Origin of the sequence: Elusimicrobium sp., assembly GCA_015062115.1 — a bacterium.
GTDB lineage: Bacteria > Elusimicrobiota > Elusimicrobia > Elusimicrobiales > Elusimicrobiaceae > Avelusimicrobium.
In genome coordinates, this window is the sequence record SUVG01000006.1 from 1 (window position 1) to 56,200 (window position 56,200).

The 56,200-nt window shown below is 46.7% G+C and carries 59 protein-coding genes and 3 tRNA genes (1 of these 62 cut by a window edge); 42 read left to right on the forward strand and 20 right to left on the reverse strand.

The window, feature by feature from the left end; translation table 11 throughout:
* Positions 1–26 precede the first annotated feature (26 nt).
* Both E7027_05270 and E7027_05275 read right to left on the reverse strand, forming a co-directional pair.
* Positions 27–102, reverse strand: a tRNA-Val gene (locus tag E7027_05270).
* 77 nt (positions 103–179) lie between these two features.
* Positions 180–665 carry a PaaI family thioesterase gene (locus E7027_05275; GenBank protein MBE6421520.1) on the reverse strand — a complete coding sequence of 162 codons (486 nt, stop codon included), beginning with the start codon at positions 663–665 and terminating at the stop codon, positions 180–182.
* 46 nt (positions 666–711) lie between these two features.
* On the opposite strand from E7027_05275, the gene E7027_05280 reads away from it, so the two are divergent.
* From E7027_05280 to E7027_05290, 3 genes are all read left to right on the forward strand, one after another.
* On the forward strand, positions 712–1,341 hold the full coding sequence (locus E7027_05280; protein MBE6421521.1) for a CYTH domain-containing protein: 630 nt from the start codon (positions 712–714) through the stop codon (positions 1,339–1,341).
* Positions 1,338–1,760, forward strand: a complete 423-nt coding sequence (locus E7027_05285) for a hypothetical protein (GenBank protein MBE6421522.1) — start codon at positions 1,338–1,340, stop codon at positions 1,758–1,760. The genes E7027_05280 and E7027_05285 overlap by 4 nt, the downstream gene beginning before the upstream one ends.
* A gap of 132 nt (positions 1,761–1,892) precedes the next feature.
* Entirely contained in the window at positions 1,893–2,243 is a 351-nt protein-coding gene (locus E7027_05290) for a histone (GenBank protein ID MBE6421523.1), read from the forward strand.
* 60 nt (positions 2,244–2,303) lie between these two features.
* On the opposite strand, the gene E7027_05295 is transcribed toward E7027_05290, so the two are convergent.
* From E7027_05295 to E7027_05305, 3 genes are read right to left on the reverse strand one after another with little or no spacing between them, the layout of a single operon-like run.
* Entirely contained in the window at positions 2,304–3,119 is an 816-nt protein-coding gene (locus E7027_05295; GenBank protein MBE6421524.1) for a TIGR00730 family Rossman fold protein, read from the reverse strand.
* 11 nt (positions 3,120–3,130) lie between these two features.
* Positions 3,131–4,984: a 1-deoxy-D-xylulose-5-phosphate synthase gene (locus tag E7027_05300; protein MBE6421525.1), complete on the reverse strand. Its 1,854-nt coding sequence runs from the start codon at positions 4,982–4,984 to the stop codon at positions 3,131–3,133.
* A 12-nt stretch (positions 4,985–4,996) separates the two neighbouring features.
* Positions 4,997–6,007, reverse strand: a complete 1,011-nt coding sequence (locus tag E7027_05305) for a polyprenyl synthetase family protein (protein ID MBE6421526.1) — start codon at positions 6,005–6,007, stop codon at positions 4,997–4,999.
* Between the two features lie 107 nt (positions 6,008–6,114).
* Here E7027_05305 and hydF point away from each other — a divergent pair, with 107 nt between their 5' ends.
* From hydF to E7027_05390, 17 genes are all read left to right on the forward strand, one after another.
* Positions 6,115–7,290, forward strand: coding sequence for a [FeFe] hydrogenase H-cluster maturation GTPase HydF (gene hydF, locus E7027_05310; protein ID MBE6421527.1), 1,176 nt, complete (start codon positions 6,115–6,117; stop codon positions 7,288–7,290).
* A gap of 47 nt (positions 7,291–7,337) precedes the next feature.
* Complete coding sequence (locus E7027_05315; protein ID MBE6421528.1) at positions 7,338–9,107, forward strand: hypothetical protein; 1,770 nt, start codon at positions 7,338–7,340, stop codon at positions 9,105–9,107.
* A gap of 107 nt (positions 9,108–9,214) precedes the next feature.
* Positions 9,215–9,685, forward strand: coding sequence for an SsrA-binding protein SmpB (gene smpB, locus E7027_05320; protein ID MBE6421529.1), 471 nt, complete (start codon positions 9,215–9,217; stop codon positions 9,683–9,685).
* Positions 9,686–9,716: 31 nt separating this feature from the next.
* A complete protein-coding gene (gene pyrR / locus E7027_05325) occupies positions 9,717–10,262 on the forward strand; it encodes a bifunctional pyr operon transcriptional regulator/uracil phosphoribosyltransferase PyrR (GenBank protein ID MBE6421530.1) in 546 nt (181 codons plus the stop codon).
* Between the two features lie 90 nt (positions 10,263–10,352).
* Positions 10,353–10,436 (forward strand) — tRNA-Leu (locus tag E7027_05330).
* A 142-nt stretch (positions 10,437–10,578) separates the two neighbouring features.
* Entirely contained in the window at positions 10,579–11,286 is a 708-nt protein-coding gene (locus E7027_05335) for a hypothetical protein (protein ID MBE6421531.1), read from the forward strand.
* A 44-nt stretch (positions 11,287–11,330) separates the two neighbouring features.
* Positions 11,331–12,581, forward strand: coding sequence for a cell division protein FtsA (gene ftsA, locus E7027_05340; GenBank protein ID MBE6421532.1), 1,251 nt, complete (start codon positions 11,331–11,333; stop codon positions 12,579–12,581).
* Positions 12,582–12,599: 18 nt separating this feature from the next.
* A complete protein-coding gene (ftsZ, locus tag E7027_05345) occupies positions 12,600–13,751 on the forward strand; it encodes a cell division protein FtsZ (protein ID MBE6421533.1) in 1,152 nt (383 codons plus the stop codon).
* 12 nt (positions 13,752–13,763) lie between these two features.
* Positions 13,764–14,849: a PilT/PilU family type 4a pilus ATPase gene (locus tag E7027_05350; GenBank protein ID MBE6421534.1), complete on the forward strand. Its 1,086-nt coding sequence runs from the start codon at positions 13,764–13,766 to the stop codon at positions 14,847–14,849.
* 1 nt (position 14,850) lies between these two features.
* Complete coding sequence (locus E7027_05355; GenBank protein ID MBE6421535.1) at positions 14,851–15,537, forward strand: (d)CMP kinase; 687 nt, start codon at positions 14,851–14,853, stop codon at positions 15,535–15,537.
* Entirely contained in the window at positions 15,527–16,120 is a 594-nt protein-coding gene (locus tag E7027_05360; protein ID MBE6421536.1) for a 1-acyl-sn-glycerol-3-phosphate acyltransferase, read from the forward strand. Before E7027_05355 ends, E7027_05360 begins: the two co-directional genes overlap by 11 nt.
* 49 nt (positions 16,121–16,169) lie before the next feature.
* Positions 16,170–17,351 (forward strand): S1 RNA-binding domain-containing protein, encoded by a 1,182-nt coding sequence (locus E7027_05365; GenBank protein MBE6421537.1) that lies wholly within the window; start codon positions 16,170–16,172, stop codon positions 17,349–17,351.
* 100 nt (positions 17,352–17,451) lie between these two features.
* A complete protein-coding gene (locus E7027_05370; GenBank protein ID MBE6421538.1) occupies positions 17,452–17,976 on the forward strand; it encodes a prepilin-type N-terminal cleavage/methylation domain-containing protein in 525 nt (174 codons plus the stop codon).
* Between the two features lie 240 nt (positions 17,977–18,216).
* The gene (locus E7027_05375) at positions 18,217–18,783 is read left to right on the forward strand and encodes a LemA family protein (GenBank protein MBE6421539.1); all 567 of its coding nucleotides are present in this window, start codon (positions 18,217–18,219) and stop codon (positions 18,781–18,783) included.
* Positions 18,784–18,906: 123 nt separating this feature from the next.
* Positions 18,907–19,800, forward strand: coding sequence for a protease (locus tag E7027_05380; GenBank protein MBE6421540.1), 894 nt, complete (start codon positions 18,907–18,909; stop codon positions 19,798–19,800).
* A 5-nt stretch (positions 19,801–19,805) separates the two neighbouring features.
* A complete protein-coding gene (locus E7027_05385; GenBank protein ID MBE6421541.1) occupies positions 19,806–20,864 on the forward strand; it encodes a hypothetical protein in 1,059 nt (352 codons plus the stop codon).
* Positions 20,865–20,868: 4 nt separating this feature from the next.
* Positions 20,869–21,897, forward strand: a complete 1,029-nt coding sequence (locus E7027_05390) for a hypothetical protein (GenBank protein ID MBE6421542.1) — start codon at positions 20,869–20,871, stop codon at positions 21,895–21,897.
* A gap of 12 nt (positions 21,898–21,909) precedes the next feature.
* On the opposite strand, the gene E7027_05395 is transcribed toward E7027_05390, so the two are convergent.
* Complete coding sequence (locus E7027_05395; protein ID MBE6421543.1) at positions 21,910–22,464, reverse strand: LemA family protein; 555 nt, start codon at positions 22,462–22,464, stop codon at positions 21,910–21,912.
* A 219-nt stretch (positions 22,465–22,683) separates the two neighbouring features.
* On the opposite strand from E7027_05395, the gene E7027_05400 reads away from it, so the two are divergent.
* Entirely contained in the window at positions 22,684–24,282 is a 1,599-nt protein-coding gene (locus E7027_05400) for a solute:sodium symporter family transporter (GenBank protein MBE6421544.1), read from the forward strand.
* 102 nt (positions 24,283–24,384) lie between these two features.
* Positions 24,385–25,236, forward strand: coding sequence for an RDD family protein (locus tag E7027_05405; protein MBE6421545.1), 852 nt, complete (start codon positions 24,385–24,387; stop codon positions 25,234–25,236).
* Positions 25,237–25,338: 102 nt separating this feature from the next.
* On the opposite strand, the gene E7027_05410 is transcribed toward E7027_05405, so the two are convergent.
* Positions 25,339–25,716, reverse strand: a complete 378-nt coding sequence (locus E7027_05410) for a TraR/DksA family transcriptional regulator (GenBank protein ID MBE6421546.1) — start codon at positions 25,714–25,716, stop codon at positions 25,339–25,341.
* A 234-nt stretch (positions 25,717–25,950) separates the two neighbouring features.
* On the opposite strand from E7027_05410, the gene E7027_05415 reads away from it, so the two are divergent.
* Complete coding sequence (locus tag E7027_05415) at positions 25,951–27,666, forward strand: ATP-binding cassette domain-containing protein (protein MBE6421547.1); 1,716 nt, start codon at positions 25,951–25,953, stop codon at positions 27,664–27,666.
* Positions 27,667–27,807: 141 nt separating this feature from the next.
* On the opposite strand, the gene E7027_05420 is transcribed toward E7027_05415, so the two are convergent.
* Together E7027_05420 and E7027_05425 are read right to left on the reverse strand one after the other, a co-directional pair.
* Entirely contained in the window at positions 27,808–28,074 is a 267-nt protein-coding gene (locus tag E7027_05420; GenBank protein ID MBE6421548.1) for a DUF167 domain-containing protein, read from the reverse strand.
* Positions 28,071–28,775 (reverse strand): YggS family pyridoxal phosphate-dependent enzyme, encoded by a 705-nt coding sequence (locus E7027_05425; protein MBE6421549.1) that lies wholly within the window; start codon positions 28,773–28,775, stop codon positions 28,071–28,073. Before E7027_05425 ends, E7027_05420 begins: the two co-directional genes overlap by 4 nt.
* Positions 28,776–29,051: 276 nt before the next feature.
* Here E7027_05425 and E7027_05430 point away from each other — a divergent pair, with 276 nt between their 5' ends.
* The 4 genes from E7027_05430 (at position 29,052) to E7027_05445 (ending at position 33,212) form a co-directional block, all read left to right on the forward strand.
* Entirely contained in the window at positions 29,052–29,495 is a 444-nt protein-coding gene (locus E7027_05430) for a hypothetical protein (protein MBE6421550.1), read from the forward strand.
* On the forward strand, positions 29,480–30,808 hold the full coding sequence (locus E7027_05435; protein MBE6421551.1) for a terminase: 1,329 nt from the start codon (positions 29,480–29,482) through the stop codon (positions 30,806–30,808). Before E7027_05430 ends, E7027_05435 begins: the two co-directional genes overlap by 16 nt.
* Before the next feature lie 101 nt (positions 30,809–30,909).
* Entirely contained in the window at positions 30,910–32,130 is a 1,221-nt protein-coding gene (locus E7027_05440; GenBank protein ID MBE6421552.1) for a hypothetical protein, read from the forward strand.
* 2 nt (positions 32,131–32,132) lie between these two features.
* On the forward strand, positions 32,133–33,212 hold the full coding sequence (locus E7027_05445) for a hypothetical protein (protein ID MBE6421553.1): 1,080 nt from the start codon (positions 32,133–32,135) through the stop codon (positions 33,210–33,212).
* Between the two features lie 246 nt (positions 33,213–33,458).
* Here the strand turns inward: E7027_05445 and E7027_05450 are convergent, their stop codons facing one another.
* Positions 33,459–33,638, reverse strand: coding sequence for a hypothetical protein (locus E7027_05450; GenBank protein MBE6421554.1), 180 nt, complete (start codon positions 33,636–33,638; stop codon positions 33,459–33,461).
* An 80-nt stretch (positions 33,639–33,718) separates the two neighbouring features.
* Here E7027_05450 and E7027_05455 point away from each other — a divergent pair, with 80 nt between their 5' ends.
* From E7027_05455 to E7027_05485, 7 genes are all read left to right on the forward strand, one after another.
* Complete coding sequence (locus E7027_05455; protein MBE6421555.1) at positions 33,719–35,290, forward strand: hypothetical protein; 1,572 nt, start codon at positions 33,719–33,721, stop codon at positions 35,288–35,290.
* Positions 35,291–35,484: 194 nt separating this feature from the next.
* Complete coding sequence (locus E7027_05460) at positions 35,485–35,793, forward strand: hypothetical protein (protein ID MBE6421556.1); 309 nt, start codon at positions 35,485–35,487, stop codon at positions 35,791–35,793.
* On the forward strand, positions 35,786–36,394 hold the full coding sequence (locus tag E7027_05465; protein ID MBE6421557.1) for a hypothetical protein: 609 nt from the start codon (positions 35,786–35,788) through the stop codon (positions 36,392–36,394). The genes E7027_05460 and E7027_05465 overlap by 8 nt, the downstream gene beginning before the upstream one ends.
* 15 nt (positions 36,395–36,409) lie before the next feature.
* Positions 36,410–37,387 carry a hypothetical protein gene (locus E7027_05470; protein MBE6421558.1) on the forward strand — a complete coding sequence of 326 codons (978 nt, stop codon included), beginning with the start codon at positions 36,410–36,412 and terminating at the stop codon, positions 37,385–37,387.
* Between the two features lie 8 nt (positions 37,388–37,395).
* Complete coding sequence (locus E7027_05475; protein MBE6421559.1) at positions 37,396–37,782, forward strand: hypothetical protein; 387 nt, start codon at positions 37,396–37,398, stop codon at positions 37,780–37,782.
* 666 nt (positions 37,783–38,448) lie between these two features.
* Complete coding sequence (locus E7027_05480) at positions 38,449–39,036, forward strand: hypothetical protein (GenBank protein ID MBE6421560.1); 588 nt, start codon at positions 38,449–38,451, stop codon at positions 39,034–39,036.
* Positions 39,036–41,636, forward strand: a complete 2,601-nt coding sequence (locus tag E7027_05485; GenBank protein ID MBE6421561.1) for a hypothetical protein — start codon at positions 39,036–39,038, stop codon at positions 41,634–41,636. The genes E7027_05480 and E7027_05485 overlap by 1 nt, the downstream gene beginning before the upstream one ends.
* A gap of 57 nt (positions 41,637–41,693) precedes the next feature.
* Here E7027_05485 and E7027_05490 read toward each other — a convergent pair whose 3' ends face one another.
* Complete coding sequence (locus tag E7027_05490; protein MBE6421562.1) at positions 41,694–42,443, reverse strand: hypothetical protein; 750 nt, start codon at positions 42,441–42,443, stop codon at positions 41,694–41,696.
* A gap of 42 nt (positions 42,444–42,485) precedes the next feature.
* On the opposite strand from E7027_05490, the gene E7027_05495 reads away from it, so the two are divergent.
* The 4 genes from E7027_05495 to E7027_05510 are packed head-to-tail and all read left to right on the forward strand — an operon-like array spanning position 42,486 to position 46,490.
* Positions 42,486–43,016: a hypothetical protein gene (locus E7027_05495; protein ID MBE6421563.1), complete on the forward strand. Its 531-nt coding sequence runs from the start codon at positions 42,486–42,488 to the stop codon at positions 43,014–43,016.
* A complete protein-coding gene (locus tag E7027_05500; protein MBE6421564.1) occupies positions 42,968–43,459 on the forward strand; it encodes a hypothetical protein in 492 nt (163 codons plus the stop codon). The genes E7027_05495 and E7027_05500 overlap by 49 nt, the downstream gene beginning before the upstream one ends.
* Positions 43,460–43,463: 4 nt before the next feature.
* Positions 43,464–44,840 carry a hypothetical protein gene (locus E7027_05505; GenBank protein ID MBE6421565.1) on the forward strand — a complete coding sequence of 459 codons (1,377 nt, stop codon included), beginning with the start codon at positions 43,464–43,466 and terminating at the stop codon, positions 44,838–44,840.
* 9 nt (positions 44,841–44,849) lie between these two features.
* Positions 44,850–46,490: a hypothetical protein gene (locus E7027_05510; GenBank protein ID MBE6421566.1), complete on the forward strand. Its 1,641-nt coding sequence runs from the start codon at positions 44,850–44,852 to the stop codon at positions 46,488–46,490.
* A 54-nt stretch (positions 46,491–46,544) separates the two neighbouring features.
* On the opposite strand, the gene E7027_05515 is transcribed toward E7027_05510, so the two are convergent.
* The gene (locus E7027_05515; protein ID MBE6421567.1) at positions 46,545–47,009 is read right to left on the reverse strand and encodes a prepilin-type N-terminal cleavage/methylation domain-containing protein; all 465 of its coding nucleotides are present in this window, start codon (positions 47,007–47,009) and stop codon (positions 46,545–46,547) included.
* Between the two features lie 136 nt (positions 47,010–47,145).
* Between E7027_05515 and E7027_05520 the strand changes: the two genes are divergently transcribed.
* The 3 genes from E7027_05520 (at position 47,146) to E7027_05530 (ending at position 47,869) form a co-directional block, all read left to right on the forward strand.
* On the forward strand, positions 47,146–47,370 hold the full coding sequence (locus E7027_05520; protein ID MBE6421568.1) for a hypothetical protein: 225 nt from the start codon (positions 47,146–47,148) through the stop codon (positions 47,368–47,370).
* An 83-nt stretch (positions 47,371–47,453) separates the two neighbouring features.
* Positions 47,454–47,657 carry a hypothetical protein gene (locus tag E7027_05525; GenBank protein MBE6421569.1) on the forward strand — a complete coding sequence of 68 codons (204 nt, stop codon included), beginning with the start codon at positions 47,454–47,456 and terminating at the stop codon, positions 47,655–47,657.
* Positions 47,657–47,869: a hypothetical protein gene (locus E7027_05530; protein ID MBE6421570.1), complete on the forward strand. Its 213-nt coding sequence runs from the start codon at positions 47,657–47,659 to the stop codon at positions 47,867–47,869. The genes E7027_05525 and E7027_05530 overlap by 1 nt, the downstream gene beginning before the upstream one ends.
* A gap of 383 nt (positions 47,870–48,252) precedes the next feature.
* Here the strand turns inward: E7027_05530 and E7027_05535 are convergent.
* The 3 genes from E7027_05535 to E7027_05545 all read right to left on the reverse strand — a co-directional run bounded on the left by E7027_05535 (position 48,253) and on the right by E7027_05545 (position 51,554).
* A tRNA-Thr gene (locus tag E7027_05535) sits at positions 48,253–48,325 on the reverse strand.
* 76 nt (positions 48,326–48,401) lie between these two features.
* On the reverse strand, positions 48,402–50,663 hold the full coding sequence (locus E7027_05540) for a hypothetical protein (GenBank protein MBE6421571.1): 2,262 nt from the start codon (positions 50,661–50,663) through the stop codon (positions 48,402–48,404).
* Between the two features lie 60 nt (positions 50,664–50,723).
* Positions 50,724–51,554, reverse strand: a complete 831-nt coding sequence (locus tag E7027_05545; GenBank protein ID MBE6421572.1) for an RDD family protein — start codon at positions 51,552–51,554, stop codon at positions 50,724–50,726.
* Between the two features lie 183 nt (positions 51,555–51,737).
* Between E7027_05545 and E7027_05550 the strand changes: the two genes are divergently transcribed.
* Positions 51,738–52,214: a prepilin-type N-terminal cleavage/methylation domain-containing protein gene (locus tag E7027_05550; protein MBE6421573.1), complete on the forward strand. Its 477-nt coding sequence runs from the start codon at positions 51,738–51,740 to the stop codon at positions 52,212–52,214.
* A gap of 46 nt (positions 52,215–52,260) precedes the next feature.
* Here E7027_05550 and E7027_05555 read toward each other — a convergent pair whose 3' ends face one another.
* The 5 genes from E7027_05555 to yajC all read right to left on the reverse strand — a co-directional run.
* Positions 52,261–52,950 (reverse strand): DUF374 domain-containing protein, encoded by a 690-nt coding sequence (locus E7027_05555; protein MBE6421574.1) that lies wholly within the window; start codon positions 52,948–52,950, stop codon positions 52,261–52,263.
* Between the two features lie 2 nt (positions 52,951–52,952).
* Positions 52,953–53,588: a hypothetical protein gene (locus E7027_05560; protein ID MBE6421575.1), complete on the reverse strand. Its 636-nt coding sequence runs from the start codon at positions 53,586–53,588 to the stop codon at positions 52,953–52,955.
* A 94-nt stretch (positions 53,589–53,682) separates the two neighbouring features.
* Positions 53,683–54,699, reverse strand: a complete 1,017-nt coding sequence (gene secF, locus E7027_05565; protein MBE6421576.1) for a protein translocase subunit SecF — start codon at positions 54,697–54,699, stop codon at positions 53,683–53,685.
* Positions 54,696–56,111, reverse strand: a complete 1,416-nt coding sequence (gene secD, locus E7027_05570) for a protein translocase subunit SecD (protein MBE6421577.1) — start codon at positions 56,109–56,111, stop codon at positions 54,696–54,698. The genes secF and secD overlap by 4 nt, the downstream gene beginning before the upstream one ends.
* Positions 56,111–56,200: the 3' portion of a preprotein translocase subunit YajC gene (gene yajC, locus E7027_05575; GenBank protein MBE6421578.1), read on the reverse strand. 222 nt of this gene lie beyond the right edge of the window; the window shows 90 of its 312 coding nt (coding positions 223–312); the start codon falls outside the window, past its right edge; it ends in the stop codon at positions 56,111–56,113. Before yajC ends, secD begins: the two co-directional genes overlap by 1 nt.

Genomic DNA, 56,200 nt, shown 5'->3' on the forward strand with positions numbered 1-56,200 from the left:
CACTTCGTAAGAAGTGCCTTATCAAATGGTGGACCGGAAGGGACTCGAACCCCTGACCTCCTGCGTGTAAAGCAGGCGCTCTACCAACTAAGCTACCGATCCGTCTACATTTATTATAGCAAATAAATTTTCAGCGCGCAAAATTTTCTTTTTCGCGGGGCAATTTATTCCGTGTAATTCTATTCTTCCACTTTGGGGGTGGTGCGTGCCCACTCGTCGGCTTCCGGCCCCCATTTATCTTTTACGGCTTGCGGAATTCTAAAAATGATAGCGGTGCATTTGGCCGAAACAGTGCCGTCCGGCAAGACAATTTCGGCTTCCACTTGTGCGCGAGATCCGCCGTCGCGGAGTACGCGGCCTACCGCTTTTAACGGAGTGTTGGTGGGGGTGTTGTGTTTGTACACCACTTCCATTTTAAGCGTAACCATTAAGCGTTCAAAGTTGTTATCAAGCATAATGGCGCGGCCGGAGGTTTCGTCCAAAATCGTGGCGATAATTCCGCCGTGTACCGTGCCGGGATAGGAACAATAATTATCGCCTAAAGTAAACTCGGTTTCCACCTGTTTTTCATCGTAGTTATTATACCACTCCAATTTAAGTCCAAAGGGGTTATTCCGCCCGCAGGCAAAACATTGTAGAGAAGTGGGTTGACGAAGTTTCTTCATAAATTCTCCTTATAAAAATATTATACTTTTTTGCTACACTTAACTTATGAAGAAATTTGAAACCGAATTTAAGTGGGACGCTTCTGCCCCGTACGCATTTGCACGCATGTTGGGGGCTATGCGAAAAGTGGCGGATAAACAATGCGTTTCCGCTCCCGATTACCTGCAAATAAAAGATGTATATTTAGATGCTCCCGACGGAAGACTGCAAAAAGAAAAAATTGCCTTACGCGTGCGGAACACAAACGGAACTTTTGAAATTACATACAAGACCCGCACGGAAGTGCTGAACGGAAAAGCTATCCGCCGCGAAGAAACTTTGCCTTTGCCCAATGTGAAAAGTTTATCGGGTGCCCTTCATTTCTTAAAAGAAAAAAAAGCGTGGGAAGGAATCTTGCTTACCGATTTATTGCCTTTATTTTCTATTTCAAATCGTCGTGTGGTACGCTTGATTAAGTGGCAGGGGAGTGCGTTGGAATTATCATTTGATAGATGCGTAATTCGCGCCGCCGACCGGCAAACCAAGTTAAAAGAAATCGAACTGGAATTGAAAAGAGGCCCGACGGAAAAACTGGAAGAATTTGCCTCTCAAATTATGAGATTAAGCGGGTTGCCTTTTTCCAAAAAATCAAAAGTAAAAACGGCCACGGCTCTACTCAACGGAGGGGAAAAATGAACGCAATTTTTGCACTTTTTTTTAGTTTGCTTGCTCCGGGGGCAGGCCATGTGTTTGTGGGAAATTTTACGGAAGGCATTTGCATCGGGTTACTTTTTGCTTTGTGGAAAAGTGCTGTTTTGCCGCTGGGGATTCGGGTCTTGCGCATTACGGAATTGGAAAAACTGTTGAAGTATTTTTATGTGTGTAACTGGCTGTATATTTTGCTGGTTTGTTATGCGGTTTTTTCCGCTTTTTGGCGCGGCTTTTGGTGCGAAGACGGACACTTTTTGTACGCTTTTTTGTTTGCAATTTGTTTAATTGTTACATATAAAAATACATTTAATCGCGTAATTTTTACAATGCTTTGCGGACGCACCGGAATTTACGATATGGTACGCAGTTCCAGGAATATTCCGTCGGGAGAAAAAGAAAAATAATTTTTTAGACGGGGAAAAATGGACTTGATTTTTTTCAAAAAATTATTTTACGACGAGAAATTTGTTGCAATATAAAATGATTTGTGGTATTATTTTTATGAGGTTAAAACTAATTGTCTCAGGAGAGCAAAAATGGCTGTGAAAAAAACCGTGAAAAAAGTAGCCGCCAAAAAACCGGCCGCTAAAAAAGTAGCCGTAAAAAAGGCTGCCGTGAAACCGGCGAAAAAAGCGTGTGCCAAAAAAGCCTGCGCCAAAAAAACCGTGAAAAAAGTGGCTGTTAAAAAAGCCGCTGTAAAACCGGCAAAAAAAGCCTGTGCCAAAAAAGCCTGCGCTAAAAAAACTTGTGCTAAAAAAGTAGCCGCCAAAAAACCGGCCGCTAAAAAAGTAGCCGTAAAAAAAGCTGCCGTTAAAACCACTAAAAAAGTGGCTGCCAAAAAACCGGCCGCTAAAAAACCGGCTAAAAAAGTAGCCAAGAAAAAATAAGAAAGTTTTAGACAAAAAACCCCGCTCAATCGAGCGGGGTTTTTTGTTGGATAAGGCAAGTTAGTCAATCTTGTAGAACTTGGCGATAATGTCCCAGGCTTCTTCGGCCGTTTCCACAATTTGGCACGATTCGGCTTCTTCGGGAGAAATGACCCCGTAAGAGGACAAGGCTTTAATGTTTACAACATCGTTCCAAAATTCTTTGCCGACAAGCACTATCGGAATTTCCTGTTTTTTGCCCGTTTTAACCAAGGTTAAAATTTCAAACAGTTCATCAAACGTACCAAATCCGCCAGGGAGCACCACAAATGCTTTGGAGCGCATCACCAGGTGGAGTTTGCGGATAGCAAAATAATGGAACAGGAACGACAAATTTTTGGTTAAGTATTTGTTGGGGTGTTGTTCGTGCGGGAGGGTAATGTTGAACCCGATACTTCTGCCGCCGTTTTCGAAAGCACCGCGGTTGGCCGCTTCCATAAGGCCGGGGCCGCCGCCCGTTACAATGGCAAAGCGGTCGCCTGCTTTTTCTACTACCAATTTGGCGAATTTGCGGCCTTCTTCGTAGTATTTGCTTAAGCGCAAAAGGCCTTTGGCTTCATATAAACGATTTTGTAAATTTTTATCGTCGGGATTTTGGGCCAAAGCGGCTTCGGCATCGGCCACTTTCTTTTTGGCTTCTTCTTCTTCGCGCACGCGCGCACTGCCGAAACACACAATCGTTTCGTTGACATTAAAGTGTCTCAAATAGATTTCCGGTTTCATTACCTCAAGTTCCATGCGAATCGGGCGCATGATATCTTTTTTGAGGAGGGGGATATCTTCGTACGCTTTAATATAAGAGGGATCTACGTCAATGTCTTTATAATCTTTTGTCATAAGAACCTCGCTTATTTTTTCCAACGTAAAATTTCGGCGGCAATTTCGTCCGCGCTTAGATGCAGTTTATCATATAATTGGGCCGATTTAGCGTGTTCCACAAATTCATCTCCCACGCCCAGGCGCAACATTTTGAAGTCGGCCTGTTTGTCGGTTAGGTATTCGGCCACGGCAGACCCGAAACCGCCGGCGAGCATATTGTCTTCCACGGTTACGATTTTTTTGGAAGATTTTAATGCTTCGTCAATAATTTGGGTATCCAACGGGTGAGCAAAACGCATATTTACTACGCCCGCTTTGATTCCTTTTTCCTGCAATTTTTCGGCGGCTTGCAAAGAGGGGTGAACTCGATTGCCGATAGCCAAAATGGTTACGTCCTTGCCTTTTTTAAGCCACTCCCCTTTTCCGATAGGTAAGGCTTTGAGTTTTTCGTCTCTTCCTACACCAAAACCGGCTCCGCGCGGATAGCGAAGCACGAACGGAGCCTTGGCATCAAAAGCCGTTTTTAGCATGTGTTGCAGTTCGTTTTCATCCGCCGGGGCGGCGATAATCAAATTGGGGATACTGCGAAGGAAACTTAAATCAAACACCCCGTGGTGGGTGGGGCCGTCTTCCCCTACAACTCCCGCGCGATCCAAGGCAAACACGACAGGTAAGTTTTGCAAAGCGATATCATGCAAAATTTGGTCGTAACAGCGTTGGGCAAAGGTGGAGTAGAGGGCCACTAACGGTTTGATGCCGTTGGCGGCTAAACCGGCCGCAAAGGTGGCGGCGTGTTCTTCGGCGATACCCACATCAAAGTAACGGGTGGGGAACTTGTCGCGGAAGGTATCCAACCCGGTGCCTTCCGGCATGGCCGCCGTGATAGCGTTGATTTTTTCGTCTTCTTCGGCCAATTTCACAAGCGCATCGGAAAACGCTTTGGTAAATGTAACCGTGTTGGACGAACCCAACGAATCTCCGGTATCTACATCAAAAATGCCGATTCCGTGGAATTTGGTGGGCTTTTCTTCGGCGGGTTTATAGCCTTTTCCTTTTTTGGTTACCACATGGAGCATGACGGGGCCTTTAATGTCTTTTACATTTTCCAAGGCTTCAATCATGTCGTTAATGTCGTTGCCGTTTACGGGGCCGAAATAGCGGAAACCCATTTCTTCAAACAAAGTACCCGGGAAAAGAATAGAACGCGCGCGCTTGGCTAATTTGGCGGCGTTGTTGCCTACTTCGTCAAAGCGTTTCAAAAAGTTTTCGGCTTTTTCTTCGGCCAGTTGAACATATTTGGTGGTAAGGAGTTTGGTTAACGCTTTCCCAAGCGCGCCTACACGCTTGGAAATAAACATTTGGTTGTCATTTAAGATAACGAGTAAATCGGAGCGTAAGAGTCCCGCATTTTGCATGGCTTCATAGGCCATGCCGCCCGTCATACAACCGTCTCCCACTACGGCGATTACCTTGGAGCCGTCTTTTTTCTGGTCGCGTGCCACGGCCATGCCGAGCGCGGCGGAAATGGCGGTGGAAGCGTGCCCGACGCCGAAAGTATCGTATTCGCTTTCATGGCGTTTGGGGAAACCGCTGATGCCGCCTTTCGTGCGAATTTTTACAAATTCTTTTTGGCGGCCGGTTAACAGTTTGTGGGCATAGGCCTGGTGGCCCGTATCATACACGATTTTATCTTCGGGCGTGTTGAACACATAGTGAAGAGCGGTAATAATTTCCACCGCACCCAAACTGGAACCCAAGTGACCGCCGTTTTTGCTGGCGGTATCAATAATGACTTGGCGCAATTCTTCGCACAAAGTGGGGAGGTGTTCTTTTTTGATAAGGCGCAAATCGCGCGGACTTTGGATACTGGGCAGTACTTTCATAAAACTCCCTTACTAGTAAGTTCTCGTTTTGAAAAACTCCGCCATTTCATATAACGGCCACAGGTTTTTCTTTTTTACATTTTTGAGCGCGTTGAGTGCTTTTTGGGCATTTGCAATCAATAGTTGCGCGTGCTTGCGGCTGCCTTCCAAACCATACAGGCTCACAAAAGTGAGTTTGCCGTTTTGGGCATCGCTGTTGGATTTGCCTAACTGCTTGGCAGTGGCGGTAACATCTAAAATATCGTCCACAATTTGGAACACGAGCCCGATGCAGTTGGCATATTTTTTGATGTTGGTTAAATCGGTGCCTTTCGCTCCGGCCAAGAGGGCGCCCGTTTCCACGCTGCCGCGGATTAACGCACCTGTTTTATTGGCGTGAATATAGTTCAAAATATTTTCGGGGGTGGTTTCTTTTACCGATTGCGGGAGCATAAAATAGTGAAGAGATTTATCCGCAAGCGGTTTGGAAGTTTTGCGCAGTTTATCGGCGCGGAAGCTGTGGGCATCGTGAGTGCCCATACCTTCAGCATACACATCGGCTGTTTGACCGCCTACCATACCGGAAGCCCCGGCGCAGTTGGCAAAATTGATGAGGGCTTTGATGGTATTTTCGGCCCCGACGGCTTTTACATTTCCGTTTTGGGCAAAAACCTCAAACACATAGGTCAACATGGCATCTCCCGCCAACAGGGACAAGTCTTCCCCGAATACTTTGTGGTTGGTGGGTTTGCCTCGGCGCAGGTCATCGTTATCCATAGACGGCAAATCGTCGTGAATCAAAGAATAAGTATGGAGCATTTCCACCGCACACGCAGCCGGCATAACATCAGCCGGTTTTTTACCGAAGGCTTCTGCCGTTGCCATAAGCAGTACCGGGCGTACGCGTTTGCCGCCGGCTTGGAGAGAATAATCCATCGCGTCCGTCAAAATGCGGGGCGAATTTTTAATTTTTCCAATGTATTTGGAAAGGTTTTTTTCTACCAATTTGGCGCGTTCTTTTAAGTAGGTGTTAAAATCGTTCATAATTTATCCTTGTAAATACGGCATAGTGATACACCTTTCTATTATACCTTAATTACCGGGGAAAGGGGTATTGAGCCGAAAGTATCCTTTTTATATATAATGAGGTTATGGTAAAACTAAACCGGCCGCATATTGGCCTTTTCGGAAAAATGAACGTGGGGAAAAGTTCCCTGATTAACGCCCTGACGGGGCAAGCGGTATCCGTAGTGGCCGAACAACCGGGTACCACCACCGACCCCGTTAAAAAGATTATTGAAATTTTAGGGGTAGGCCCGGTGGTGATAGTGGATACGGCCGGGGTAGATGATGCTTCCGCCTTGGGTGCGCAACGGGTGGAACGCACGCGCGAAGCGTTAGACCAGGTAGATTTGGCCATTTTGGTATTTGCCGGACAGTTTGATTCTTACGACCAAAGTTTGATGGAAACTTGCATTGCGCGCAAGGTGCCGTTTTTCTTCGTACACAATAAGAGCGATTTACAAAAATTAAATGTGGAAATCGAAGGGGCCGATGTGGTGGAATTTTCCTGCAAGGAACCGCACCTGCCTATGCTGATTAACAAAATCAGGGAGCACCTGCCGAAAAGTTCTTATATGCAGGATACCATTTTGGACGATTATGTCCGCCCCGGGGAGGAAGTGGTGTTGGTTATCCCGGTAGATGCATCGGCTCCGGAAGGGCGGCTTATTTTGCCCCAAGTGCAAACGATTCGCAACTTGCTTGATATCGGGGCGGTGGCGGTGTGTTTGAAAGATACGGAACTGCGCGATTATATGAAAACCCACTCCCCCAAATTGGTGGTAACCGATTCCCAGGCGTTTGCGTATGCCAGTTCGGTAGTGCCTATTACCACGCCGCTAACGAGTTTCAGTATTCTTTTTTCACGGGCCAAGGGAGATTTTGATGCCTTTTTGGCGGGCACACGCACCATTGACCGTTTGCAAGATGGTGACAAAATTTTAATGTTGGAATCTTGCACCCATACCGTTAATAAGTGCGATGATATCGGCCGGGTGAAAATTCCTTCCTGGCTTAGTAAGCGGACGGGTAAAAAGTTGAAATTCAAATTTATTTCCAATTTGGATCCTCTCCCCGAAGATGCGGATACTTATGCCTTGGCTATCCAATGCGGCGGGTGCATGGTAACACGCAGCCAAATCATGCGCCGTTTGGAGATATTAAAAGAAAAAGGAGTTCCGCTCAGTAACTACGGGTTGGCAATTGCTTATTGCCACGGTATTTTTGAGCGCGTAACCGAAATTTTTAGGAAAAAAGGAATGTAAGCGTTGGTTAAAAATTTAAGTTTTACAGCAAAAGAAGGAGAATATATATGAAAATATCCGTTATGAAAATAGGGATAGTATTGTTAGCGTTTGTGTTATTGATCGGGGGAGGGGTGAGTGCTGCCCCTGTGGAGGATACTCAAGCAACCGATGCCAGCGAAGAAGAAAACTCGCAAAAATGGCGTGTCAGTTTTTATGGTATGGGCGATCCATGTGAAGCTACACTCCATTCTAATGCTCTCTTTTGTGCTGCTTATAAAGGAGATATTGCAAAAGTAAAGGAATTATTAGCATCCGGAACAGATGTAAATACCACTAATTCGCATGGTTACACGGCCTTAATATTTGCTGTTAAGGCTGAACAGACAAAAATGGTTAAACTGTTGATAAAGGCCGGTGCTGATGCAAATATCATAAACGACTCGGTAGAAGACACTACTGCTTTAACAATTGCAATAAAGAAAAATAACCTAAAAATTATGAAATTGTTGCTGGAAGCCGGCGCAAACGCAAATGTAGCGGATGAGGGAGGCCAAACTCCTTTAGAATTGGCAGTCGAAGCCAATAATCTGAAAATGGTAAAGATGTTAATAGAAGCAAATGTAAATTTAGAAAAAAATTTCGACTCTGTTTTAATCCGTGCAACCAAAAATGGTAACACGAAAATGGTTAAACTGTTGTTGAAGGATAAGGATGGTTTTTTATTGGATGAAGCGCTGGTAGAGCCGATATTGTATGCATTTGCACACAACCATCATAAAATCGCAAAAGCGTTGATAGAATCTTGTTGGGATGAGACATTGAAAGACAAATGTAGCGGCGAACAGGCCGGTACTGACCGAAACTGCTTGCAGGGACTAATACAAGGAGTAGTAGGAAGAATTATATTCGCCTCTGTAAAAAACGAGGGTACTGATCAAGAATGTATGGAGAAAGATTTATCCCGAAATCCAAGGCTTTTAATTCGTGCTAGCAACGCCGGGCATGCAGAAATGGTAAAACTATTACTGGAAACCGTTGCAGACGAAGCTTCTAAGTCAATATCCATAAATCCTTGGGGGGAAAAATCATGTAAGTCGGCATTTGCAGAGATGCTTGAAGCTGGAGAAATCGCATTGTGGAATGCTAGTTATGGTGGCTATACGGAAGTGGTAAAACTGTTGTTAGATTTTGGGGTTGACGCAAATGTTACAAACGAATACAATCAACCTCCTCTGCTTGGGGCAAGTGTACAAGGCCACACGGAAGTAGTGAAGTTGCTATTAGAACATGGGGCAGATGTGAATTGGGAGAATCACGGTTGGACTCCTATCGTGTTTGCTACTTTAAACGACCAAACGGAAGTTGTAAGGCTATTGATATCGGCCGGGGCCAAGTTGGATGTTTATGGAATGATTGGCCAATCCCTTGCGACTGTTGCCATGCTAGAGTCTTCCGATGAAACCGTAAAAATCCTGCTGGATGCGGGAATGAATGTAGATTTTGGAGGTCCGCTGGGCCTCACTGCTTTAGTTCACTTAAGTCTCCGGGAAGAAAAAGCAGAAAGAATTAAATGGTTGATAGCGTTAAATGCAGATGTGAATAAAAAGAGTGCCTGGGGAACGCCCTTGACGCTAGCCAGTGAACATGGTTGCGTAGAAAATGTAAAAGTCTTGTTAGAAGCCGGTGCCGATGTAAATTTAACGGGTAGAGAGGGAAAAACTGCCTTGATGCTGGCTCAAGGAGGCGAACAGAAGGCCAAAAAAAGCGGGGATCTGGCGAAAGAACTCGCCTACGAGGAAATTGTAAAGTTGCTTATTGAGGCCGGTGCCAAATAAACGATTATCAAATATAAGATGCGCTTCTTAGGAAGCGCATTTTTATGGAGAGGTACTCGGCAAAGGAGCGGGTTGCCCGCGGATATAAATTTGCTAATATATACATTATGAATAAGAAACAAGCCGTTTTGGTCGTTTGTACCAACCGAAAAGCCTATCACGATTATTTTATTGAAGATACCTACGAGGCCGGGTTAGAACTTTTAGGTGCGGAGGTGAAGTCTATCCGCCAAAAAGAACTCAGCCTGGAGGGGAGTTTCGTGCGGGTGGAAAACGGCCAGGCGGTTGTGCTGAATATGCATGTAAAGCCGTACAAATTTAACTCGTTAACCGAACCCGACCCGACCCGTACCCGTCGGTTACTCTTAAACAAAAAAGAATTGCGTAAATTGGAAGCCAAAGCAGAAATAAAAGGCTATTCGCTCGTTCCGGTGGAAGTGTATTTCAAAAACGGGTGGGCTAAAATAAAACTGGCCGTTGCCAAAGGCAAACACCTGTTTGATAAGCGCGATGCACTCAAAAAGCGCGATTTGAACCGCGAAATGGAAAAAAACTTCAAAAATAATATCCGTTTTTAGCAGGACCAAACAATTTAATTAGGGAGGATACATGAAAAAAATAATTGCAGACGAAACTGCCGTGGCACGGCAACTGGATAGACTAGCCTGTGAAATTTTGGAACGACACCCGGACTTAAATACCTTTTGTTTGGTGGGAATCAAAACCCGCGGCGCTTACATTGCCCAGCGCCTGCAAGCACGCATTGAAAAACTCTGCGGAACAAAACCTGCTTTGGGCGAATTGGATATTACTCTCTACCGCGATGATTTAACCCAAGTAGCCGACGATCCGCAAATGAAAAGTACCGACTTGGGAACGGATATCAACGGAAAAATTGTTATTTTGGCTGATGATGTGCTTTACAGCGGCCGCACGATTTTGTGTGCCTTGGCGGCCCTAAAACAATTCGGTAAGCCGGCAAAAGTGGAATTTTTAACCATGATTGACCGCGGGCACCATACTTTGCCCGTCTGTGCCGATTTTGTAGGTCGCACCGTTCATACGGAAGCGGACGATATTATCCATGTCCACTTAAAAGAACGCGACGGCGACGATATGATTGTGCACAATGTGGGCGGCCAAAACGAACGCTAGTTTTTTATTTCTCCGCCGTGTAACCCGGGTTAAACCGGGGCTGTTTTTCCTTGCCAAAGCACGGCGCAATATGGTAACATATCTGTAATTGGGCGGGTGGCGGAATTGGCAGACGCGTACGGCTCAGGACCGTATGGACGAAAGTCCTTAAGGGTTCAACTCCCTTTCCGCCCATTTTATTTTTTGGTTTTACAACATGAGAAAGAATGCCTTATATCGTCCGTCAGCATATCCTTTAGGTAAAAAAAAGCGTGTTGCGCGACGGAAAAAAGGGTCGTTCTTTTTTTTTATTAAGTGTCTTATCCTCCTTGTGGTTGTGGCGGCCTTGTTGTTTGGCGGGTGGAAAGCCCTTTCGGCCGGCTACCAACTAATCGTTCAATCTAAAATTTCCAATTGGCACGCAAAGACCGTGTCCGTTTCCGGCTTGACGGGGAAACTGGGGCGGGAAGTGTATGCCCTTGCCAAACCCTATGAGGGGAAACCCTTTTCTATCAAAGATGCCGTAGCCTTGCGCGAGCAGATTATCAAAACGTACCCTATGCTAAAGGAAGTGCGGGTAAAAAGGGGCCTTTTGGGTGGCAAGTTAAAAGTATCGGCCCAACGCCGTGTGCCGCTTGCCAAATTTTCCCTTCCCGATAGAAGCGTAAAATATATCGATGCCGACACCACTATTTACACCGATTCCAACCCGGACTTGTTACAAGAAGTTCCTCTGGTGGAGTTGGAAGGTGTCGTGCCGGAAAAAGTGGGACAGGAGTTTGTGGAACTTTTGGAAAGTACGCTGAAACTGGAAAAACAGTTAGATTTTGAATTTTTGCGTATGAATTTGAAGGAAAATACGGTGCGTATGCATATGCCGGACGGTTGCATTATTGATTTCGGCCCGGCGGTACTCCTCAAGAAAAAAGCCCTTCATGCGGCGGAAATACTGGATTATGCCAAGCCACGTTACAAGCACCCGTTCCTTATCAATTTTGAATTTTACGAAGACGGAAAAGTTTTTTTAACACAGAACGCCCATTAAATTTTATAATAGAATTTAAGGTATATTTTTTAGGTGGTTTTTTTATGGCTAAAACAAACATTATTGCAGGGTTGGATATCGGTAGCGGCAAGATGACTTGTGTTGCCGTGGCACACGATCCGGAAACACATACATTAAAAGTTTTGGCGGGGCGCAGTATCCCGTGTAAAGGGTTGAAAGGGGGGGTAGTGGCCGATATACGCGAAACCTCCACCGCAATAAACCATTTGTTGGGCGGAATCGAACGCGAGTGCAACCAATCTATCGGCAGTTTATATGTGGCAATTCGCGGGAAACATTTGTCTTCGTTCTGTAATCACGGCACCTACAACATCGCCCGTATGGATAAAGAAATTAACCAAGTGGATATGGACTCGGCAGTTGAAAATGCCAAATCTATGCCGATTAAAAGCGACAACGAAATTGTTAATGTTATCCCTCAAAGTTATACCGTCGATAAACAAAAAGGTATTAACAACCCGGAAGGTATGGAAGGTTCTTTGCTCGAAGTAGATGTGCATATCACTACGGGGTCTTCTTCCCATATTAGAAATTTGAAAAAATCTATCGAACGCTCCGGCTATAGAGAGGACGACTGCCTTTACGGGTTGGTATCCTTGGCCGACACGGTGCTTACCCAAGAAGAAAAAGAACGCGGAACTTTGATTTTGGATTTGGGCGGCGAAACGATGTCTGTGGGTATTTACATTGAAGGTAATTTGAAGTTTTCGCGCGAAATTCCCGTCGGGTGCGATTTAATCACGCAAGATTTGGCCAGTGTGCTCTATACTTCCCGCCAAAATGCCAAAGAAATCAAAGAAAAATACGGGGTGGCCTTCCCTACTTTCTTGGACGAAGAAGGCGAAATCCCGGTTCCTTCTTTGGATGGACGCACCTTCCAAAATATCAAAAAGAGTTATGTGCTTGATATTATCCAACCTTGCGTGGAAGAACTGATTGAAAAAGTGGCCGAGTGTGTGGAATCTTCCGGCTACAAAAACTATCCCATGGTAGGGGTGGTAACGGGCGGCGGGTCGTTGATGCCCGGCATTACGGACCATTGTGTCAAAATTTTAGGCTTAAAACAAGTGCGTTGCGCTACCGTTCAACGCGACTTGGTTACCAGTGATGATGAGTTTTTTGACCCCCAATACAGCACGGCCATGGGGCTTGCCATTTATGCGGCGGAAAGAGGAGACTACAACGATTATGCCGGTAATTCTTACGATAAAGGCGGTTCCTTTTTCAGCAAATTGGGCAAGTTGTTCAAAAATGTAGATATTTTCGGCGGTTGATTTTAGACGGAGTACGAAATGAGAGATTTATTTATGCCGGCCGACTCGTTTGAAAGCAAGAAGGCCAAAATAAAAGTAATCGGTGTAGGTGGCGGTGGCGGAAATGCCATTAACCACATGGTTGCTTCCGGTTTGAAAGATGTTGATTTTATCGCCGTCAACACGGACGCGCAAGATTTGCGCCGCAACAGTGCGCCGTATTTGGTGCAAGTGGGCGAAAAAATTACTAAAGGTTTGGGCGTCGGCGGAGATCCGGAGAAGGGAAAACGCGCGGCGGAAGAGTCCAAAGAAAAATTGAAACAAATTATCGGCCAGTGCGATTTATTATTCATCACGGCCGGTATGGGGGGCGGAACCGGAACGGGTGTTGCCCCGTATTTGGCTAAACTGGCCAAAGAACTGTATGGGGACGACTTACTGGTAGTAGGGGTTGTTACGCGGCCTTTTAATTTTGAGGGCTATGTGCGCGAAAAACAAGCCGACGAAGGTATCCAAGAAATGCAAAAGCATGTGGATTCCATGATTATCGTTCCCAACGAAAAACTTTTTGCCAACATTGATCCGGAAACATCTTCTAAAGATGCTTTCCAGATGGTAGATGAAGTGCTTTTACAGGCCGTCAAAGGAATAGCGGAAGTAATTACGCAACCCGGAGAAGTAAATATCGACTTTAACGATATTCGCAAAGTGATGGCCAAGTCGCATAAATCTCTTATCGGGATTGGCGAAGCCAGCGGCCCCGGACGGCATTTGCAAGCCGTTAAAAAGGCGATTTCTTCGCCTTTGTTGGAAAATGCCGATATTCGCGGAGCAAAAGGGTTTATCGTTCACTTTTCCGCCGAGGATAACTTGCCTCTCTTGGAACAAGGGGAAGTGATGAACTTAATTCGCCAATATGCCAGCAACGATTCTATCATTATGTTCGGCCAAACATATGATGCTACCTTGAACGGGGTGTTCAAAGTAACGGTTATCGCTACGGGTTTCAGCGCAGAGAAGGCCAATGTGTTTAACACGCGCCGCGTTACTGCGCCGGAGTCACCGATGCCGTCTGCTCCGGCTATGCCGGCGGAGTCTATCCTTTCTTTCCCGGAAGATAGCCGCTTATCCGACCCGGCCAGCACCATGCGTATCCCGGCGTTTTTGCGCCGTAAACAAAACCGACACTAAAGGAGAGAAACTATGGCGGTAGGACTTCAAAGTTTATTAAGAACGGTAGTTGACAACAAAGCCAGCGGGCTTCATATCCGCGGTAATTCCAATGCGTATGTGCGCTTGCATGGGCAAATTAAACCGATTGACGATTCCTTCATCACCAACGATGAAGCCAAAAAAATGGCCTATGCCTGTATGGGGGAACGCGAACGCAAAATTTTTGAACAATACAGCACGGTGGACTTCTCCTTGGACGCCAAATCTTACGGGCGTTTCCGTTTTAACGTATTCCGCCAAATGGGTAAAATCTGTATGGCTATTCGCCATATTCCGCTTAAAATTCCTACCTTTGAAGAATTCCATTTGCCCGGTGATATTTTGCGCAAAATTTCCGAAAACCGCCGCGGTCTTATTTTGGTAACCGGTATGACCGGTTCCGGTAAAACTTCTACCTTGGCCGCCATGATTGACCATATCAATAAATCCCGCTCCGGCCACGTGTTGACGATTGAAGACCCCGTAGAATTTATCCACTCCGATAACCGCTGTATCGTCAGCCAATTGGAGCTTGGGGTAGATACGCCTTCTTATACCGGGGCGTTACGCGGGGCCATGCGTCAGGATCCGGATGTGGTTCTCATCGGCGAACTTCGCGACGGAGAGGTAATGAAGGCTGCCATTTCCGCGGCTGAAACGGGGCAGTTGGTGCTTGGTACCATGCACACGGTAAACGTAACGCAGACCCTTTCCCGCTTGGTGGACGCTTTCCCGGTGGAACAACACGAACAGGTGCGTATGCAACTGGCCGAACTGATCCGCGGGATTATCTGCCAACGCTTGCTCCCGACTATTAAACCCGGTATGCGTCCTGCCTTGGAAATTTTGGTTTCCACTCCGCAGGTACGCAAACTGATTATGGAAAACAAACCCAGTGATTTGTTCAAAGCCATGCAAAACGGGGAATTTTATGGCATGAATACCTTTGACCAAGCCTTGGCCCGTTTGTATAAAGAAGGCTTTATTGACCTGGAAACGGCACAATCGGCCGCTACCAGCCCCGATGCCATTATGCTCGCCGTGCGCGGGGTAACCAGCAGTTTGGACGCCGCTTAATATGACTACACGCATCAACGGGATGTTAATTGCCATTGACGGCACGGCTGGGACGGGGAAATCGTCCGTCGGTAAGGCCGTGGCCGCCAAACTGGGTTACGGGTTTTTGAGTACGGGGGAAATGTACCGTGCGCTGGCCTATAAAGTTTTTGAGAAAAAAATCGATCCCGAAAATCACGACGAAGTGTTAGCCGCTGCGCGGGAGTTGCGCTTTACTTTTGCTCTCCAGCCGGATGCTTCCCTCAAAATGTTTGTGGACGGAGATTTTTTGGGTTCTAAACTCCATTTGGAAGAAGTCGGCAATGTAGCCAGCCGCGTTTCCACCAACGGGGAAGCCCGCCGCGTGCTGACCGAAAAAATGCGGGAAGTAGGCGAAGAAGGCGGAATCGTGATGGAAGGGCGCGATGTGGGAACGGTCGTTTTTCCGGACGCGGATATTAAGTTCTATTTGGACGCTTCCGCCGAAGAACGCGCTAAACGCCGTGTGAAACAATTGCAAGAAGCCGGCGAACACCCGGCCTATGACCAAATTCTCAAATTGATACAGGAACGCGACTACCGCGATTCCCACCGGGCCGTCAGCCCGTTAAAACCTGCCGAAGACGCGATTGTTATTGATACTTCGTCACTCGATATGCAGCAGGTTATAAACGCAGTTTTGGAGAAACTTCAGCATCATGCTTCTTAATTTGATAAAATTATTAGCAAGGATCTATTTCAAAACCTGTTACAACTTTAAGGTGGAGGGGTTGGAAAATATCCCTCAAACAGGGGCGTTAATTATCGCCGGGAACCACTTGTCCAATGCAGATCCGCCGGCTATTGGCGGTTTTGCCGGGCTCGTGCGCGATTCCCGCTTTGTGGCCAAAAAGGAATTGTTTGAAATTCCGGTACTCGGGTGGTTTTTCCGCCATTGTAACTATATTCCGGTGGATCGCAAACGCACTATCGGCGATATGGGCGCGTTAAAAGAGGTAGTGGCTGCCTTGGAAAAAGGCGAAAGCGTGGTGATGTTCCCCGAAGGGACGCGCAGCCGCACCGGTAAACCCCAAAAACCCAAAAGCGGAATCGGCTTTTTGGTTTACAAAACGGGAGCGCCGGTTCTACCCGTAAAAATAGAAGGCACTTTCGGTTGGCCGTGGGTGCGCAAAATCCGTGTGAAATTCGGCACGGTGATGCACCTGCAAAAGGACGAAACCCTGGAACCGAAAGCGCAATATAAACAATTTGCAAATCAAGTAATGGATGCAATAAATTCAATTCATATCTAATGGAGGTCAACGCAGATTTCCCCACCGGGGGAACCTGTAATAAGGACTTATGACAAACGAAGAAATCAAACAAACGGAAGAAACAATTAACGAACAAGAAATGACGATGGATCAGTTAATTGCGCAGCAAGAGTCTTTATCGGAGAAGTTGTACAAAAAAGAAATTGTAGATGTAACGGTTGTACAGATTAACCAAGATTATATTTTAGTGGATACCGGCGCCAAAAAAGAAGGTGCGATTGCCGTGTCCGAATTTGAAGGCAAAACCTTGCCCGCCGTGGGGGACAGTGTTTCCGTCGTGCTCGTAAAACGCGGTAGCGACGAAAGACCTTCTATCCTTTCCCACAAAAAAGCCTTGGAATTTTTGGGCTGGGATATTTGCAAAAAATCCTACGAAGCCAAAGAACGCGTGAAAGGTACTATCGTACAATGCGTTAAAGGCGGTTACATTGTAGAAGTGTTCGGTGTAAACGGTTTTATGCCGCTTTCCCTTTCCGAACTCCACACTGCCTACAAACACTACTTGCCCGTAGGTGCCAAAATCAAAGCGCAAATCGTAGAATTTGCCAAAGAAAAACAAAAACTTATCGTTTCCCGCAAACAAGTTTTGGAAGAAGATGAAGCCGTCCGCCGCGAACAAGTCCTCGGCGAAATCAAAGAAGGTGATGTGCTTCGCGTAGTGGTTTCCAAAGTGGACAAAGAAAAATTGTTCCTCCGCTTCCACGGTATTGAAGGGGTGGTAACCTTGGAAAATATCGCCTGGAAGGAACCGGAAACCGCCATTGCCAACTTCCGCCGCGGTCAACGCTTGAAAGCCAAATTGTTAAACTTGGACAAAGAAACCCCGCGCTTGGAATTCGGTTTGAAACAGTTGTTCCTTAACCCCGCTGATGCTTTGAAACGCCGCTATCCGTACAAAAGTTCCGTTAAAGCTTTGGTTACCAAAGTGGACGCTGAAAACGGCGTAGAATGCACCATCGGCAAAAACAACACCAAAGGTTTCATCAACCCCTTCGAAATGGGCCGCGATTTTACCGCTAAAGAAGGCGATACGATTACTGCCCTCGTAGTAGGTGTGGATCCGGAAACCTTCACGGTGAACCTCTCCGTTAAGAAATACGACCAAGTTCAAAACCGCAAAGTGGTGGCTCAATACTTGAAACAAGCCCCGCGCCCGACCTTGGGTCAACTCTTGCAAGATTCTTTCAAAACGGAAGAAGAAAACAACTAAGTTAGATATAGAATTGACGCAGTTAAAAAGCCCCGCACAAAGCGGGGCTTTTTTTGTTATACTTGTGATTAGAGATGAAAAATCTTTTTAGGAGAAATAAATGAAAAAAGGTTTCACTTTAATAGAATTATTGGTAGTCGTATTGATTATTGGTATTTTGTCGGCGGTGGCCCTTCCGCAGTACCAAGTTGCGGTGGCCAAAAGCCGGATTAGTTCTCTTATTCCGGTGGTAAAAAGCATGGCCAATGCGTTGGAACTCTACCGTCTTTCCAACGGGGCTTATCCGCCTGATGATTCTTCTACCGACTTCGGGTTTGATATCCAAGTGCCTCCCGGCTGTACGCAAGCAGGCACCACGGGCGGGAACCATTGTCCCAACAATGTTATGTATGATTTATTAGATTATGGCGTCCCCAATGTGTTGGCGGCGAATAAGCAGGTAAAGGTGGGGTATGCCATTTGGCTCCAGCATTCCGATCACCCCGGGGCTATTCGTTGTTTAGCCGTAAAAACAGATGAAACCGCAAATAAAGTATGCAAAAGCATGGGGGGAACTTTAGTGAGTGGGGAAACCTTCAAATATTTTTCTGAAATTGTGGGGGCTCCCAATATATATGCCTTATAGTTTTTAGCATGAATCAAAACCCGGGAACAAATTTTGTTTCCGGGTTTTTTGCGCCCCAATTTTCTGATGGAAAACTAACAAAGAAAGGATATTTCTGCCTGCGTGTTTTTTGTTTGTTGTAAATCGTAAAAAATACTTTACAAGTTTGTAACGGAAATTTATAATAAAAGTATCGTTCTGTAAGGGCGAAATATTTTAGGGGTTGTGATTTGTCAAAATAATCATCAAAAAGGAGAAAAAATGAGTGGATTGTTAATTGTCGGGATATTAGTGGCGGTCTTTGCCGTGTATGTTGTGACGACCTATAACGGGTTTGTTGTGTTGCGTGTACGTGTGCAAGAGGCGTGGAGCGATATTGAAGTGCAAATGAAACGCCGCTATGACCTGATTCCTAACTTAGTGGAAACGGTGAAAGGGTACGCCAAACACGAAAGCGGTACCTTGGAAAAAGTAATCCAAGCCCGCAATATGGCCATGGCGATTCCGAAAGGAAATTTGAAAGAAATTGCCGCTTCCGAAACGGTTCTTTCCGGCGCGCTTAAATCTATTTTTGCCTTGTCGGAAAACTATCCGGAATTAAAAGCCAACACCAACTTTTTGGAACTTCAACGCGAACTGCGCGATACGGAAGACAAATTACAGGCCGCCCGTCGTTTTTACAACGGAAATGTAATGTCTTACAATACCAAAATTGAACTCTTCCCCAGCAACATTGTGGCCTCTCTTTTCCACTTTGAAAAGAAAGAGTTCTTTGAATTGGACGATTCGGAACAGGCTGCCCGCCAAGCCGTTAAAGTGCAATTTTAAGAGGGCCTTTTATGGCTACGACTTACGAACATATTAGTCAAAACAAGTGGCGCACTGCGCTGCTTGTTTTGTTTTTTCCCGTTTCTTTGGCTATTTTGGCTTGGATAACGCTGTATTTGCTATTTGTTTGGAGGAGTTAATGCGTCTTCCGCGCAAACCGCACAAACGGTAGATATGATGGCGGCCTCAGCACCGATAACGGCCAGTGTAAGCACTTCGTTGGCTTATGTGTTGCCTTTTGTGTGGTTGGGGGCCATGATATGGTTGTATGTTTCGTGGTACGTTGGGGCACCGATTGTGCTTTCCGGTACGGGAGCGAAGGAAATCAGCCGTGCTGACAATCCTGAAATCTACCGTTTGGTGGAAAACCTCTGTATTACCAGAGGCTTGCCCGTTCCTAAAATCTATATCATGGAAGATCCCTCGCTTAACGCCTTTGCTACCGGCCGTGACCCGGACCATGCCATTATTGCGCTGACAACCGGCATTATTCAAAAGTTGGATAGGGCAGAATTGGAAGGCGTTATTGCGCATGAACTGGCCCATGTGGAAAACCGCGATATCCGCTTGATGCTTTTGGTTGTGGCGGGTATTTCCTTTTTTACACTATTGGCGGAAATTTGCTTTCGTATGGCGGCTTCTTCCAGCAGACGAAGCGGAAAGGATAAGGGGAATAATGCGGTGTTTTTCTTGGTTATAGGTATCATGCTGACGATTTACGGTTACATTGTGGCCCCCTTGATTCGTTTGGCGGTTTCCCGCACACGCGAGTATCAAGCCGATGCCAGCGCGGCCCTTATGACGCGTAATCCGGGCGCATTGGCCTCCGCTTTGCGTAAAATTTCGGCAGACCCTCGCGTGGAAGCATTGGATAACCGCGAAACGGTGGCCGCTATGTGTATTGCAAACCCGTTAGGGTCGGCGCGGTTTTTTTCCTTAATAAGCGGGCTTTGGGCCACTCACCCTCCTATTGAAGCGCGTATTGCCGCTCTGAAAGAAATGGACGGAAGAATTTAACTGTTATGTACACGGCTTATGACTATGCGGCTTCTAACTCCCGCCGTATGTTTTTGCTGGCGACGGTGTTTGTGCTCTTTTCGTTAGCCGTTAGTTGGGGGGTGGGGTATGGCATTGGATTAGCTCATACGGCTTCCCAGAAGGAAAATAATTTTTGGGGCCGTCTGTCCAAAACAGTTGCCGCTAAAATCTGTAATACTATTTTCCCGGACACTCACGAAATCATCATAGAAGAACCGCTTTTTATCACGGATGAAATGAAGGAAGTTGCGCCTGCCTTTGCTTGGCGGAGTATGCTTCTTGGGTTTATTTTCGCCTGTTTGTGGGTCTTGGGCGGTTACAGGTATGGCGAGTGTTTGACTTTAAGTGCGGCTCATGCCGTACGCTTGCAAGAAAAAGAACATTTAGACCTTTACCGCCGGGTTACTACTATCTGTAAGACAGCCGGCCTGCCTCCCCCAAAAATCTATCTGGTGTTGGACGATTCCCTGAACGCATTTACCGCCGGGGTAGGCAAAGAAAATATCGCCTTGGCGGTAACAAGCGGTTTGCTGGAAAAATTAAGCGGGGCGGAGTTGGAGGCAGTGCTGGCCCAGCAGGTTGCCCATATTAAACTGGGCAATACCAAATTGTGGCTTGCCGGCTTAACAACGGCTTTATTTTTAAGTTTTTTGGCAGAGACTTGCTTTGCTTCCGCTATTCTTCCCAAGAGAGGGGTAATAGGTAGTATCTTCTTTTTATTGGTAGGAGTGGGCTGTTGGGTGTTGGGAGCATTTGTGGCACCGCTGATGCGGTTTGCTGTTTCCAGGCAGGCTGCTTTTTGGGCCGACTCTCAGGGGGTCTTGATTAACCGTAACGCCGAGGCTTTTATCAGTGCTTTGGAAAAAATGCGGCAAGATAGCCGCGTGGAGTTATTAGATTTGCATCCCAGTTTGGCGGGGCTTTGCGTGTTAAATCCGCGCGAAAAAAGTACGCTAATTATGGAAATTTCAGGCTTAAATGCAACGCATCCTTCTGTGGAAAAACGCATTTTAGCACTTAAGGAAATGGACGGAAGAATTTAACACTATGCTTGCTTACGAATATATTAAAAAAAATAAACGCCGCAGTTTAATTTTAGCGGCTATGTTTCCTGTTTCTTTTACGTTATTTGCCTTTTTGGTAATTATGTTTTTTCATTCGGCAGGAACGGTTTTTTATTATTTGGATATATCCCGAGAAATCGTGTGGAAAGAAATTTTGCAATCTGCTTTTGTAGCCGCGCATGAGTGGTGTAAGATAGTACTTCCTATTTGTTTTGTTTTGTCTGCTTTTTGGGCGCGTATTGCCATAAAAGACGGGGGAAGTGTAGTGCTTAAGTATATTCCCGGTATCCGCCCTATTTTTAAGTTGGATCATTTTGATGCCTGTACGGCATTGGAAAATTTATGCATCACGGCCGGAATGCCCCTGCCTGATTTATACGAATTAAACGATGACTCGTTAAATGCTTTTTCCGTAGGGGTTTGCCCGGAACACTCGGCCATTATTCTTTCCAAAGGGATTTTGGAAAAGTTGGATCGTCCCCAACTGGAAGGAGTTTTGGCCCACGAATTGGTGCATATTCGTAATTACGATACGCGCGTGATGGCAGTGCTGATTACCTGTTTGGCCTTCTTTACCTTTGCGGGAGAAATGTTTGTTTACGGAACGGAAAAAGAAAATTTAACCGGAGATCCCAAAATAGACAATACAGTTTTCCGTATGCCGCCTTTTTTGTTGCCGGTAGGCCTTGCTTTAATGGCGTACGGTTATTTTGTAGCCCCGATGATTCGGTTGGCTTTATCCCGCGAACGGGAGGCTTTGGCTGATGCCGAGGCGGTTTTGCTTACGCGCAACCCGCAGGGGCTTGCCAAAGCCTTGTGGCGCATCAGCGAAGATAGCCGTTTGGAAACGCTGGATCGTTTGAATCTGGTGGGGGCAATGTGTATTGAAAATCCCCATGCAAAACCTACTTTTTTTGAGCGCCTTAGCGGTATCGGTAAAGCACACCCTCCGGTGGGGGAGCGTATCCATGCGCTAAACGATATGGACAGTTTATTTCTGCAAACCAAATAAAAACTCCCCGGCTTAAGCGGGGAGTTTTTCATTTTTGTCTTCTTTCAGGCTGGAATCGAAATCGAAATATTCGTAAGGTTCCAATTCAAACATTTTGGCAATTAGATTAAGCGGGATAATAGAAGTAATGGTGTTAAAATCTCTCGCCGCGCTGTTGTATTTGCGTTTAGAGTTTTGAACCTTGCGTTCTGCCTGGATAATACTTTCCTGTAACTTGATAAAGTGTTCGTCTTCCTTCATTTCGGGGTGTTTCATGGCCGCGGTAAAGACCTTTTTGAACTTTTGGGTAATCTCATTTTCGCAAACCACCCGTTCCTGCAGAGAGCGGGCTTCGCGGCAGGCTTCCTTCATGTGGCTCAGTTCGTAGATAAAAGAGCGTTCCAGTTCTTCAAATGCGGCGGCGGAAAGAGATAGGCTGGGGATAAGTTCCGCGCGGTTTTTCATGTTATTATCCAGTTGTTGCCAAGCCGTTTTGGCGGCTTGGTTTAAGGACATAAATTTTAAGTAGGCTAACATCAACAAAACCACTAACATACACATTGCGCCGAAGATAAACCAAATAATCATTTTTTTTGACCTCCCCGAAGTTGACTATTTTTCTTATTATAACTAAAATGAAAGTAGCGACCCGTCTTACTACTAAAGTATAAAATTAAACCGCCGAAAATCAAGGGACCGCCAGGCGGAGTCCCTGTCGTAAGGGACAGTGCAAAAAGTTGTGTTTGTAACGGAAGTACCGGCTCCAAAGCCGGAAATTTAGGGACTATTCATCATCACGGAGGATTCATGTTGCTGACGATTGTGTCGTTTGTCGGGTTTACGGCGTTGGTGTTGGGCTTATCGTATTACCTGACCAGAAAAAAAGATGCTTCCTCCTCGGAAGGCTACTTTTTAGCCGGAAGAGGACTCACCGGGTGGGTAATTGCGGCTTCGTTACTGCTTACCAACCTTTCCACCGAACAAATGGTGGGGCTAAACGGGCAGGGATATATGTTCAATATGTCCGGCATGGGTTACGAAGTAGGTGCTTCCTTGGCACTCATCATCGTAGCCTTTTTCTTTTTACCCCGCTATTTGAAGAAAGGTTATGCCACGATTCCGGATTTTGTGGGCGAACGCTATGATGCCGGAACCAAACAGTTTGTAAACTTTCTGTTCTTGGCCGGGTATGTGTTAATTCTCTTGCCTACGGTACTTTATTCCGGTGCCATCGGCATGGGCGGTATTTTTAACATCATGGAAACCTTCGGCCTTTCCGAGATGATGTCCATTATCGTAGTGGTCGTGGCGATTGGTATTTTGGGCTGTTTGTACACTATTTTCGGCGGCCTTCGCATTATGGCCATTGCCGATACATTAAACGGTATCGGGCTTATTATCGGCGGGTTAATGGTGCCGCTCTTTGCGTTGTCTTATGTGGGTGACGGAAATATTATCGGCGGTTTGACTGAAGTAGTCAACGCGCACCCCGAAAAATTCAACGCTATCGGCGGGCCGAAAGACCCTGTGCCGTTTGCCACCATGTTTACGGGTATGTTCCTGGTAAACTTGTTCTATTGGGGTTGCAACCAAACCATTATCCAACGCGCTCTTGCCGCTAAAAACTTAAAAGAAGGTCAAAAAGGGCTTCTTTTGGCGGCTATCTTCAAACTTTTCGGGCCGTTGTACCTGATTATCCCCGGCATTGTGGCCTTCCATATCTTCCAGGATAATCCGTTAAAAGTCGGCGATATGGCTTACCCCATGTTGGTCAACAAAGTACTTCCGGTTTATTTAATCGGTTTCTTTGCGGCGGTGCTGTTCGGTGCGATTTTAAGTTCGTTTAATGCGGCGCTTAACTCTACTTCCACGCTGTTTATGTTAAATGTCTATAAACCGCTTATTAAACCGAGTGCCACCGACCACGAACTCGTTACCAAAGGGAAATATGTGGGCATTTTGCTGGCCATTTTCTCTATGTGTGTGGCCCCGCTTATTGCCATGGCTCCGCAGGGATTATTTAACTACCTGCAAATGGTAAACGGTTTTTATAACGTACCGATTTTCACTTTAATCATCTTCGGTATGCTCAACAAAACCGCACCTGCCTGGTCGGCCAAAGTAACCTTAATTTTCTTTATGATCGGTTACGGTCTTACGCAGTTGGGCGTCATCAAAACGGACTTGCACTTCCTGCATATCTTGGCTATTTTGTTTGTGGTGTCCATTGTTTTTATGTACATCACCGGCAAACTGTGGCCTACGCAAAACCGCTATGACGACAACAAAGACTTAAAAGTAGTGGATACCACCCCGTGGAATATGGGGGTGGTGGTAAGCATTGCCATTGTGCTTTGTGTGTTTGGCGTGTATGTATTGTTCTCCTCTATGGGGATTGCCGCCTAAACACCGGTTTAACACTAAAAACGGACGGGAAAATTTCCCGTCCGTTTTTATTTCGCGTTCGTAAAAACTTGTTATAATAATGTAAAGAGAGGTAACCCTTTTATGAACGAAAAACGCATTAACATTATGGAGCCGGAAATTCCGCAAGTAGTTTCCGCGGCTCAAACCGAACCAAAAGAACCCGAAGTAAAATACGCCACTATTACCGAACGCTTTGTGGCTTTGCTGATTGATTACGGGGTGGTATTTTTCCCGGCACAGTTGATTGGCGGATTGATTATCAAACTGATGGGCCCGAACGCGGAATTGTGGCAGATTATATCCGTTTTTGTAGGCATCAATCTGGCATTTATTTTGTATGAAACCGTCTTGTCTTGCAGAGATCGTGTTACTTTAGGTAAAAGTTTGATAGGGATTGCCGTTGTAAAAAAAGATTTAAGCGGCCCTATTTCCTTTTTCCACGCTTTTCTGCGTGCGATTGGGTACTACATCAGCGCGGTGTTGTTTTTCGGCGGTTTTTTCTTTGCGTTTTTTGAAGAACGCCGCCGTGCGCTCCACGATTTTTTGGGCGGAAGCGTAGTGGTGCAGATTCGTCAAAAATCTTTTTTGGAAAAAGCTGCTACCAATATGTTGGGTATGCTTTTAATCGTTGCTTTTGTGGCGGTGGCCTGTACCCAATACTTATCCGGCGGGGCTTACTACATCAGAAAAGCCGAAGACCACTTGCAAAAAATCGCTATGTTGGAAGAAGCCCACTACTCCCGCTACGGTTACTATACCAACGATTTGTTGCGCCTTTCTCTGTTGTCGGGCGATCCCGTCCAATTTCAACGGGATACGCGCAAAGCCCTTCAACCTCGCGGTTTTAAGATCGGGGTACACAAAACCGGCTATAAAATCAGTGGCGTGGCGCGGGACAGTAAGCGTACTCCTGTTTATTTTGAATCAAAATAATTGTTTGTAAAATTACAAAAACCGCTCCGTTCGGGGCGGTTTTTCTGCTATAAAAAACCCCTGCGGATATTTGCAGGGGTTCTTGTTGTAGCGTTATAAAGATTATTCGCGGTTCTTTTCGCTGGAGGTTTGGCAGTTGACGCAATAGCGGGCAAACGGCAACGCTTTGATGCGTTTTTTGGGAATCGGCTGGCGGCAGTATTCGCAAGTGCCGTAAATGCCTTTATCGATTTTGCGCAAGGCCGCTTCGATTTGTTCGATGGTATTGTGGGCATTACCGGAAAGTTCAAATAAAATTTCTTTATCCAAACTGCGGGAAGCATCGTCAATCGGGTCGCCCACTTCGGCTTCGGGCATATCCATATTTTTCTTATCTTTCAAGCGGGCAAGGGCTTCCTCTTTCATTTCTTCCAAATGTTTTTTGATTTCTTTTAATTCGGCAGCGGTTAAAGATTCTTTACTTATTTTTTTGATAGCCATATACAAAACCTCGGTCTAAAATCGGCGTGTTTGAAACGGTTTGTTTCATTACACTGTTTGATTAGTTTAGCAAAGTAAGATTTCTTTTTCAAGCCCGGAAAATGAAATAAAGCGCTACCGAATTGTTATAATAAAAAGAGGTTGTTTTTTTAGGGAGAATTTATGAAAAAATTTTTAACCCGCCCGGTGGGGGAACTCATCATGGCGAATCCTTTTATCGTTAACTACAAAAGAATGTGGCCTTTTATTAAGCCCTATTGGTTCCGTGCCGTGTTGGGGCTTACGCTGGCGTTGCCCGTTGGCGCGTTAGACGGTACCATCGCGCTTTTTATGAAGTACTACACCGATGATGTGCTTGTAGATAAAAATGCGCAACTGGCTGCTTATATTCCGATTGCTATTATCGGGTTCGTTCTTTTGCAAAGTATTCTAACCTATTTGGTGAAGTATATTAACACTTGGGTGGGAAGTAAAATTACCTTAAGCGTACGCAAAAAACTTTTTCATAAACTTTTGGGCATGCATACCGCTTATTTTGATTCTACCGATTCCGGCTATGTGATGATGCGTTATAATAACGACGCGGACACCGCCTGTAACTCCCTCATTAACAACTTGCGTCTTTTGCTTACCCGGTTGTTTTCTTCCGTTACTTTGGTTTGTGTGCTGATTTATAACTCTTGGCAACTGACCTTAACGGCTATCGGTTCGTTTGCCGTGGCGGGGGCGCTTATTTATGTAGTGCGCAAGAAACTGACCGAACTCGTCCGTAATACGGTTGTAGTCGGTTCCGTGGCGATGCGCGCCTACAACGAAACTTTCAACGGAAACCGCACCATTGCGGCTTACAACTTACAAGATGACCAAAAAGAGCGCTTTAACCGCTTGATGGATCAGGTATTCTCGCTCAATATGGGTATGGTAAAGCATACGGGTTGGTTGTCGCCTGTGATGCACTTTATCGTTTCTTTGGGGTTGGCTCTTGTGTTCTGGCAGAGTAGTTCCATGATTGTGGACGGAACCATTACCAGCGGTAACTTTACTTCGTTTGTGGCGGCGTTGCTGATGCTTTATCACCCGGTAAAGAGCATGGGGGATAAGTACATAGAAATCAAACAAGCCTTCTTGGCTATTGACCGCATCTACGAAATTTTTGATATCAAAACGGAAATTTATGATGCTCCCAATGCGAAAGAATTAACGGAAGTGAAGAAAGAAATTTCCTTTAATAATGTGTGGTTTTCCTATAAACCCGATGTATTTGTACTGAAAGATTTTAACCTCTCTGTCCCGGTGGGCAGCACGGTGGCGCTCGTCGGTAATTCCGGAGGGGGAAAATCTACGGTAGTAAACTTGTTGCCTCGCTTTTATGATGTGGTAAAAGGAAGCATTACCGTGGACGGTGTTAATGTGAAAGATTTTGCGCTTAAGTCCTTGCGCGACCAAATTGCCGTAGTGTTCCAAGATAATTTCCTATTTTCGGGAACCTTGCGCGATAACATCATGATTGGTCGCCCGGGTGCCACGGAAAAAGACCTGCAGGAAGCGGTCAAAAACGCCCATTTAAGCGATTTTATCTCTACCTTAAAGGACGGGCTGGATACCACTATCGGCGAACGCGGCGTAAGCCTTTCCGGCGGTCAACGCCAACGGGTGGCTATCGCGCGTGCTTTTATCCGCCAGGCGCCTATCGTTATTTTGGACGAAGCCACCAGCGCTTTGGATAACAAATCCGAAGCCGTGGTGCAAAAAGCTTTGGATAACCTGATGAAGAACCGCACCGTATTTGTGATTGCTCACCGTTTATCCACGGTTGTAAATGCGGATAAAATTGTGGTGCTTAACGAAGGGCGTGCAGTGGAAAGCGGTACCCACGAGGAACTTTTGAAAGTGAAAAACGGGGCTTATGCGGCCTTGTATAATGCCCAATTCAAAAAGAAAGCGTCCTGAGCCGGTTTTGAATAAGAAACCCGGTTTGCCGTTAGGCAGACCGGGTTTTTGTTCGGCCTGAAAAGAAGAGTTTTCTTTCGTACAAAAAAGAAAGGCTTGGATTTCTCCAAGCCCGGGTTTGTAGGGAACATACAACAAAAATTAGGGGATAGAATCCATAATTTTGCGGAGTTCTTCTTCACTTTTATCGCGCACTTCTACCGTTTTTTCCTTCCCTTTTGCACCTTTCACAATGATGATGCTTTCTTCGGAAACATTGAAGAAATCAGACAGGAAGGTTTTCATAAGGGCGTTTGCGGGATCATCATCTACTTTTTTGCTTTTAATTTTTACGCGCAGAACACTGCCGATGCGGCTAATTACTTCACTGCGTCCCGCGGTGGGGATCAAACGGACCTTAATAATCATAAAACCTCCAAATTTTTGGCAAACAAACCGCTGCCAATGCGCGGCAGGGAAGACCCTTCTTCCACCGCCACGGTAAAATCTTCACTCATACCCAAAGAAAGATAGCGCTCCGTTCCAACCGGAAAATCTTGCTTAAAAGCATCGTTTACCTGCCTGAACAGACGGCGCAAATCGGCCTCCGGGGCCCCTTGGGGAGCAATCCCCATATATCCGCATACACGCACCCGCTGAAGCGTTTTTAACCGGCTAGCCAGTTGGCGGGCTTCGGGTAGGGGCAGGCCGGACTGAGTTTCCCGGTCTGTTAACTTTACCTGCACAAGTGCGCGGATCATTTTTCCCGCCGGAAGATGTTTTTCAAGGGCCTGTGCCGTAGAAAAACTATCCAACGAGTCTATAAAATCAAAGAGTTCGGCGGCTTTGGCCGCTTTGTTTTTTTGCAAGTGCCCGATAAAATGTTTTACAACGGGAAACTTGGCAAAAGCAGGGTTTTTCCAACGGGCCCAGGCTTGTCCCACGCGAGACTCTCCCACATGAGTAATAAGCCCTTTTTCCAGCAGGAAAAGTACATCGCTGTCCGCCGCATACTTGGTAACGGCCAGCAGGGATACTTCGTCGGGCTTGCGGCCGGAAATTCGGCACGCGGATTGCAGGGCAAGGTTAATTTGTTGATAGTTTTGAAGGAGCAATTCTTCCCTGGTCATAAAAAACCCCTTGACATATTATATCAAAATTTACTTTAATCTGTCAGTTTTTGTTTCCTACTGTTTTTCAAGGAGGGGTTGCCCGGCTTTTTGAGGAGGTGGGGCGTCGAAAATCTTAAAAAAGATTGACAAAATAAATTTATTTATGCTATAATATATTATAATTACAAAACGCAATTCGGCGGTTTGTAATTTTTTTATCCTTTTCTTTTTGTTTCCCGAAAATTCAATCTAGTTTAGGCGGCTTGCCGCCTGTTACTGTTTGGCGGAGTTTTTATGCCTTCCTCAAAAAAATCTTCTTCTAGCATCGGGATTACACGGAAAAAAACAGCCGTTTTGGGTTATCGAACGGAATTTTGCGAAGAACTGCTGCGTTTCTTCGATATTCCGCCGTTTCGCATTACGGAAGTGCAAAAGCGAGACGGCAGCATTTCGTTATTGGAAACGGCTTGCGAATTGCCTACTTTTGCTGCTTTTGCCAAAAAAATGGGTACTACCTGTGCGGTGCTAAACGGGTGGGAAAAGAAGTATCCCGCTTTTGCACAGGCCTGTCAAAAAGCGCGTGATTTGCAAAGCAATATCCTTATCCAAAACAGCCTGCGGGGGAATTATTCTTCCTCTTTTGCCATGTTTACGGCAAAAAATTTACTGGGTTGGAAGGACGGGAAAGAAGACCCTTCTTCCACGGGGCCGTTGGTGATTACATGGGAAGAAAAATAATCACTTCTCCTGCGGGGAAGATAACAATTCCCTACCGCCCGCGCCCTGTTCAGGCGGCTATTCACCAACAGTTAGAAAACCACCGTTTTTGTGTGTTGGTTACTCATCGCCAACTGGGCAAAACGGTCTGTGCGGTGAACCATCTGCTTAAAAAAGCATTACAGAATACGCGGCCTCATGCTCGGTATTTTTATATTGCCCCCTTCTTAAAACAAGCCAAAATGATTGCGTGGGACTATGTAAAGCGTTATTGTGGCCCTTTGCCGCAGGTAACGGTGAACGAAAGCGAGTTGTGTGTGCATTTGCCTACGGGTGCCCGCATTTGGGTGTGCGGCGCAGACAATCCGGACGCTTTGCGCGGTACTTATGCCGACGGAGTGGTATTGGACGAATATGCCCAAATCAAGCCCGATGTTTTTACCGAAATTGTCCGCCCGATGCTTTTGTCTCGCGAAGGCTGGGCCGTTTTTATGGGTACCCCCAAAGGCCAAAATGCCTTTTATGAACTCTTTAGCCGGGCCCAAAAAGCAGCCCTCGAGGAACCGGACACCTGGTGGGTGGGTGTTTTTCGTGCAGATGAAAGCGGGGTTATTAGCCCAAAGGAACTGACCCGTCTTTCGCGGGAAACCCCGCAGACGATTTTTCGCCAGGAATACCTGTGTGATTTTACGGCCAGTGCGGAAAATGTACTGATTCCCATTGATTCGGTGCTTGCCGCCTGTTCACGCAGTTATGCTTCTGCGGAGTTGCGTTTCTCTCCGCGGGTAATGGGGGTGGATCCGGCCCGCTTCGGGGACGACCGCAGTGTCATTTTCCTTCGTCAAGGCTTAAAAGCTTTTGAGCCGTTTGTCTTTCGGCAGTTGGACAATATGGCTCTGGCCGAACGGGTGGCACAACAAATACAAGCCTTCCGGCCTCAAGGAGTGTTTATTGATGCCGGGTGTGGCGGAGGGGTGATTGACCGCTTGCGTCAACTGGGTTTTTCGGTGACGGAAGTCCCTTTCGGTTCTACTCCGTTGCGCGCGGGACAGTATGCCAATAAGCGTGCCGAAATGTGGGGGGAAATGGCCCGATGGATAAAAACAGGCGGATCCCTGCCGCAACATGCTGAATTGAAGGCGGATTTATGCCAAGTTTGTTACGAATTTGACTCGGCGGGCCGCCTTCGTTTGGAAGCAAAGGAAAAAATCAAAGAGCGTTGCGGAAAAAGCCCCGATTTGGCAGACGCGTTGGCCCTTACCTTTGCCTTCCCGGTTCAGGCCGTTTTTCAAAACGGGCCGGAGTTTGCCGCCAGCGAATACAAATTGTTTTGAAACAGGCCTATTTTTACATAGGTCTTTTAGGTCAGCAATTTTGGGTCTAAAGACACTGTTTTTTTTCTGCTAAAAAAGATAGGCTAATTATAGAGGAAACTATGAAAAAATTTTTGGGTGCGGTTTGCGTGATGGTTTTGGCTTCTTCCGCGTGGGCGGGAGGGCCGAAGCGCGCCCTTGTTCAGGGAGGAAAGGCCGTCATTGCCAAGCCGTCTGCCTCCGTATCGATTGATGTGTTGATGGAAGAAGCCCTTTTGTTGGGAAGGAAAAATGCTGTAAGTGTGGTGCCTATTTCCCAAGGGATTCGTACTCCCGTAAAACTGGCTTCCGTTTCCCGCTCGGCTTTATTGGATAAATCGGTTCGTTTACAAGCCCGTCTTTTGCTTAATTCTCCGCTTTCTTCGTCGGAGCAACAATTATTTCTCAGTCTCTATCCGTTCCTCCCGGCCAATACTTCCTTCGCTATGAAAAACAACGATTTGATGGAAAGTAGTGTATCTTTCTTCAAGAAAAGAACCAAATTTGTAAACGAGAACCGGGCGGAAATTTTGAAAACCCTTCGGGTTTCTTCGTCGGCCTCCGCACAAGATTATATGACATTTGTGCAGAAAAAAGACCCGCGGGTGATTTTGTTGGGAGAAATGCATTACCGTCCCGGTATCCAACGCGAACTTGCTTCTTTTTTGCAAACCTACCAAGCTGCGTATCCCAAACGCAGGGTTATTTTATTCAGCGAGTTTTTACCCAGTTCCATACGCGGTTATTGGCGGGAAGGCGAACCCGTGCCGGCTGATTTTTGGACGGAAAACCCCGACTATCGCCGTTCTCTTATCAATTTGCAAGCCATTACCAGCGGAGTAGAAATATACGGGCTTGAAAATTCTGCCATGACACATAAGGCAGACCGCGCCTGCGGGCTTGATTTTGTAACGGCCAATGCTTGTTTATTGAGCCTGGCTGAAAGAAACGAAGCCTGGGCAAAAGTGATAGAGCCGGTAATAGAACGGGTGAGCATGCAAGACCCCGAAGCCGTGTTTATCGTCCACGCAGGCAACGCACATGTGGATAAAACCCGCTTTTATTCCATCTCGGAAAAATTGCGTCATTTGCAACCCTATGTGATTCAATTTACAAACGGATTTCAACACAGTATGCTCGGGTACTTGCTTGGCCAAAACCCCTCATACATGGCGCGGGTGGCCAACCGATATGTGTTGGGTTGGAAGGAAGGCGAAACAGACTTCTCCCCGCATATTGGTTTTGACTTAAATGTAATTTTACCGGTATCGGTTAAAGAATTTACCCCTCGCAAAAAAGAATAAAAATGATGAAAAAACTACTCATATTTTTATTTGTTTTGGGGATTTGTAACGGCGCATTTGCCGGCGGCCCGCTTGTGAAAGGGGGCAAAAAGGCCGTGCAATCTTTTACGCTGGGCAATACGCATCTTAAACTGCCTCCCAAAATGATGCAAATGTACCGTTTTGACTTGCAGACGCGTTTTTTTGATTATCAAATAAATGCGGCGAGCTATCCCGTTTTATCCGCCAGAAACGATGGAAAAATGCTACAGGGTATTATCGGTTTCAAAGCCGATTTGGCTTCATTTCGTCAGCATATCCACCAAATCGCCGATAACATAGAAAGCGAAGTGTTTGTGGGAAACATCGACTATAAAAAATTCCTTCCGCAAGATATTGATTATCTTTATATCGGGGAACTCCATAAAGAAACCCGTATTCAACAGGAAATTGCCCAAATTATTCATGAACTTCCTAAAATTTATCCTGACCGAACCATTTATTTAGCTACCGAAATGGTGCCCGCCAAGGAAGAACTTTTAGATGATTTATCCCAACTCCCTTATTCCCGAAAAGCGATGCTTTCTTTTTTGGAAGGGGCGGAGGAGTATTTTTCTTCCAAAGTGATTCGGGCCGCATTGGACGAGAATATCCCGGTAGTAGGGTTGGAGCCGCAAGTGGCCATTATGAACGAATCTTTGGCGGACGGGAAAGATTTTCTTTCAAAGGAAGATTTTGAAGAGTATGCCTCTTCTTTGGAAGGTATGTATTTCCGTAATAACTTTTGGGCCGGGGTAATAAACGAACTCCGTCGCCGCGATCCTGCCGCTTTGGTGGTGGTTTATGCCGGGATAGACCACGTGGCATACCACAACCCCTCTGCTGTATCTACTTTAGTGGAGGGAAAAAGTTTTGTGATACAAGTGGCAATTCCCGGATATTTGCGCTCGATAAACCCGTTTTTCCGCCATTTTAAGGAAAGCGATGCAATCCGTAAACAGTTCCACTCCTCCGACGATGCTAAATTGGTTAACTCTTGGGTCATCTCCCAAAAATACAACCGCCTTCTGGGTAACGATTTAAGCATTGTCGTACACGAATAAAAATCCCGTTATTATTTGTTGAAAGAGAACTAAACAAAGGGCTTTTTGCCGAAAAATGCTTGACAAACAACTATTTTTTATGATATAATTAAAAAATAGCAGTAACCTTTCCTAACACTTATTTCCCACAAACTTTTTTTGTTTCCCGCTCGGGCCTTTTTGCGCCCTTAGAAGCCTTTTTGGGGCTTTTTCCCACAAAAAAACCCGCCGTTTCGGGCGGGTGTAAAATCAACATAAATTATTTTGTTAAACGGGTGTGGCAATTGTTACCGTAGCCAAGATGCCGATTAACAACGCCGTCAGCAACGCGGATATCCATGCCGCACTACGCTTGCTCCTCTTTGGAAATATTTTTCGGGTAATGATGTAAAAGCCCGGAAAAGCCAGTAATATCACAAAAATTAAAATAGAAAAAATTCCAGCCATATTCGCTTCCTCCTCCTTCTTTCTTTTATAGTAGTAAATTTCTTTCCTCTTTCCTACCGTAATTTTTAATTACTCCCTTTATGAAACATACACATACCGACTATATGCGTCAATACGACGCCCTTAAAAGCGAGCGCAGCACTTGGCTGCCTGCTTGGAAGGATCTAAGTGCCTACCTGGCACCTACGCGCGGCTTCTTCGACGGGCAACAACCCAATAACGGGCGCCGCGTTGACCATAAAACGCTGTTAGATTCTGACCCATGCCTGGCGGTGGAAGTTTTGTGTGCGGGCATGATGTCGGGCCTTACGAGCCCCAGCCGCAGTTGGTTTGATTTGGCCCTTTCCCCCGAGGAACTGATGGATTTGCCGGGCGCAAAAGATTGGGTGTTTGAAGTAAAAAAACGCTTGGAAGATGTATTCGCCAAAAGTAATGTCTATGGCGTATTGCACGGGTTCTATCAGGAAATTGCTGTTTTCGGTACGGCGGCCTTTTTGGTGGAGTATGACCCCCAAAAAGGAATTTATTGCCGTCCGTTTACCGTGGGAGAATATGCCTTGGGAACAGATGCCCAAGGGAAAATCAATCGCTTCGGACGCGAATTTTTTATGACGGCCGAACAACTGGCAGAGTCCTTCGGTAAAGAAAAATTATCACCCCGACTGGCCCGCGAATTGGAAGAAAACAAAACCTTCCGTTGGCATAAAGTATTTCATCTTATTTTGCCGAACCGCAAATACGCCCCTTCCCGCAAAGACAACCGCTCCATGCCGTTTGAAAGTGTTTACTTTTTGGAAGACGGTTTTATCCTGCGCCAAAGCGGATACCACGAATTTCCGGTTATTGCCGCACGCTGGGAAGTGAAAAATACGGCCGATGCTTATGGCCGCGGCCCGGGGTGGAAGTGTTTGGGCGATGTGAAAATGTTACAAAAAATGCAAAAAACCAAGTTGGTCGCTTTGGATAAAAGCACCAATCCGCCGGTGATGGTATCGGCGGGAGTGCAGGGAGAAGTCAATTTGCTCCCCGGAGGCATTACCCGTTACAACGGAACTACGGACGCCGCCGTCAAACCCGCTTACCAGGTACAGGCAGATTTGGGCGCCTTGGAAAATGCTATCCAAAATGTCCGCGCTACAATTCGCGCTCAGTTTTTTGCCGATGTGTTTTTATCTCTTTCTTCTCAAACTTACTCCAATATGACCGCTGCCGAAGTGGCCGAACGCCACCAAGAAAAAATGTTGGTGTTGGGGCCGGTGTTGGAACGGCTGAAAAACGAATTATTGGATCCGCTTGTCGAGCGCGTGTTTAATTTGCTGGCCCGTCAAGGGGAACTGCCCGCGCCGCCCGGCAGTATAGAAGGGCTGCCGATGAAGGTGGAATATGTATCCATGATTGCCCAGGCGCAAAAAGCCGCCGCGGTTTCTTCTTTGGTTCAAGGGTTAAATTATGCCGCCTCGTTGGGTGCGGTGCGCCCGGAAGTGCTAAACCGCATTGATTACACCTGTGCCTTGGAAGAAGGATTAAAAGCATTGGGCGTAGCGCCTGCCCTCTTAAAAGACGCGGAAGAAGAGAAGGATACTCCTTCCGTTTCGCAGGGGGTTACTGAACCAAGAGCCCCGGCCTCTCAATCAGATTCGGGAAATAAATAAAAACTGCGCGCGGACGCGTCCTTATAAGCGTTACGGTTCGGCGCAGAGCGGGAGGAACCTTTCCCGGTAAAGGTTTTCCCGCCTACACAAACACAAAAGGGAAACGGCTAGGGCAGGCGTCTTAAATTATCGCACGCTGCTTTAGCGGGGGGAAGGGGTGCGCCCGGGAGTGCTCCTTTTCCCGAGAGTATTTTATGAACGAAAAACAACTTAAAAAACGTAATATCTACGACTTGCAAACCGTGTTGAAAACCGCACAGGGCCGCCGCTTGCTGTGGCGTATTTTGCAGGCAGCCCGTATTCGCCAGCACTCTTTTGTGCCTGCCGATGCAACGGCAACGGCCTTTCATTGCGGGCAACAGAGTATCGGCCTTTTTTTATTGGACGAAATAGAAGAAGCCGCCCCCGGTGCTTATGCCCAAATGAGGGGGGAATATCGCTCGGAAATGATTTCTGGGCAAAAAGAAATAGATCGCTTGCAAGAGGAGTTAACCCATGAATAAAACCATAAACCCGCCTGTTGAACAATCTGCCGATTTGGAAACCTCGTTGTCGGCCCCGGCAACATCTGTTGCCCAAGGATCGGGCCCGGGGGAAGAAAATAAAACTTGCCCCTCGGCCCAACCCCCCGGGCCGGAAACACAAAATCCCGGTTCGTTATCTTACGAAGGGCTTTCTCTGCCGGAAGATATTTCCTTCCCGACGGAAAATTTAGCCGCTTTCAAGCAACTGGCGCGTGAGATGAATTTGGCAGAGGAGCAAGTGCAACGATTGTTAGATTTTGAATCGGCCCATTTGCGTGCCAATTTCCAACAAGCGCAAGAACAAAAACGCCACACCGTGGAGCGTTGGGCCGAAGAAACCCGCGCCTTATACGGGGCGGGCTTGGAAAAAGAACTATCCTATGCACTCCGTGCGGCCGATGCGTTCGGCGGCCCGGAATTGAGGACATTGTTGGAAGATACGGGCCTGGGTAATCACCCGGTTATTATCCGTACATTAAGCGAAATCGGCAAAGCTATCAGCGAAGATGCCTGCCCCGGCGGAAAACCGGCCGCCCCGCAGGATAAAACCTTTACCGAGGCCCTGTACGGAAAAAATTAAAAAAAGGAGTAAAAAATGGCAATTATTGCTGATAAACAGTACAGTCTTGTGGACTATGCAAAACAGTTTGACCCTTCCGGCCAAGAATTGGCTATTGCGGAAGTTTTAAGCCAGTCCAACGATATTATCGCCGATGCGTTAGTAACGGAAAGTTCCTTGGACAGCGGCCACGAATATGCCGTGCGTACCGGAATCCCGGAAGGCACCTGGCGGCGTGCCTATCAGGGCATTGAACCCGCCAAAGCCACCACCAAAGTAGTGGTGGAAAGTTACGGCACCTTATCTGCCTACTCGGTAGTAGATAAATTAGTCGCCGAAAAAGGCGGCCATGTAGAGGCCGTGCGTACCGGTCAATCCCGCGCGATTATTGCCGGTATGTCCAACACCATGGCCAGCAACTTAATTTACGGAAATGTCGGTAAAAATCCGGAGCGTTTTACCGGCTTGGCCGCCCGTTATTGCGAATTGTCCGGTGCGGAAAGTTCCCGCAATGTGATTGATGGCGGCAGTGAAAACGAAGGTCAAAATTCCTCTATCTACTTGGTAGTTTGGGATACCGATAAGGTGTTTACCTTCTTCCCCAAAGGCTCTAAAGCCGGTATTCAACGCGTGGATCACGGATTGGTTAACCATGTGGACGGCGACGGAAACGAATATCCCGCTTACAAGGAGTATTTCGAGTGGAAATTAGGCCTTGCCGTGCAAGATTGGCGTTACGCGGGACGCATTTGCAACATTGATGTGGAAAATGTGCCGTCTAACTTAATTGATCAAATGTGCGAATTGGAAGAGCGTATCCAAAGCCTTTCCATGGGTAAGCCCGTTTGGTATATGAACCGCACCGTCAAGGCGGCCCTTCGTAAATTAACTTCCAATCGTACCAATGTGCAATACACGCCGGATCAAATCACTTCCCGTCCGTTAATGACATTTAACGAAATTCCCGTCCATGTGTGCGATGCCATTTGCGATACGGAAACTTTGGTGAAATAGGAGGCAGTATGTTACTGGATAAAAATACCATTTTGTCTGACAAGCAGGCCATTACCGCAAATGCGTATTCCCAAAATACGATAGACTGCGGAGCGGCCGGTAATGTAGCCCCGGGGGCTCTTTTTGCCGTGTGTCGCACGGAGGAAGGATTCAGCGGTTTGACGCAAATGGAAGTTACCTTGCAAACCGATGAAGAGGCTTCTTTTGCTAATCCCGCGGAATTGATGAGCGTTACCGTATTCGCGGAGGTGCTGGAGCAACCGGGAAAGATTCTTTTTGCCGTTCCGCTCCCGGTAGGGGTAAAACGCTACTTGCGTGTTTCCTATGTCCCTGCCGGTTCAGCCACCCAAGGTGCGGTGTCTTTCTTTTTAACAGACGGCGTTGATATGAAATAACGCCAACGCGGAGTAAAAAGTTAAAAAAGAAAAAGAACCTTAAAAAACAAACCGGGCAGTTGGATAAGACCGCTGCCCGGGGTTCTTTCAAGAAAAAACAGAATTATAGGCTTGTTAAAACAATTTTGAATAGGGGAAGATGGGGGAACTTCCTTAAAAACGCAAAAAAAGGGGTATTTTGGCGAAAAGAGGGGGTAAAAACGGGTTTTTATCCGGTAAAAAACGGAAAAAAACCGTATTTCCTTCCCTCAAGCCGGGAATCTTACCCTTTTGAATCTCAAAAAAGACTTGGCGCAAAATCTTATTGGGAAAGGAAAAAAGAAAAATTAAAAAGTTCTAAAAAATAATTAAAAGAGATTATTTTTTAGTGCCTAAAAGAAGAAAAGCATAGAAAATGTTTTTGGAAGAAAAAAGCCTTTTTTGTTTTGTGTAAAAATATATCTAAAAATAAAAATCATTATAAAATAAGCATTTTCAAAATTAACATAAAAAATGATTTATGCAAAACTGCTTGTCTTTTCTGTTGGAAGCACATATCAAAAGTAATTTTTATAAAAAAATAAATATATATAAAATAAGCATAAATAAAAATAACATAAAATTTAGTTTGATATATAAAAATAAAAAATACTTAAAAAATAAATAGAAATAAAAAGGAGCGATAAAATGATAACAAAAATTGCAATCTGTAATTTGGCATTGGCGCAGTTGGGGCAGGCGTCTATTTTATCCTTGGAACAAGATGATGAGCGCGCCCGAAGATTAAATTTATTTTACGAACCGGTGCGTGATGAACTTTTACGGACACATCATTGGGCTTTTGCCAATGCTTGCGAGCCGCTTGCTTTGTTGGAGGTTAAACAGGAAACCCAAGAAGGTTTTTGCTATAAATATCCCGCAGATGCGCTTTTTATACGCCGCGTATTTGAAGACCCCCGCAACCCCCGCCCGCTGCCTTTTACGGAGCGTTTTAGGCGCGATTTACATGCACGCGTGTTATATGTGCCTACGCAATCAGCCTATGCGGAATTTACCCGCCGCATTGCGGACGAAAACCTGTTTGACCCGTCTTTTGTCAAAACCTTTTCGCTTGCTTTGGCGTGCGATTTGGCTATTGCACTGACGGGGGACAGTCACTTAGCGCAACAATTGATGCAAAAATATACGGCTAGTCTCGATGAAGCCCGCCGTTCCAATATGACGGAAAACTATTGCCGTACGTCTGCAGAAGATTCTTTTACGGAGGTTCGGTAATGGTTTTTCATCATTTGCAACCGTCTTTTTCCGGCGGGGAAGTGGCCCCGGCGTTGCATGCCCGCAGCGACAGCCCTTCCTACGGCAGTTGGCTTAAAACCGCGCGTAATTTTTATGTACACCCGCAGGGCGGGGCTTCCAACCGGCCCGGAACGCTTTTCATGGGAAGCGGAAAAGGGAAATGCCGTTTGATTCCTTTTGTGTTAAGCGAAGAGGAAGCATATGTATTGGAAATGGGAGAAAAATACTTGCGTGTTTTTACGGCGGCAGGGCAACTGTTAAACGAGGACGGCTCCGTATATGAATTGTCCGTCCCTTACGGAACCCATGAAGTATCGGCCGTCCGTTATGCCCAATATGAACAGACCCTGTTTTTAACGCACCCCAATCATCCGCCCAAAAAATTGGTGAGAGTTTCCGCCGGACAATTTGAATTGGTGGATCTTCCTATCCGCTACGGGCCTTTTAAGCCGACCAATACCGACGAAACCCGCCACCTTCGTTTGGTTAAATATCACGAAACGGTAGTTTCGCAGGGGGCTTGCGCCACTTGTGCCTTTTTGCCCGAAGTAGATGCCCGCTATTTCGTGCAGGCTTATTTTAAGGGGGAACTGTTTTTTTCCGGACGAGATTTCGGCTTGGATTTATCCTTTCTTGTCAGCGAGTTTAACCGCCAATACGCCGCACAAGGCTGTACGGCTACCCACTTGGGAGGAGTGATTAAAATTACCTCTCCGGTCGAAACGGGGGGCGATTGGAACGGGGTGGAATTGGTGCTTGAATACCGAAACAGTTTCGCGGGAAGTGCGGTTTGGACGGTAGTACAAACCTTATCGGGCGGAGCCAATCGGGGAAGCGAAGTGCCCCTCGGGGAACAAAAATACTTATTGGAAAGTGATTTTGATATCTTTTCCCCGCAACATATAGGGGGGCGTTTTTCCTTATTGCACCCGGTGGAAAGCCAATTTTTAACGGGTACGCTTGGCTACGAAGATATTTCCGGTTCCGTCAAAACAGCAGGGGATTGGCGGTTGGTTACTGCGGGGAGTTGGACGGGCTCTTTGGCTTTGGAAATATCTCAGGACTTAGGAGCCTCTTGGCAACAAAAGAAAACTTTTTCGCGTGCCGAGGGAGAAGAAAACCTCTCTACCTTCGGGCAGTTGGACGATACGGAGGGTATGTATTTGGTACGCTTGCGGGCTTTAAGTATTGTCGGCGAGGCGGCTTACGAGTTGCAGGCGGAAAGTTTCCTGCAGGAAGGGGTGGCCGTGGTACGAGATTTTATTACCCCGCGCCAAGCCGCCGTGGAAATCGAGCGTGAATATGGAAACGAAGATTGGACGGTTGATTGGGCGGAGGGGGCATTTTCGCCCAAAGCCGGATATCCCGCCTGTGTGTTTTTTTATCAAAATCGTTTGGGGCTGGCCGGAACCAAAGAGGAAGGACAAACCGTTTGGTTTTCTAAAACGGGCGAATTTGCCAACTTCGGCCATGCCCGTGCCACGGTTCGGGAAGATGATTCCTTTTGTGTTACGCTTGCCGGCAAAACACTGAATGCGATTCGTTCGGTAATGGTATCGGGGCGGCTGTTGGTTTTTACGGCGGGGAGCGAGTGGAGTATTTCCTCATCGGGGGCACTTACCCCGTATAATGTGCAGGTGGAGCAACTGGGAGAACGAGGCTCGTTTTCCACTCCGTGTATATTAGTGGGAAATCGCGCCCTTTTTGTGCAAGCCCGCGGCGGTGTGTTGCGTGATTTCGTTTACGATTATAACTCCGCTTCCTACACGGGTAACGACCTTACCCTCTACGCCAAACACCTGTTTTTTCATCAGGAAATTACAGATATGGCCTATCAGCAAGAGCCGGATAATTTGGTTTGGTGTGTACTTTCCGGCGGGAAGTTGGCCTCTCTTACCTACTTGCCGCAACAAAATCTCTGCGCGTGGACACACCATGAAACGCAAGGGGCATTTAAGAGTATTTGCGTTGTTCCCAACCGCGGATATGATGAAGTGTGGCTGGCGGTGGAGCGGGCAAACGGATACTGTATAGAACGCTTGGTACAGCGTTTGGCGAGCAAAGAACCGCAAGACCAATTGTTTTTAGATTCCGCCGTTTCACGCAAAGGTACGGAAAGTTTTACCGAAATAACGGGGCTTTCGCATTTGGAAGGGTGTTCCGTAGGGATATTTGCCGACGGAAACCCGCTGGGAGAACAAGTGGTGTTAAACGGGAAAATTACACTTCCGCGTGCCGCAAATTGCGTCCATGCGGGCCTGACTTATGCGGCCGAATTACAAACCCTTCCCGTAGTATTAGAGGGTTCAAACGGCACCTTGGCCGATCGCCAAAGAAGGCTTGTATCGGTAACCGTTAAAATGCTGGATAGCCGCGGCGGACGCATCGGCACCCGCGAAGAAGCATTGGAAGAAATTTTACAACGGAGCGGAGAAAAATGGGGGGAACCTATCCCGCTTAAAACACAGGAGTACAGGTTAAATGTATCTGCGGTTCATGGGCTGACACCCGGTGTTTTATTCAAACAAACCGATCCGTTGCCCGTTACGATATTAGCGGTGGTTTCGCGTTTGGTATAAGCCGAAAAAAAGGGGCTTTCGTTTCTGCCGAAAGCCCCTCAAAAAACAAGATACTTGTTAAACGGCGGACGGTAACGGTTCCGCAGGAGTAAACCGCAAACTTTCAGCCATTTTTTGGGCAGCAGAAGTATCTTCTTCGCCGCCGAATTGGATAGTAAGCAGGAAGAAGTTTTGGTTGTTGTCATGCACGGCGGTCAACCAAAAAGGCCCGTTGGCTCCGTTATTGGAGTAGATGCGTCCGGACACATAATGCCCGGGTTTTCCGTCAACCAAAATTTGTTTTTCTTCCGCAATTTGAAATTGGGGACGTTGCTTGGCCGTATCCAAAATTTCATAAAATTCTTGGAAGGGCGGCTCGTCGTTATCAATGTCCGTTTGGCGTGCGAGGAAGGCAACTGTCATTTTTTGATTTTTAGAATCTTCGGTTTTTTTCAGGGCGTTCATATCCATGCCCGCCTTGAAGGAAAAATCATCAAAATTTATCCACTCGGAAAAATCCATCCCTTCATACAAATCTACGCTGATTCCGTAGCGCGGATCGGTGTAGGTGCTTACCCCATAGGTCGGGGGTTGTTGTGCGTCGTAGCGGTCAATCATGCCGCGGAAAGGGCTGATAATCTTATATACACCCCAAGCGGCGGTACCGATAACAGCGCCCGAAAAAAGTACCGTGCAGATACCCGCCAAAATGAGCGGCCATTTGTTGCTGCTTTTTTTAAGAATAATCCAAATTACCTTAAAAAGCAAAAAGAAAACGGCATACACTGCTACCGCGGCCACGAGTAACAAAATAATAAGTGTTGTCATGGTAAGACCTCCTTTATAACTTTCCTATTATTATATTTTTTTATGACATTTTTGTGCAAAGAAAATAGCATTATTTTGCGTCGTGCCCGCGCGGGTGACGGTATCCGTCTGGCGTTAAAACTTCGTCGGGCAGACCGGTTGGAATTAGCCTCTTCCTTCCCCGAAAAAACACCGCAGGAACTGTTGGAAGATTTTATAGCGAAATCTGTATTTGCCGTATTTGCTTACGAAAAAGAGGAGCCTGTTTTTTTAGGAGGGCTTTATCCAACTGTTTTATTAGGAAAAACTGCTTGTGTATGGCTACTGACGGGGCAGAGTGTAGAAAAGCGGAAAATCGCTTTTGTAAAAATGATTCGGTTGCTATTGGGGTGGCTATGGGCCCTATACCCCGAACTATATAACTTTACCGATGAAAGATACTTGCCCAGCCTGCGGCTGATTTCGCGATTGGGCGGTGTTTTTAACGGGGAGAGCCTTTCTTTTCGGGATACCCGATTTTTATATTTTACTTTCAGGAGGAAACAATGGGAGCAATTATCAAAACAACGGGGCAAAAAGCCTCTACCGCTTTAAGTTTATTGGGCGGTCAAAAAAGCGAAGCCGATTATTATAATTCGCTGGCGGCCGATGCCGATTATCAAGCCGGTTATACCCGGCGTGCCAACGAACGGCAAAACAGGTATTTGCTTAAATCGGCCGCATCGCGCAGTAAAGAAATTTACGAAACTTACCGCCAAACGCTCGCTTCGCAAAAAACGGCCTTGGCCGCCGCGGGCAGGGGGAGTGCTTCGGCTACGGAACAGGCTATCTTAAAAAACAGTCGGTTGCAGGCATTGCTTGACGAAGAATCCGTTCGTTCCTCGTTCCAAGACCAACTGACCGAAAATAATTTAGCCGCCGCCGAACGGGTGCGCGGGCTTAGCATTACGGCGGAGCAATACCGCAAAGTAGCCAAGGAAAAAACTTCTTTGTGGACGCTGGGAAGCAACTGGCTGACAATGTTAAGCAAGGAGTAAAAATATGCCTACAGTACCTACCTATACCCGCCAAGAAAATTGGCAAGTTCCTTCCGTGGAAACGAGTGCTTCTTCGCCTGTCCGCCTGAAGGAAGCCTACCCGAACAACCTTTCCCGTACGGGAAAACTGCTTTCCCAAGCGCAGGAATATTGGTTCGGAAAAGATAAAAAGGGCCGTTCCTCTTCCCCCAAGGAAGTAAACCTTTCGGCCCAAGAAACGCAAAATGTTTCTTACGAGTCGCAAGTAAATATGCGTGCGGAACTTATAACGGAAGCGGAAAAACAAGTGGCACAGGACGGCTTTTTATCCGTCGAAAAATTAGATGATTTCGCACGCCGGAATCTTTCTCCCCAAGAGGCAGACGGTTCTGCCGGACGCGACTATTTGGTGTTGCGCCAAACTGCGCGGAACGATTCCTTGCGCCGCACGCGGGAAATCAGTAAACAGGGGGCGGAAACGGAGGCCCGCCTGGTACGCCAGGTGGGGGCGCTCGTTCCTACGAAAGAAGCCTTAAATGAATATCTGTCCATGCAAATTCCCGCGTACGAAGCACATCTGCGCCAGACAGGAGAAACGGAAGAAAATATCCGCTTGTCCGCTGCAAAATTGCGTACCCAAACGCTGGCGCAACATATCCGCAGAACTTTGGGCGTAGGCGATTGGCAAACGGCAGAGCGTGTTTTTTCGGAGAACCGAGAAGGATTTTCCGTTTCCGTGCAAGCGGAATTGTCCGCTAAAATTCGCACCTCTTTTGCACAGGCCCGTGCGGAAGAATTATGGGGTGATGCACAAAAGGATATTTCGGCCTCTGTTGACGAAAAACTCCGCTTTTGCCGGGCCCGTTTAGACGAAAAAGACCCCGAACTGAAAAGAGCCGTCCTGGTCGAAGTAACCGGGAAAGCAAACGAAGAAAAACAAAGGGAAAAGTTGGCCTGCTTTTCCGTGTACGAAAAATTGCTCCGGGGAAGTAAAGAAGAAATAAAACCGATTCTCTTGCTGGGGAAATTAGGGGAGGTTGAACTGAAACAGGCGGTGGAAGTAGCGGGAAATTTATTTCGACTTCCTTTGCGCCCGAACGAAAAAAACTTTGTGCGATTATACTTTCGCGGCTCTTGCCAAGAGATTTTTAGTGCCTGGCGTGCCCAAGAACTATCCGCAGACGAGTATTGGTTGTTGCAGGCTGTCCGCGCACGACGGGAAGCCCTTGGGGCAGATGAGCAAGGTTATTTTTTATACACGGGGATTACCCAATTTTGTAACCGCCAAAAATATGACTCGCCCACCCTGTGGCGGGTGGCAAAAGCGGTGTTAGGCGGCGGATTATTTACCGAAGAGCAAGTATCCGCTTGGGAAAAAATCAAAAAATTATTAAACCACTAGGAGAAAAAAATGACAGTTTCCATGCAATTAACCAAACGCATTTATCAAGGCAACGGAATTACGCGACGGTGGGACGTGGACTTCCCGTTAGTATCTTCACAAGATGTGCGTATCCGTATTGTTTCGCCCGAAGGAACCGAAACGGAAGTGTCGGGTGATTTTTCGTTAGATTTGCTGACCCGCACCCTTACCTATCCTACCTTGGAAAGCGGCAAGGAGCCGTTGCAAAGCGGTTGGCGTTTAACTGTTTTCCGCCAAACGCCGCTCACGCAGGAAATAGACCTTATCCGCCAAGGGGAATTGGACGCGGAAGTGTTAGAGGAAGGATACGATAAATTGACTTTGATGGTGCAGGAGTTAAACGAAAAAGTAAATCGCAGTATCAAGTATCCCATTTCCACTCAAGAGCAAAATTTGGATACGGAACATTTCCTGAATAACATTTTGAGAGCCAAAGAGGGGGCTTTGTCGGCGGCGGAACAGGCTGTTTCTTCCGCCGAAGAAGCGCGGAAAAGTGCTGCCAACGCACAGGATACCATTGCGCAGGTAGAGGTACAAATCAGCGAGGCCGCTTTGCAGGGAAAGCAAACAGTCTTGCAAGCGGGGCAAGAAGCGCAAGAAAGAATTTCTGCTCTGGGCGAGGAAGCAAAAAAATCGGCTCAGGAAGCAAAACAGTATGCCGAAAAAACAGTGGCTAAGTGTATTGGGGAAGTATTCTATTCGCAAAGTTCATCGGAGCAAGATAACCCCGGAGCTTTGCCTTTGTTTACCGGCGAGACTGTTTCCTCTGCCGAAACGCTCTACCCCGATTTTTACCGTTGGCTAACCCAACACCCGGAACTTCAAACCACACCCGAAGCGTATGAACAGGCATTAAACACTTTTGGAGAGTGCCCCTACTATGTGTTGGCGGAAGGTTCCTTGCGCTTACCCAAACTGGCGCACTTTATCAAAATGGCAAATACGGCGGAAGGAATCGGGCAAAGTTCGGCGGGGCTACCGAATATCACGGGCAGTTTCAGCCCGGGTTCCGGAACCGGGTTTTCAAGTAATTTTGCAAGAGACGGTGCGTTTACATCGGGAGGAGCCTCTCACGGCAATAAACTGAACGGAACAAACGGAGAAGGGGACAGCGTGGGATTTGATGCTTCTATGTCTAACCCGATTTACGGCAGTTCTTCCACGGTAACGCCTGCTCATACCACTTTGTATCCGTGGGTGGTGGCTTACCACGCCGGCCAAGAAATGTACGCCACGCAAGCGGAAAAATGGAACGAATTATTAAACCTCAAGGCGGACATCTCTTTAGAAAATCTGTCTGCCGAAGGCGCGGAGCAAGCTGCCGCTTTAAGTATGCCCGGCGAAAGGTTTGAAGGGTTAAACCTGTTGGAAAGCGCAAGCACTTACACCGCTCCCGCTTGCGGATATTTTCAACTAACCATACAGGCGGTGGCGGCGGGGGAATATATACGCCTTCAAAATAATACGGCAGGCGGTATTTCCGCCGGAATGAGTGCCGCTTCGGGGGGCGTGCTGCTTAGTGCCTATGTACCCGCGCAAGAAGGGGACTCCGTAAGCGTATATTATACCGCCGGCGGAGTAATACACGCTTTTCGTTTCGTTTACGCACGGGGAAGTCAGCGCGTTTAACTTGATAAAAAATCCCCGGCCTTTTGGGGCCGGGGATAAAATGCAAAGCAAAAATTAGAAGTTGGTTACTTTACCGTTCGTAATGGCTTCGCAGTATTTTTGACCGACCGCTTCCGAATAAGTGCAGGAGCGAACATAGTTAAAGGATCCGTCGGTCGTATCGGTTACAACCGTTCTGAGGTAGTATTTACCTTTAGTCATGTCGCGTTCGGCTTGAACGGTTAACACATTACCGTTGGAGGTAAAGGTCATGATAAAGTTGGTTCCGCCAAATTTGCTGTCGGATTTGCGTTTGGGGATTTCCACATCTAATTTGGCAAATGCATTGGCGGTGGGCCACTCATCTTTTTGTAAGCGGTATCTTTCCGCCGCGCCGGCAATGGAACTCATCAGGGTTAAGGCTTCGGCCGAGCGGGATTTTTCTACCGCCGTGGTGTATTGCGGCAAGGCTACCGCAGATAAAATACCGATAATGAGAACAACTACCAGTAATTCAATTAACGTAAAACCTTTGTTCATGGTATTCTCCTAGTTAAAATAAGGGCAAACCCTGTTAATAGTATAGCAAAAAACAAAGGAAAAACAACAAAAACAAATAATAAAAACCACCCGAAGCCCGCGGAAACGGACGGGCGGGGTTGCAGAAGGAGTAGGTATGATTACAAAAGTACAAAGTTGGGTATATGTGTTGTCCGTTTTGGGGGCGGTGGTGTTTTGGGCGGTCACTATGTACGGCTTGCCGCCCCGTGTTACCCGTCTTGAAGAACAAATGAAGGAATATGAGCGCGGAAGAATCGCTACCGAAGTGCGCCAAGCCATGATTTTGGACGCCGTCACCCGGATAGAAAACTTTATTCTCAACCGGCACGGAAAAGAGTAGTTCTCGGTTTAGAAAGCGAAAAAACGGAAGGATTTTGGAAAACTCAAAAGTGTTTTCCGTATATAAAAACAGGAGGAAATAAGATGAGTGAAATTGTAAATTGGGTTACGGCCAATGGGGAAGAACTGCTGGCCATTTTAGGGGCACTTGTATTGGCAATTAGCGGTATTGTGAAGTTAACTGCTACCACCAGGGACGACACGGCCTGGGCCAAAGTGCTTAAAGTGCTTTGTGCGCTTTCTCTGGTAAACCCGGACGGGTCTGTCGTGGGAAAGAAGGCAAATTGATGTGGCACACTTTAGGACAAGTGGCTTTGACGGTAGGGGCGGTATGGATAATTTCCGCCCTTGCCGCCCGATTGGCTAGAAAAGAAGAAGAACTAAAATACAAAGAGCAAGAGGAAAAAGGATATGAAATCGTCCGTGAAACGCTTACTGATGCCGGCGGCCTTAACCGCGGTGCTTGCCTTGAGCGGTTGCGCGACCATAAAGGCCAATAGCGCGGCTATTTGCCGGATACGGTTTGATTATGCCGACAAAGGGATAGAAGGGCTAAATTTGCAGAATTTACGCGCCCTTGTGGCTTTCAAAGAGGTGTGCCGTAAGAAGTAAAGGCAGTTTGTATTCTCTCTTTGCCAAATAAAAAACCCCGCTTGATGCGGGGTTCTAAATATAAGCCAAGAGGGGCTATCTCCTTCCGGTAAAATTCCTGACGGAATTTTCCTGCAGGCCGGACTCGCGGTTTTTGCCTTTCGCCGATAAAAATCTAAATCGGCTCAAACAAAAACATCGCTCCGTCTTTCGATCCCCCCACGCGCATAAAGCAGTTTATGCGCTTCAGCCATAGATTAGAAAACCCGCCTTTCGGCGGGTTTTAAATCTAAGCCAAGAGGGGGGATCGAACCCCCGACCTACCGCTTACGAAGCGGTTGCTCTACCAGCTGAGCTATCTTGGCAAAAACGGGTTAATAAATAACTTCATTTTTACAACAAATATATTCTACAAAAATAAAACCTTCTTTGCACTAAAAACTATTTTGTTTCGTCTAAAGAAAGTAAATTAAGGGCTTCGCGCTCCAAGGCAAAAAAGCGCGGATTTTGGCGGTTTTTTTGCAAAAATTCTTCTTCTATTACCCCGTCGGGGCCTTGGCGGTATCGGGATATCCACTCCAACGCTTCTCGGGGATTTCTTTCCATAAGCGCAATGCTGGTTAAAAAGGCATAGGTGTCTGCATTGACGGGATCCGTGGTCAAAGAACGCTTAAAAGATTCTTTGGCTTTTTCCATGGTTTGGGTGGCTTCATTACGCAATAAAAAATGTTCTTGCGCCGTTGCCGCTTGGGAAGCCGCTTGGGCTTTGTGCAAGGCCATGGCGTAAAACAGTTGCCCTTTGCTTTGGTGTAGAAGCGGGTGATTGGGGGCGTGTTTTTCCACGGTCTGAAAATCTCTTAGCGCCCGTTCATAATCATTGGCGGGGAGTTTTTTATCTCCGCGGGCGGGCGAGAAAAACTTATTTAGTTGAAAAGTGGTGGCCAAGGTGTTGGCACGGTATTGGCGGTATTCGGTTTGCAGAGGGTTTAGGTCAATGGCTTTTGTAAAAAAACCAAGAGAGCCTTCGGCATTTTGACGCATCACCAAGGAAAGACCCAAACTGTAATAATGATTGGCCTGGAAAAAATTGTAACACAGGGTTATCGGCAGTAGCGTTAGGAGCAGAACTCCCGTGGCCCAAGCATTTTTTCCCGTCCAGGCCAAGCGCAAAAGTACATATCCCGCCCCGGCGCAAATCCCCAGCAATACTCCCCAAGAGACGCTTATCAAAATAAACTCTCCCAAGTTTGTTATGCCCAGCGAGCGGGTAATCATATAAAAAAGCGTAATCGTGCGGTAGGCGCAGTAGGCTACGGCACCCGTTAACAGGAGGCGTAGGATAACCAACACGGCCCGCGGAGAAGGCTGATTTTCCGGCAAGGGGGAAATTTCTTCCTGCGGTTTGGAAAGAGCGAGTAATATACCCAAAAATAAAGCAAAGAAAAACCCGCTGGACGCAAAGCGCAGGCTGATATCTACCCAACTATGCACAAACATACCCCAAGCGGCACAGATAAGGCCCAATAAGTAAAAATTACGCTCTTTTTCTTCTTCCGTTTTCGGGGTTGCATTTAAGCGTTTAACGGCGATAAGCAAGGTAGAAAGTATGAACCATAAAAAGATAGCCAAGCCCGCCAGTCCGGTAGTGGCGGCTTGTTCTAAAAGTTCGTTTTCGGCGTGTTGGGTTTCGGTGTTGTGGGAACTTTCTATGTAATAAATTTGCGGACGGCGATAGTCCGGATAAATAACCTTAAAACTGCCCGGCCCCGTGCCCAAAACAGGGGAATCTTTTACCATTTCAAATGCGCCCAACCAAGTATGCGCGCGGAAACTGACAGACTGAAAGCGTTTTGCCGTATAAAAACCGGCTAATATCACGGTGCAAAACAAAAGCACGGCGGCCAATATATTAACTTTCTTTATCTGCTTTTTAGCCTTTGCGGACAAGCGGTTGGCATAGAGCATAATTCCGCCCGCCACCATAGCGGCATAAGCCACCCAGGCCCCTTTACTTTCGGTAAAAAAGAGCCCTGCCGCGCCCAACGCAAAAAGCACAAGCAAAGATTTCTTTTTGGTGAATAAATAAACGGCTCCCGTAATGGCAGAAGCAAAAATGACAAAATCGCCAAAAAAGTTCGGGTTGGCATGGGTAGAAAAGACGCGCTTAGTGAAAAAGCCTCTCCAAGGCATCGGATCCGCCCCCGGGAAAAACCCGTCTATAATTTGCAGGCCCGCGTAAGAAAAGGATATCCAGGCCGCCGCCAAAATAAATTTGAAAAGCGTGCGGACATCTCTTAAAGTAAGTTCGGTAGCGGCCAGTAAGGTAACGGCTCCGTATAATAAAATGCGGGAAAATTCCTCGGCGGCTTCCAGTTTATAAGGAGCAAATAAAAAGGACAGTATGTTCCACCCCAAATACACCATAACGGGGAGGATAAAAGGTAAATTGCGGCGCGTAAAAGGATTTTTGTGTTGGGTAAGAATTAAGGTTCCCCAGCACCCGAGCAGTAAAAAAGCCCCTACTTGAAAGAGGGTCAATTTTACTTGGGCCGTGTCGTAAGTAGCGGTGAAAAAAGACACGCTGACCAATAACCCCGTCCACCCCAGAAGGTGAACGATAGCCTTGTGTAAAAAGCAAGAGAAACTGTTTTCTGTTTTACCGCCGACAGAAACAGCGGTTTTTTTCATGCGTTTAGCGGACATAAGTATATCTTAACAAATTTATTTTATGTCCCGCAGAGAGCGTTTTTATAGAAAGGATTTTTACGGAATTTTTAGTTCCCTGCACAGTTCCGCCCCGGTGCGCGTTTGGGCTTCACAACTGATGGGCCCTCCGTCAAAAGGATAAAACAAGGAGTAAATAATATCCATACCTTCGCTGCGGGCTTGAGCGGTTACTCCGCCCGGTTGCAGGATAAGTTCAAACCCTTGGCAAGATAATTTTTGCGGGTTGATGCGTTCGCAACCTTCGTATTCTTCTTGCCAGACGCGCGGATCTCTCCCCGGAAGGGCGGCCGTTTGCTGTTGTTGGCGGGCGGCGTTATCCAAAGAAGTAAGCACGCGGGATAATTGAATATGGCGGGCTGTTTTTTGGTATTGGGGCAAAGCCACCAATGCCAACAAAAGCAGTACAAACACAACCGAAAGCAAAATAGAAATTACCGTGATAAGGGTAAGGGAATCTTCAGTTTCCTCTTCAATGCTGCCGGGGTCAAATTCGGCCTCTTTGGTTATTACGCGGCTGCGTGCCACGCGGTCGTGCAAGGTGCGTTTTTTCTTGTCAAAGGCGGCAATAAAGAAACCGAAGTAAAAAGTAACATTGGTAATCAGTTTGGAAAGTATCCGTTCCGTAGCCTGCCAAAAGGAAAGTTTTTTCCCTTTTTTATCCACTACTTTTATGCCTACGATAATTTTACCCAAACTGGCTTGTAAAGGCGAACTTTCCAGTAAAGCATAATAAAGCCACACAATTACCAGTAAAACGAGCGATGCCGTAGCCAAATTGAGCGTTTGGGCAAACACCCAAAACAAGATGACAAATACGGCTAAATCAATTAAAAATGCGGTAAACCGCTTCCATACGCTTGCATACATAGTTTCACCCCCGTAAAACTGCTTACTGATAGTATAGAGGTAAAAGGCTTTTTGGCAAGAGAACTAATATAAAAAAAGAGGGGAGTGAGAGGTCTTTAGAAAAAATATCTTGTATAAAAATAAAAGGTTTGAAGAAATTTTTTGATATACTGAAAGTAACAGGGTTGTGAGGTTATACTTAAAATGAAAAATAACAAGGCTTTTACTCTTATAGAAATGTTAACGGTGGTGCTGATTGTCGGCATTTTGGCGGCGGTGGCGCTTCCTCAATATGAAAAATCGGTTGAAACTACTCGCGCTTCCGAAGCGATCAGCATGGTGCGAAATATTCGTGATGCACAACAAATTTATTATATGTCCAACGGCAAATATTCCTCCAGAATTGAAGATTTAGATATTCATGTACCGGGGGAAAGCGGCGGCCAAATTTCCGGCTCTACCCGCAAGAATACAAAGTTTTTTTCTTACGGGGCTTTGGTAACGGACGGCTCGATTAACCACTTGGCGGTGGGAAACCGCTTGCCGTTGAGCAGTATGTATAGTATTTTGGCCAAAGAGGACGGCTCTCTCGTTTGCAAGTATTACACCACTAAAGGCTCCAAAATCTGTGAAAATTTAGGGGTAGAAAAATTGACCGGCCCTTATTATTCCATACAATAAGAAAACTCTTTTAACAAAAACCCCCGCCGAAAAGCGGGGGTTTTTGTTATCCTTGGGTGTTGTCAAAATGTTGTTTGTTAATGAACATTTCCGATTGGTCGGTCGTCCAATTTAGTTGCTCTTCCAACTCTTTGGCGGCGCGGGGCATATCGGCATCATCTTTTACATAAATAGCTTTAGCATAAGTAAAAGCCGCTTTCCCAAAGGGGAGAGGAATACGCATTTTATCCCAAGAGCGTACTTTGAATTTATGGCTCAACGCAGAACCTACAGGGATAATCGGCAGGCCTGTTTTTTTAGCGAGGAACAAAATGCCGTCCTGCACTTTGTAGATAGGGCCGCGCGGGCCGTCCGGCGTGAGCATGGGGCTGTATCCTTCGCGCACGGCTTGAAGTAAATGGATAAGGGCTCTGGCCCCGCCGCGGGAACTGGAACCGCGCACCGCGCGCATACCGAATTTGGGCAAGCAACGGGCGATATATTCCCCGTCGCTGGATTGGCTGATAAGCGCGGCCACTTTGTGTTTGCGGTAGGGGTATAACAAAAAGAGTTGTTGGTTATGCCAGATGGCATAAATAATGGGTTTGCCGGAACTTTCCAACTGTTTGCCTTCGTCCGTTTTGAACCAATAGACGCGGGTCGTCCAGCCTAAGAAAACGGAATACCAGTAGGCCAGCGTAGAACCGACGGCATGTTTCCAGTCATTGTGTTGTTTGGGGGCGGAAGATTTTGCCATGATTATTTCTTTCCTTTTTTGCGTTTTTGCCAAGGCACTAAAAATACCGTCGTGTAAGCAGGGGTAAAAGCCCCGTCGGCATAAACCAAATCTATTTTATCTGCGTTTAATTTGCTCAGTAATATGGGCAGGGTCTTTTCGGCTAAATTCTTTTCCAAGCGTACCGATTCCCGCAACAGTTTCGGCGGCGCCGCGATGCCGAAGGGGGGGAGATAGACAAATTGCGGTTCCAGCGTGTCGTACTCCTCTTTGGTGGCTTGTTCTTTTACTAAATCGGTAATAAAGGTTACGGCGTTTTTCAAAAATTCCAAAGCAATTGTGCCCGCCACAATGTTACGCGGTTCCCCGTGGGCGCGGGCTTCTTGTAAAAAGGGTTCCAATTTGCTGCCCAAGGTTACCGCGCAAGCGGAAAACATTTCTTTATGGATAGAACTGTCTCCGTCCAGTTCCCAGTGGGCATCTTGGTTAAATTCGTACACTACGCCCGGATCCAAGAGAGCAAAAGCCGACAGAATATATTGGGTTACTTCCAACTCGCTGGAAAACCCCGCTTGACGCAAAAGTCCTCCGCCGCGCAAGAGTTTGCGCAGAATTTCTTTTTGGCGTGGGGAAATTTTGAAACGTTTAATTTTTCTCATAAGTGCCTTCAAGCATTTCGCGTAAATTCCCTTTGGAAACTTGCGTAAAACATTTGAACGGAGCCTCCCCGAAGGAAGGCTCCGTGTAAAAGCATTAGTTCTTTTTGCTTCTGCGGGTGCGTTTGATTTTGGTTACTACTTTGCCTTGCGGCTTGGCAGTTTTTTCCTTCACAACCGCTTCCACATTTTCTTTAGTGACGGGTTTGGCCTTGTTGGGGTTGGAACCGTCATTAAGTTCACCATGGCTCCAGGTATATACCAAAGGAGTGGTCAGTGCAATCGTACTGTACACACCGGACAGACAACCTATAAGCATGGCAAACGCGAAGGAGTTAATCACTTCGCCGCCGAAGAAATACAGCACGGTAAGGGCAAAGAGCACCGTTAACGTGGTGATAATCGTGCGGGAGAGGGTTTCGTTAACAGACAAGTTAATCAGTTCCCCGAAACTCATTTTGGGGTGCAGGCGGATATTTTCGCGCATACGGTCGAAAATAACGATGGTATCGTTGATGGAGAAACCGGCCACGGTTAAGAAGGCCGCCACCACTACCAAGTCAATTTCGCGTTGCGTAAGCGAGAACGCTACCGCCATGACAAACAAGTCGTGGAACAAGGCGATTACGCCGGATACGCCCCACAAAATGTTGCTGAAACGAAACGCTACATAAATGATGATGAACACCAAGGAAAGCAAAATGGCCCACAGGGCTCTTTCCGTCATGCTTTCGCCTACGGCCGGGCCAACGGAGTTGGTTTGTTCCACCGTGTAGGGTACATTTAAGGTGTCCAAGGCTTTTTCAATGCGGGTTTGTACGACGCCCACTTCGTCCGCGGTGCTTTTTTCGCTAATGGCGAAGGAATTGTCCCCAAAGGTTTGAAGTTCGGAGTTGGCACCCGTGGCGGCTAAGGCTTCGCGCACTTGGGCAATTTCTACGGGAGCAGAAAATTTTACCTGTACCATGGTACCGCCGGTAAAATCAATGCCCATGTTAAATCCTTTGGTAAAAAAGCAGATTATACCGCCGATAAGAAGCACGGCAAACAAGGTGTAATAGGCTTTTCTGTACTTAAGGAAATCAATGTTTGTTTTGGGAAGTAAGTGCATCATAAACTGATCTCCTTGGTGTTAGAAGTTAAAACAAGTTCGTAAATCGCGCGCGTTACAAATACGGCGGTGAACAAACTGACGAGTAAGCCGATAATAAGCGTTACGGCAAACCCTTTCACCGGGCCGGTGCCGAATTGCAACAAACAAGCACCCACGATAATGGTGGTGATGTTGGAGTCAAAAATGGCAGACCAGGCTTTGTCATAACCCAAGTTAATGATTTCGTACACCGGTTTACCGAGGAGTTTTTCTTCGCGCATACGTTCGATGATAAGTACGTTGGCGTCAATAGCCATCGCCAAGGACAAAATCATACCCGCAATACCGGGCAAAGTGAGCGTGGCGGAGAAGTAACTCATAATGGCAACCGTCAACACAAAGTTGAGTAACAAAGCGATATCGGCAATAAACCCGGCCGCTTTGTAGTAAACGAGCATGAAAATCAAAATGAGCACCAAGGCATAGAACGAGGCGGAAAGACCCGATTTAATGGAGTCTTCACCCAAGGTCGGCCCAATGGTTTTCTTTTCGATGATTTTTACCGGAGCAGGCAAAGCACCCGCTTTCAAGACGATAGAAAGTTGGCGGGCTTCTTCGGCGGTAAAAGTGCCGGAGATGCGGCCGTCTTTGGTAATGCGGGCTTGTACCACCGGAGCGGATTGGACGGTATTATCCAACACAATGGCGAGTTGTTTGCCGATGTTCGCACCGGTTAACTGACCGAATTTTTTGCTTCCTTCCGCGTTGAAGGTAAAGGCCACTTCGGGATAGCCGTTTTCGCCCATCATCACGACGCGGGCATTTTCCAAATCCGCACCGGTTACGGTGGCGGTATCGGTTACTAAACTGTAGCCCCCGTCTTTATTGCGCATGATTTGGTAGCCGGCAGGCACCAATTCGGCAATTTCGGGAATTACATTTCCGTTTTCATCGAAGGGTTTATCGGTATATTCCAATTTTTCAATGGCTTTTTGAGCGGCGGCCGTGTCGTTTTTTACAATGCGGAATTCCAACATAGCGGTTTTACCGATCAGTTCTTCCGCGCGTTGCGGATTGGACACACCGGGCAACTGCACCATAATCCACTTATCGCCTTGTTTGGTGATAGAGGTTTCCGCCAAACCGTATTGGTCAATGCGGTTGCGGATAATTTCGATGGCGCGGGCCATGGCTTCGTTTAAGGGTTCTTTGGTGTTTAATTTGGCTACTTCCAATTCCAACAGCAAACTGGAACCGCCGCGTAAATCCAAGCCCAAGTTCAGCATCCGTTTGGGGCGTTCGCCCAAGGTATCTAATTTCTCGCGTTCGGCGAGCGGTTTAGAATACCATTTGTAGTTGGGGTAAATTAAATACAAAGACCCCAGTAAAATGGCGATGATAAGTCCCCACTTTACGGCTAACTTATTAGACATTACTTAGCTCCTCCTTCTTTCGCAGCAGGCTGCAAATCGTTTACAAGTCCTACGATGGCGGTTTTCAGCACGGTTAATTTTACCGATTC

Excerpts from the sequence above, each read along its gene's own strand:
- E7027_05445 (MBE6421553.1), top strand. The coding sequence starts at position 32,133 with ATGATGAAAAAACTACTCATATTTTTATTTGTTTTGGGGATTTGTAAC.
- E7027_05545 (MBE6421572.1), bottom strand. The coding sequence starts at position 51,554 with ATGTATGCAAGCGTATGGAAGCGGTTTACCGCATTTTTAATTGATTTA.
- E7027_05435 (MBE6421551.1), top strand. The coding sequence starts at position 29,480 with ATGGGAAGAAAAATAATCACTTCTCCTGCGGGGAAGATAACAATTCCC.
- E7027_05395 (MBE6421543.1), bottom strand. The coding sequence starts at position 22,464 with ATGATTATTTGGTTTATCTTCGGCGCAATGTGTATGTTAGTGGTTTTG.
- E7027_05355 (MBE6421535.1), top strand. The coding sequence starts at position 14,851 with ATGACTACACGCATCAACGGGATGTTAATTGCCATTGACGGCACGGCT.
- E7027_05390 (MBE6421542.1), top strand. The coding sequence starts at position 20,869 with ATGCTTGCTTACGAATATATTAAAAAAAATAAACGCCGCAGTTTAATT.
- E7027_05415 (MBE6421547.1), top strand. The coding sequence starts at position 25,951 with ATGTGGCCTTTTATTAAGCCCTATTGGTTCCGTGCCGTGTTGGGGCTT.
- E7027_05485 (MBE6421561.1), top strand. The coding sequence starts at position 39,036 with ATGGTTTTTCATCATTTGCAACCGTCTTTTTCCGGCGGGGAAGTGGCC.
- E7027_05300 (MBE6421525.1), bottom strand. The coding sequence starts at position 4,984 with ATGAAAGTACTGCCCAGTATCCAAAGTCCGCGCGATTTGCGCCTTATC.
- E7027_05470 (MBE6421558.1), top strand. The coding sequence starts at position 36,410 with ATGGCAATTATTGCTGATAAACAGTACAGTCTTGTGGACTATGCAAAA.
- E7027_05295 (MBE6421524.1), bottom strand. The coding sequence starts at position 3,119 with ATGACAAAAGATTATAAAGACATTGACGTAGATCCCTCTTATATTAAA.
- E7027_05405 (MBE6421545.1), top strand. The coding sequence starts at position 24,385 with ATGAACGAAAAACGCATTAACATTATGGAGCCGGAAATTCCGCAAGTA.
- E7027_05375 (MBE6421539.1), top strand. The coding sequence starts at position 18,217 with ATGAGTGGATTGTTAATTGTCGGGATATTAGTGGCGGTCTTTGCCGTG.
- E7027_05400 (MBE6421544.1), top strand. The coding sequence starts at position 22,684 with ATGTTGCTGACGATTGTGTCGTTTGTCGGGTTTACGGCGTTGGTGTTG.
- pyrR (MBE6421530.1), top strand. The coding sequence starts at position 9,717 with ATGAAAAAAATAATTGCAGACGAAACTGCCGTGGCACGGCAACTGGAT.
- E7027_05530 (MBE6421570.1), top strand. The coding sequence starts at position 47,657 with ATGTGGCACACTTTAGGACAAGTGGCTTTGACGGTAGGGGCGGTATGG.
- E7027_05495 (MBE6421563.1), top strand. The coding sequence starts at position 42,486 with ATGACATTTTTGTGCAAAGAAAATAGCATTATTTTGCGTCGTGCCCGC.
- E7027_05275 (MBE6421520.1), bottom strand. The coding sequence starts at position 665 with ATGAAGAAACTTCGTCAACCCACTTCTCTACAATGTTTTGCCTGCGGG.
- E7027_05450 (MBE6421554.1), bottom strand. The coding sequence starts at position 33,638 with ATGGCTGGAATTTTTTCTATTTTAATTTTTGTGATATTACTGGCTTTT.
- E7027_05290 (MBE6421523.1), top strand. The coding sequence starts at position 1,893 with ATGGCTGTGAAAAAAACCGTGAAAAAAGTAGCCGCCAAAAAACCGGCC.
- ftsZ (MBE6421533.1), top strand. The coding sequence starts at position 12,600 with ATGAGAGATTTATTTATGCCGGCCGACTCGTTTGAAAGCAAGAAGGCC.
- E7027_05430 (MBE6421550.1), top strand. The coding sequence starts at position 29,052 with ATGCCTTCCTCAAAAAAATCTTCTTCTAGCATCGGGATTACACGGAAA.
- E7027_05285 (MBE6421522.1), top strand. The coding sequence starts at position 1,338 with ATGAACGCAATTTTTGCACTTTTTTTTAGTTTGCTTGCTCCGGGGGCA.
- E7027_05520 (MBE6421568.1), top strand. The coding sequence starts at position 47,146 with ATGATTACAAAAGTACAAAGTTGGGTATATGTGTTGTCCGTTTTGGGG.
- E7027_05425 (MBE6421549.1), bottom strand. The coding sequence starts at position 28,775 with ATGACCAGGGAAGAATTGCTCCTTCAAAACTATCAACAAATTAACCTT.
- E7027_05515 (MBE6421567.1), bottom strand. The coding sequence starts at position 47,009 with ATGAACAAAGGTTTTACGTTAATTGAATTACTGGTAGTTGTTCTCATT.
- hydF (MBE6421527.1), top strand. The coding sequence starts at position 6,115 with ATGGTAAAACTAAACCGGCCGCATATTGGCCTTTTCGGAAAAATGAAC.
- E7027_05465 (MBE6421557.1), top strand. The coding sequence starts at position 35,786 with ATGAATAAAACCATAAACCCGCCTGTTGAACAATCTGCCGATTTGGAA.
- E7027_05350 (MBE6421534.1), top strand. The coding sequence starts at position 13,764 with ATGGCGGTAGGACTTCAAAGTTTATTAAGAACGGTAGTTGACAACAAA.
- E7027_05420 (MBE6421548.1), bottom strand. The coding sequence starts at position 28,074 with ATGATTATTAAGGTCCGTTTGATCCCCACCGCGGGACGCAGTGAAGTA.
- E7027_05560 (MBE6421575.1), bottom strand. The coding sequence starts at position 53,588 with ATGAGAAAAATTAAACGTTTCAAAATTTCCCCACGCCAAAAAGAAATT.
- E7027_05440 (MBE6421552.1), top strand. The coding sequence starts at position 30,910 with ATGAAAAAATTTTTGGGTGCGGTTTGCGTGATGGTTTTGGCTTCTTCC.
- E7027_05385 (MBE6421541.1), top strand. The coding sequence starts at position 19,806 with ATGTACACGGCTTATGACTATGCGGCTTCTAACTCCCGCCGTATGTTT.
- E7027_05305 (MBE6421526.1), bottom strand. The coding sequence starts at position 6,007 with ATGAACGATTTTAACACCTACTTAAAAGAACGCGCCAAATTGGTAGAA.
- E7027_05500 (MBE6421564.1), top strand. The coding sequence starts at position 42,968 with ATGGGAGCAATTATCAAAACAACGGGGCAAAAAGCCTCTACCGCTTTA.
- ftsA (MBE6421532.1), top strand. The coding sequence starts at position 11,331 with ATGGCTAAAACAAACATTATTGCAGGGTTGGATATCGGTAGCGGCAAG.
- E7027_05315 (MBE6421528.1), top strand. The coding sequence starts at position 7,338 with ATGAAAATATCCGTTATGAAAATAGGGATAGTATTGTTAGCGTTTGTG.
- E7027_05550 (MBE6421573.1), top strand. The coding sequence starts at position 51,738 with ATGAAAAATAACAAGGCTTTTACTCTTATAGAAATGTTAACGGTGGTG.
- E7027_05280 (MBE6421521.1), top strand. The coding sequence starts at position 712 with ATGAAGAAATTTGAAACCGAATTTAAGTGGGACGCTTCTGCCCCGTAC.
- E7027_05540 (MBE6421571.1), bottom strand. The coding sequence starts at position 50,663 with ATGTCCGCTAAACGCATGAAAAAAACCGCTGTTTCTGTCGGCGGTAAA.
- E7027_05370 (MBE6421538.1), top strand. The coding sequence starts at position 17,452 with ATGAAAAAAGGTTTCACTTTAATAGAATTATTGGTAGTCGTATTGATT.
- E7027_05460 (MBE6421556.1), top strand. The coding sequence starts at position 35,485 with ATGAACGAAAAACAACTTAAAAAACGTAATATCTACGACTTGCAAACC.
- E7027_05505 (MBE6421565.1), top strand. The coding sequence starts at position 43,464 with ATGCCTACAGTACCTACCTATACCCGCCAAGAAAATTGGCAAGTTCCT.
- E7027_05475 (MBE6421559.1), top strand. The coding sequence starts at position 37,396 with ATGTTACTGGATAAAAATACCATTTTGTCTGACAAGCAGGCCATTACC.
- secD (MBE6421577.1), bottom strand. The coding sequence starts at position 56,111 with ATGTCTAATAAGTTAGCCGTAAAGTGGGGACTTATCATCGCCATTTTA.
- E7027_05480 (MBE6421560.1), top strand. The coding sequence starts at position 38,449 with ATGATAACAAAAATTGCAATCTGTAATTTGGCATTGGCGCAGTTGGGG.
- smpB (MBE6421529.1), top strand. The coding sequence starts at position 9,215 with ATGAATAAGAAACAAGCCGTTTTGGTCGTTTGTACCAACCGAAAAGCC.
- E7027_05365 (MBE6421537.1), top strand. The coding sequence starts at position 16,170 with ATGACAAACGAAGAAATCAAACAAACGGAAGAAACAATTAACGAACAA.
- E7027_05455 (MBE6421555.1), top strand. The coding sequence starts at position 33,719 with ATGAAACATACACATACCGACTATATGCGTCAATACGACGCCCTTAAA.
- E7027_05490 (MBE6421562.1), bottom strand. The coding sequence starts at position 42,443 with ATGACAACACTTATTATTTTGTTACTCGTGGCCGCGGTAGCAGTGTAT.
- E7027_05525 (MBE6421569.1), top strand. The coding sequence starts at position 47,454 with ATGAGTGAAATTGTAAATTGGGTTACGGCCAATGGGGAAGAACTGCTG.
- E7027_05410 (MBE6421546.1), bottom strand. The coding sequence starts at position 25,716 with ATGGCTATCAAAAAAATAAGTAAAGAATCTTTAACCGCTGCCGAATTA.
- secF (MBE6421576.1), bottom strand. The coding sequence starts at position 54,699 with ATGATGCACTTACTTCCCAAAACAAACATTGATTTCCTTAAGTACAGA.
- E7027_05555 (MBE6421574.1), bottom strand. The coding sequence starts at position 52,950 with ATGGCAAAATCTTCCGCCCCCAAACAACACAATGACTGGAAACATGCC.
- E7027_05360 (MBE6421536.1), top strand. The coding sequence starts at position 15,527 with ATGCTTCTTAATTTGATAAAATTATTAGCAAGGATCTATTTCAAAACC.
- E7027_05510 (MBE6421566.1), top strand. The coding sequence starts at position 44,850 with ATGACAGTTTCCATGCAATTAACCAAACGCATTTATCAAGGCAACGGA.